At 60.5% G+C, this 57,671-nt stretch carries 55 protein-coding genes and 1 pseudogene (1 of these 56 running past the window's edge); 34 read left to right on the forward strand and 22 right to left on the reverse strand.

The window, feature by feature from the left end:
• Positions 1–165: 165 nt before the first annotated feature.
• From QP970_RS09395 to QP970_RS09425, 7 genes are all read right to left on the reverse strand, one after another.
• Positions 166–1,122 carry a glycine betaine ABC transporter substrate-binding protein gene (locus QP970_RS09395; protein WP_239269389.1) on the reverse strand — a complete coding sequence of 319 codons (957 nt, stop codon included), beginning with the start codon at positions 1,120–1,122 and terminating at the stop codon, positions 166–168.
• Positions 1,119–1,871 carry an ABC transporter permease gene (locus QP970_RS09400; RefSeq protein ID WP_023016900.1) on the reverse strand — a complete coding sequence of 251 codons (753 nt, stop codon included), beginning with the start codon at positions 1,869–1,871 and terminating at the stop codon, positions 1,119–1,121. Before QP970_RS09400 ends, QP970_RS09395 begins: the two co-directional genes overlap by 4 nt.
• Complete coding sequence (locus tag QP970_RS09405; RefSeq protein WP_239269390.1) at positions 1,858–3,072, reverse strand: ABC transporter ATP-binding protein; 1,215 nt, start codon at positions 3,070–3,072, stop codon at positions 1,858–1,860. The genes QP970_RS09400 and QP970_RS09405 overlap by 14 nt, the downstream gene beginning before the upstream one ends.
• Positions 3,073–3,074: 2 nt before the next feature.
• Positions 3,075–3,710, reverse strand: coding sequence for an ABC transporter permease (locus tag QP970_RS09410; RefSeq protein WP_239275615.1), 636 nt, complete (start codon positions 3,708–3,710; stop codon positions 3,075–3,077).
• 189 nt (positions 3,711–3,899) lie between these two features.
• Entirely contained in the window at positions 3,900–4,637 is a 738-nt protein-coding gene (locus QP970_RS09415; RefSeq protein ID WP_239269392.1) for a sulfite exporter TauE/SafE family protein, read from the reverse strand.
• Positions 4,638–4,665: 28 nt separating this feature from the next.
• Positions 4,666–5,328 (reverse strand): TIGR03089 family protein, encoded by a 663-nt coding sequence (locus QP970_RS09420; protein WP_239269393.1) that lies wholly within the window; start codon positions 5,326–5,328, stop codon positions 4,666–4,668.
• A 25-nt stretch (positions 5,329–5,353) separates the two neighbouring features.
• Complete coding sequence (locus QP970_RS09425; protein ID WP_239269394.1) at positions 5,354–6,985, reverse strand: LCP family protein; 1,632 nt, start codon at positions 6,983–6,985, stop codon at positions 5,354–5,356.
• Positions 6,986–7,119: 134 nt separating this feature from the next.
• On the opposite strand from QP970_RS09425, the gene QP970_RS09430 reads away from it, so the two are divergent.
• The 3 genes from QP970_RS09430 to QP970_RS09440 all read left to right on the forward strand — a co-directional run bounded on the left by QP970_RS09430 (position 7,120) and on the right by QP970_RS09440 (position 9,948).
• A complete protein-coding gene (locus tag QP970_RS09430) occupies positions 7,120–8,028 on the forward strand; it encodes a glycosyltransferase family 2 protein (protein WP_239269395.1) in 909 nt (302 codons plus the stop codon).
• Between the two features lie 93 nt (positions 8,029–8,121).
• Positions 8,122–9,216: a mannose-1-phosphate guanylyltransferase gene (gene manB, locus QP970_RS09435; RefSeq protein ID WP_239275621.1), complete on the forward strand. Its 1,095-nt coding sequence runs from the start codon at positions 8,122–8,124 to the stop codon at positions 9,214–9,216.
• 438 nt (positions 9,217–9,654) lie between these two features.
• Positions 9,655–9,948: a WhiB family transcriptional regulator gene (locus tag QP970_RS09440; RefSeq protein WP_005277485.1), complete on the forward strand. Its 294-nt coding sequence runs from the start codon at positions 9,655–9,657 to the stop codon at positions 9,946–9,948.
• An 85-nt stretch (positions 9,949–10,033) separates the two neighbouring features.
• On the opposite strand, the gene QP970_RS09445 is transcribed toward QP970_RS09440, so the two are convergent.
• Positions 10,034–10,510 (reverse strand): metallopeptidase family protein, encoded by a 477-nt coding sequence (locus QP970_RS09445; protein ID WP_239269397.1) that lies wholly within the window; start codon positions 10,508–10,510, stop codon positions 10,034–10,036.
• Between the two features lie 88 nt (positions 10,511–10,598).
• Here QP970_RS09445 and QP970_RS09450 point away from each other — a divergent pair, with 88 nt between their 5' ends.
• Both QP970_RS09450 and QP970_RS09455 read left to right on the forward strand, forming a co-directional pair.
• Positions 10,599–11,108: a DUF3499 domain-containing protein gene (locus QP970_RS09450; RefSeq protein WP_239269398.1), complete on the forward strand. Its 510-nt coding sequence runs from the start codon at positions 10,599–10,601 to the stop codon at positions 11,106–11,108.
• A gap of 104 nt (positions 11,109–11,212) precedes the next feature.
• The gene (locus tag QP970_RS09455; protein WP_239269399.1) at positions 11,213–12,580 is read left to right on the forward strand and encodes a phosphomannomutase/phosphoglucomutase; all 1,368 of its coding nucleotides are present in this window, start codon (positions 11,213–11,215) and stop codon (positions 12,578–12,580) included.
• Between the two features lie 17 nt (positions 12,581–12,597).
• Here the strand turns inward: QP970_RS09455 and QP970_RS09460 are convergent, their stop codons facing one another.
• A complete protein-coding gene (locus QP970_RS09460) occupies positions 12,598–13,950 on the reverse strand; it encodes an FAD-dependent oxidoreductase (RefSeq protein WP_284869876.1) in 1,353 nt (450 codons plus the stop codon).
• A 303-nt stretch (positions 13,951–14,253) separates the two neighbouring features.
• Between QP970_RS09460 and QP970_RS09465 the strand changes: the two genes are divergently transcribed.
• Genes QP970_RS09465 through QP970_RS09480 form a run of 4 tightly spaced genes read left to right on the forward strand, consistent with a single transcriptional unit; the run spans position 14,254 to position 17,926 of the window.
• On the forward strand, positions 14,254–15,930 hold the full coding sequence (locus QP970_RS09465; protein ID WP_239269401.1) for a nitrite/sulfite reductase: 1,677 nt from the start codon (positions 14,254–14,256) through the stop codon (positions 15,928–15,930).
• The gene (locus QP970_RS09470) at positions 15,927–16,178 is read left to right on the forward strand and encodes a hypothetical protein (protein ID WP_005277497.1); all 252 of its coding nucleotides are present in this window, start codon (positions 15,927–15,929) and stop codon (positions 16,176–16,178) included. The genes QP970_RS09465 and QP970_RS09470 overlap by 4 nt, the downstream gene beginning before the upstream one ends.
• Positions 16,179–16,187: 9 nt before the next feature.
• Entirely contained in the window at positions 16,188–16,913 is a 726-nt protein-coding gene (locus QP970_RS09475) for a sirohydrochlorin chelatase (RefSeq protein WP_239269402.1), read from the forward strand.
• The gene (locus QP970_RS09480) at positions 16,907–17,926 is read left to right on the forward strand and encodes a sulfite exporter TauE/SafE family protein (protein ID WP_239269403.1); all 1,020 of its coding nucleotides are present in this window, start codon (positions 16,907–16,909) and stop codon (positions 17,924–17,926) included. The genes QP970_RS09475 and QP970_RS09480 overlap by 7 nt, the downstream gene beginning before the upstream one ends.
• Here the strand turns inward: QP970_RS09480 and cobA are convergent.
• Positions 17,923–18,675: a uroporphyrinogen-III C-methyltransferase gene (cobA, locus tag QP970_RS09485; protein ID WP_239275623.1), complete on the reverse strand. Its 753-nt coding sequence runs from the start codon at positions 18,673–18,675 to the stop codon at positions 17,923–17,925. The two genes, QP970_RS09480 and cobA, sit on opposite strands and share 4 nt — an antisense overlap.
• A 41-nt stretch (positions 18,676–18,716) precedes the next feature.
• Here cobA and QP970_RS09490 point away from each other — a divergent pair.
• Positions 18,717–19,765 (forward strand): annotated as a pseudogene (locus QP970_RS09490) (exopolyphosphatase).
• A gap of 6 nt (positions 19,766–19,771) precedes the next feature.
• Positions 19,772–21,025: a mannose-6-phosphate isomerase, class I gene (gene manA / locus QP970_RS09495; RefSeq protein ID WP_284869877.1), complete on the forward strand. Its 1,254-nt coding sequence runs from the start codon at positions 19,772–19,774 to the stop codon at positions 21,023–21,025.
• Positions 21,026–21,144: 119 nt separating this feature from the next.
• Here manA and QP970_RS09500 read toward each other — a convergent pair whose 3' ends face one another.
• Positions 21,145–22,005, reverse strand: coding sequence for a hypothetical protein (locus QP970_RS09500; RefSeq protein WP_239269407.1), 861 nt, complete (start codon positions 22,003–22,005; stop codon positions 21,145–21,147).
• Positions 22,006–22,217: 212 nt separating this feature from the next.
• Here QP970_RS09500 and QP970_RS09505 point away from each other — a divergent pair, with 212 nt between their 5' ends.
• The 8 genes from QP970_RS09505 to secA all read left to right on the forward strand — a co-directional run bounded on the left by QP970_RS09505 (position 22,218) and on the right by secA (position 31,897).
• Positions 22,218–22,571: a DUF4259 domain-containing protein gene (locus tag QP970_RS09505; RefSeq protein WP_239269408.1), complete on the forward strand. Its 354-nt coding sequence runs from the start codon at positions 22,218–22,220 to the stop codon at positions 22,569–22,571.
• Positions 22,572–22,634: 63 nt separating this feature from the next.
• Positions 22,635–23,249 carry a dTMP kinase gene (locus QP970_RS09510; protein ID WP_239269409.1) on the forward strand — a complete coding sequence of 205 codons (615 nt, stop codon included), beginning with the start codon at positions 22,635–22,637 and terminating at the stop codon, positions 23,247–23,249.
• Between the two features lie 3 nt (positions 23,250–23,252).
• Positions 23,253–23,945, forward strand: a complete 693-nt coding sequence (mtrA, locus tag QP970_RS09515) for an MtrAB system response regulator MtrA (RefSeq protein WP_005281774.1) — start codon at positions 23,253–23,255, stop codon at positions 23,943–23,945.
• Positions 23,946–24,035: 90 nt separating this feature from the next.
• Positions 24,036–25,865 carry an MtrAB system histidine kinase MtrB gene (mtrB, locus tag QP970_RS09520; RefSeq protein WP_502870064.1) on the forward strand — a complete coding sequence of 610 codons (1,830 nt, stop codon included), beginning with the start codon at positions 24,036–24,038 and terminating at the stop codon, positions 25,863–25,865.
• Positions 25,866–27,611 carry an MtrAB system accessory lipoprotein LpqB gene (gene lpqB, locus QP970_RS09525; protein ID WP_284869879.1) on the forward strand — a complete coding sequence of 582 codons (1,746 nt, stop codon included), beginning with the start codon at positions 25,866–25,868 and terminating at the stop codon, positions 27,609–27,611.
• A 158-nt stretch (positions 27,612–27,769) separates the two neighbouring features.
• Positions 27,770–28,294, forward strand: a complete 525-nt coding sequence (locus QP970_RS09530; RefSeq protein ID WP_284869880.1) for a ComF family protein — start codon at positions 27,770–27,772, stop codon at positions 28,292–28,294.
• Positions 28,295–28,430: 136 nt separating this feature from the next.
• Positions 28,431–29,075 carry a ribosome hibernation-promoting factor, HPF/YfiA family gene (gene hpf, locus QP970_RS09535; protein WP_284869881.1) on the forward strand — a complete coding sequence of 215 codons (645 nt, stop codon included), beginning with the start codon at positions 28,431–28,433 and terminating at the stop codon, positions 29,073–29,075.
• A gap of 236 nt (positions 29,076–29,311) precedes the next feature.
• Positions 29,312–31,897 carry a preprotein translocase subunit SecA gene (secA, locus tag QP970_RS09540; RefSeq protein ID WP_239269412.1) on the forward strand — a complete coding sequence of 862 codons (2,586 nt, stop codon included), beginning with the start codon at positions 29,312–29,314 and terminating at the stop codon, positions 31,895–31,897.
• Between the two features lie 79 nt (positions 31,898–31,976).
• Here the strand turns inward: secA and QP970_RS09545 are convergent, their stop codons facing one another.
• Positions 31,977–32,360 (reverse strand): hypothetical protein, encoded by a 384-nt coding sequence (locus QP970_RS09545; protein WP_239269413.1) that lies wholly within the window; start codon positions 32,358–32,360, stop codon positions 31,977–31,979.
• A 176-nt stretch (positions 32,361–32,536) separates the two neighbouring features.
• On the opposite strand from QP970_RS09545, the gene QP970_RS09550 reads away from it, so the two are divergent.
• The gene (locus QP970_RS09550; RefSeq protein ID WP_005281786.1) at positions 32,537–32,947 is read left to right on the forward strand and encodes an HAD-IA family hydrolase; all 411 of its coding nucleotides are present in this window, start codon (positions 32,537–32,539) and stop codon (positions 32,945–32,947) included.
• Positions 32,947–33,462 carry a DUF6912 family protein gene (locus QP970_RS09555; RefSeq protein WP_411697074.1) on the forward strand — a complete coding sequence of 172 codons (516 nt, stop codon included), beginning with the start codon at positions 32,947–32,949 and terminating at the stop codon, positions 33,460–33,462. The genes QP970_RS09550 and QP970_RS09555 overlap by 1 nt, the downstream gene beginning before the upstream one ends.
• Before the next feature lie 6 nt (positions 33,463–33,468).
• Here QP970_RS09555 and rsgA read toward each other — a convergent pair whose 3' ends face one another.
• Both rsgA and aroA read right to left on the reverse strand, forming a co-directional pair.
• Entirely contained in the window at positions 33,469–34,503 is a 1,035-nt protein-coding gene (rsgA, locus tag QP970_RS09560; protein ID WP_239269414.1) for a ribosome small subunit-dependent GTPase A, read from the reverse strand.
• A complete protein-coding gene (gene aroA / locus QP970_RS09565) occupies positions 34,496–35,797 on the reverse strand; it encodes a 3-phosphoshikimate 1-carboxyvinyltransferase (protein WP_284869882.1) in 1,302 nt (433 codons plus the stop codon). Before aroA ends, rsgA begins: the two co-directional genes overlap by 8 nt.
• Here aroA and QP970_RS09570 point away from each other — a divergent pair.
• On the forward strand, positions 35,796–36,446 hold the full coding sequence (locus QP970_RS09570) for an SOS response-associated peptidase (RefSeq protein WP_239269416.1): 651 nt from the start codon (positions 35,796–35,798) through the stop codon (positions 36,444–36,446). The genes aroA and QP970_RS09570 overlap by 2 nt on opposite strands.
• Here the strand turns inward: QP970_RS09570 and ybaK are convergent.
• Positions 36,429–36,935: a Cys-tRNA(Pro) deacylase gene (gene ybaK / locus QP970_RS09575; protein WP_239269417.1), complete on the reverse strand. Its 507-nt coding sequence runs from the start codon at positions 36,933–36,935 to the stop codon at positions 36,429–36,431. The genes QP970_RS09570 and ybaK overlap by 18 nt on opposite strands.
• A 36-nt stretch (positions 36,936–36,971) precedes the next feature.
• On the opposite strand from ybaK, the gene QP970_RS09580 reads away from it, so the two are divergent.
• The gene (locus QP970_RS09580) at positions 36,972–37,574 is read left to right on the forward strand and encodes a sigma-70 family RNA polymerase sigma factor (protein WP_239269418.1); all 603 of its coding nucleotides are present in this window, start codon (positions 36,972–36,974) and stop codon (positions 37,572–37,574) included.
• Positions 37,574–37,846 (forward strand): anti-sigma factor, encoded by a 273-nt coding sequence (locus QP970_RS09585; protein WP_239269419.1) that lies wholly within the window; start codon positions 37,574–37,576, stop codon positions 37,844–37,846. The genes QP970_RS09580 and QP970_RS09585 overlap by 1 nt, the downstream gene beginning before the upstream one ends.
• A 355-nt stretch (positions 37,847–38,201) precedes the next feature.
• Here QP970_RS09585 and QP970_RS09590 read toward each other — a convergent pair whose 3' ends face one another.
• The 3 genes from QP970_RS09590 to QP970_RS09595 all read right to left on the reverse strand — a co-directional run bounded on the left by QP970_RS09590 (position 38,202) and on the right by QP970_RS09595 (position 39,822).
• Positions 38,202–38,651, reverse strand: coding sequence for a hypothetical protein (locus QP970_RS09590; protein WP_239269420.1), 450 nt, complete (start codon positions 38,649–38,651; stop codon positions 38,202–38,204).
• A gap of 731 nt (positions 38,652–39,382) precedes the next feature.
• Complete coding sequence (locus tag QP970_RS11775) at positions 39,383–39,457, reverse strand: 50S ribosomal protein bL37 (RefSeq protein ID WP_369707509.1); 75 nt, start codon at positions 39,455–39,457, stop codon at positions 39,383–39,385.
• Between the two features lie 104 nt (positions 39,458–39,561).
• Positions 39,562–39,822 carry a WhiB family transcriptional regulator gene (locus tag QP970_RS09595; protein WP_005277545.1) on the reverse strand — a complete coding sequence of 87 codons (261 nt, stop codon included), beginning with the start codon at positions 39,820–39,822 and terminating at the stop codon, positions 39,562–39,564.
• A 516-nt stretch (positions 39,823–40,338) separates the two neighbouring features.
• On the opposite strand from QP970_RS09595, the gene QP970_RS09600 reads away from it, so the two are divergent.
• Positions 40,339–40,818, forward strand: a complete 480-nt coding sequence (locus QP970_RS09600) for a hypothetical protein (protein WP_239269421.1) — start codon at positions 40,339–40,341, stop codon at positions 40,816–40,818.
• Between the two features lie 35 nt (positions 40,819–40,853).
• Here QP970_RS09600 and QP970_RS09605 read toward each other — a convergent pair whose 3' ends face one another.
• Both QP970_RS09605 and QP970_RS09610 read right to left on the reverse strand, forming a co-directional pair.
• On the reverse strand, positions 40,854–42,092 hold the full coding sequence (locus QP970_RS09605) for an Rv3212 family protein (RefSeq protein ID WP_239269422.1): 1,239 nt from the start codon (positions 42,090–42,092) through the stop codon (positions 40,854–40,856).
• Positions 42,089–43,429: a DEAD/DEAH box helicase gene (locus QP970_RS09610; RefSeq protein ID WP_239269423.1), complete on the reverse strand. Its 1,341-nt coding sequence runs from the start codon at positions 43,427–43,429 to the stop codon at positions 42,089–42,091. Before QP970_RS09610 ends, QP970_RS09605 begins: the two co-directional genes overlap by 4 nt.
• Before the next feature lie 73 nt (positions 43,430–43,502).
• On the opposite strand from QP970_RS09610, the gene QP970_RS09615 reads away from it, so the two are divergent.
• The 8 genes from QP970_RS09615 (at position 43,503) to QP970_RS09650 (ending at position 55,855) form a co-directional block, all read left to right on the forward strand.
• A complete protein-coding gene (locus tag QP970_RS09615) occupies positions 43,503–43,727 on the forward strand; it encodes a DUF3107 domain-containing protein (protein ID WP_284869883.1) in 225 nt (74 codons plus the stop codon).
• A gap of 66 nt (positions 43,728–43,793) precedes the next feature.
• A complete protein-coding gene (locus QP970_RS09620; RefSeq protein WP_239269425.1) occupies positions 43,794–44,747 on the forward strand; it encodes a DUF3152 domain-containing protein in 954 nt (317 codons plus the stop codon).
• Positions 44,748–44,757: 10 nt separating this feature from the next.
• Complete coding sequence (locus tag QP970_RS09625) at positions 44,758–45,546, forward strand: hypothetical protein (RefSeq protein WP_284869884.1); 789 nt, start codon at positions 44,758–44,760, stop codon at positions 45,544–45,546.
• A gap of 32 nt (positions 45,547–45,578) precedes the next feature.
• A complete protein-coding gene (locus QP970_RS09630) occupies positions 45,579–48,686 on the forward strand; it encodes an ATP-dependent helicase (protein ID WP_284849720.1) in 3,108 nt (1,035 codons plus the stop codon).
• Positions 48,679–51,858 carry an ATP-dependent helicase gene (locus QP970_RS09635; protein WP_284869885.1) on the forward strand — a complete coding sequence of 1,060 codons (3,180 nt, stop codon included), beginning with the start codon at positions 48,679–48,681 and terminating at the stop codon, positions 51,856–51,858. Before QP970_RS09630 ends, QP970_RS09635 begins: the two co-directional genes overlap by 8 nt.
• A 99-nt stretch (positions 51,859–51,957) precedes the next feature.
• Complete coding sequence (locus tag QP970_RS09640; protein WP_239269428.1) at positions 51,958–53,076, forward strand: potassium channel family protein; 1,119 nt, start codon at positions 51,958–51,960, stop codon at positions 53,074–53,076.
• Positions 53,077–53,808, forward strand: a complete 732-nt coding sequence (locus tag QP970_RS09645; RefSeq protein ID WP_239269429.1) for an NAD(+) diphosphatase — start codon at positions 53,077–53,079, stop codon at positions 53,806–53,808. It begins immediately after the preceding gene.
• Complete coding sequence (locus tag QP970_RS09650; RefSeq protein WP_284869886.1) at positions 53,801–55,855, forward strand: ATP-dependent DNA helicase UvrD2; 2,055 nt, start codon at positions 53,801–53,803, stop codon at positions 55,853–55,855. The genes QP970_RS09645 and QP970_RS09650 overlap by 8 nt, the downstream gene beginning before the upstream one ends.
• On the opposite strand, the gene QP970_RS09655 is transcribed toward QP970_RS09650, so the two are convergent.
• Complete coding sequence (locus tag QP970_RS09655) at positions 55,833–56,729, reverse strand: hypothetical protein (RefSeq protein WP_284849710.1); 897 nt, start codon at positions 56,727–56,729, stop codon at positions 55,833–55,835. The genes QP970_RS09650 and QP970_RS09655 overlap by 23 nt on opposite strands.
• Positions 56,730–56,819: 90 nt before the next feature.
• Here QP970_RS09655 and QP970_RS09660 point away from each other — a divergent pair, with 90 nt between their 5' ends.
• Positions 56,820–57,341: a M48 family metallopeptidase gene (locus QP970_RS09660; protein ID WP_239269432.1), complete on the forward strand. Its 522-nt coding sequence runs from the start codon at positions 56,820–56,822 to the stop codon at positions 57,339–57,341.
• A gap of 6 nt (positions 57,342–57,347) precedes the next feature.
• Here the strand turns inward: QP970_RS09660 and QP970_RS09665 are convergent, their stop codons facing one another.
• Positions 57,348–57,671, reverse strand: partial view of a zinc-dependent metalloprotease gene (locus QP970_RS09665; RefSeq protein WP_284869887.1) — the final stretch only. 1,143 nt of this gene lie beyond the right edge of the window; 324 of the gene's 1,467 nt are visible here — the last part of the coding sequence; its start codon lies off the right edge, out of view; the stop codon is at positions 57,348–57,350.

Below are 57,671 nucleotides of genomic sequence, written 5' to 3' on the forward strand. Positions count from 1 at the left end.
GGAAACTGAGGGGTTCTCTCTATCTCTCTCGTATGCGCTCTCTCAAACGCATGATTTAAGTATGGGGCACGCGGCTGGAACAGCAATGGAATCTATCTGATAGGTCGCTGAAAATTACTGAAAGTTTCCTGTACATCCATTTGTGCTGGTAAGCGGCCCCAAAGATTATCCTTCTATCAGCCCTTCATCGATGAGGAAATCTCGGGCCACGGCGGTGTAGTCCTCACCGTCCACGTCCACGCGGGCATTGAGCTCCTGCATCTTTTCATCCGTCAGGAGCTCCGCGAGGGGCGCGAAGAGATCCTTGATCTCTGGATGTTCTTCCAAGACCTCGGTGCGTACAACTGGGGCGAGGTTGTACTTAGGGAAGAAGAGCTCAGGATCCTCGAGCACGGTGAGGTTTAAGGACTTAATGCGGCCATCGGTGGCAAAGATCGAACCGAAGGTGCACTCGCCCTTATTCAAGGCGGCATAGACGGCGCCGGAATCCATAATCCGGATGCGGTCGCGCGGTGGTTGTTCAATGCCATAGCTATCCAGCATGGTAAGCAGGCCGTCGTTGCGGGCCAAGAACTCGCTATCGGTGCAATAGGTCTGTTCATTGGCGGGAATACCCTTGATATCGGCCAGCGACTCAAGGCCGTACTGTGCGCGGGACTGTTCGCTAATGGCCAGCGCGTACGTATTATTCATCGGCGCAGGGGGCAGCCAGGTAAGTCCATGGTCCTTATCGGCTTCTTTTACCGCCTCGTATTGCTCCTGCGAGCCGGGGACCGGATCGGCGTTGCCCAGGTAGGTAATCCAGGCGGTACCGGTGTATTCAAACATGGAGTCCATATCGCCGACCTCCAGCGCTTGGCGCGCCGAGGTGGAGCCGGGGATATTGGTCAAGTCCTTTACGTTGGCACCGGCGGATTCCAAGAGGATGGCGCCAATCTTGCCCAGGATCACCTGCTCGGTGAAGTTCTTGGAACCGATGGAAATATTGGCGCCATCCAAGTCGATATCGGCTAGGTCGCCCTTTAACTGTCCGCTCGGGATGAGGCCACCGGCGGTGCCGAGGCCGCACCCGGCGAGGAAGAAGGTGCCTGCGGCGGCGAGGGTTGCGAGGAGGCGTTTCATTTGATCATTCCCTTCGGGGCGAAGACAACCTCAAGAACGCGGCCCACCCATTCGACCGCTAAGGCTAAGGCGGCGATAAGGACCGCGCCAGAGATGAGAATAGGGTTGCGGTAGAGAGTAATACCGGTGGTAATCAGCCCGCCGAGGCCGCCGGCATCGATAAAGGTGGCAAACGCACCAGCGCCGACCAAAAGCACCAAGGAGGTGCGGATGCCGGTCATGATGACCGGCAGGGCCATGGGCAGCTCAACCTTGGTGAGCACCTGGATTGGTGACATGCTGAGGCCATAGGCGGCCTCGACAAGCTGCTTATCCACGCCCCGCAAGCCCGCAATCACGTTGGCGAGCACGGGCAAGAAGGCATAGAACCAGAGGCCGAGGATTGCCACCGGCTCGCCAAAGCCCAGCCAGATGGCCAATAAGACGATGACGCCGACGACGGGCGCGGCCTGGCCAATATTCGCGATGCTGGTGATGATCGGCGCCATGAACTTGGTGGACTTGCGCGTTAGCACGATGCCCAGCGGCACGGCCGTGGCGATGACCAGCAGCGCGGAGATGACCACGAGGACTAAGTGCTCGCGGGTCATGGTGAGCACGGAGCTAATCTGCAGGGTGCGCTCTTCAATATCATCGAGCTCGGCCGTGGCGTGCCAGATGAGCCAGCCGCCCACCGTAAGTACCACCAGGATGGGGATGCCGATGATAAGGAGGCGGTCTTCACCGGTCAGGCGCTTAAATTTCTCCACCGGAATCCACCTCCTGGTCATCTAAAGCCTCTTGGGCCGCGGCGTTCATCTGTTGGATATAATCCGTGACCGTTTCGTAGTACAAAACGCCCACAAATTCACCGCGGCGGGTGACAAGTGCGCCGCTGTGGGAGGAAGCAAGCATGGCAGACATGGCATCGCTAAGCGTAGAGCGCGCATCCACAACGGAGTTGAGCTCGAACTGCGGCTCCGGGATGGTCTCGTAGCGCTCGAGCTGGCGGGCGAAGATCCAGTCGCGGGGATGGCCCTTGTCATCGATGATGACCACCATTTCTTCGCCGGCTTCGCGCAGGCGTGCTAGGGCCTCACTTGTGGGTTCGCCGATGCGCGCGGTGGCCTGGTCCGCAAGGTCCAGCTCATCCGCGCGGCGCAGGTTGAGCTGCTTTAAGGCAGAGCCGGAACCAATGAAATCGGCGACGAAATCATTCGCGGGCGCGGCCAGGATGTTTTCGGGCGTATCGTACTGGCTGATCTTTCCGCCCGGTTCAAAGATGAGGATGCGGTGGCCCAGCTTGATGGCCTCATCGATATCGTGCGTGACGCAGATGATGGTCTTTTTCAACTCGGATTGGATATTGACCAATTCATCCTGCAGACGGGTGCGGGTGATGGGGTCGACCGCGCCGAAGGGCTCGTCCATCAAGACCACCGGCGGATCCGCAGCCAGGCCGCGGGCGACGCCGACGCGCTGTTGCTGGCCACCGGATAGCTCGCTGGGGAAGCGATCGCGGTAGGTGGCAGGATCGAGCCCGACCATATCCAAAAGCTCGTCGGTGCGCTTCGAAATCTTATCGGCCTTCCACTTCTTTAGCTTGGGCACAAGCGCGATATTATCCGCGACGGACATGTGCGGGATGAGGCCGCCGCCTTGGATGACGTAGCCAATATCGCGGCGCAGCTGCGTGGGGTTTTTCTTGGTGGCATCCTCGCCATCGATATAAATGGTGCCGCTGGTTGGCTCCACCAAGCGGTTAATCATCTTCAGCGAGGTGGTCTTACCGCAACCAGACGGGCCGACGAATGCGACCAGCTCGCCCGCCGGAATTTCGAAGGAAAGGTCCTCCACGGCGGGGGAGTCCTGGCCCGAATAGGCCTTGGTGACGTGATCGAAGACGATGCTGGCACCGCTATTGCTCGTGTCCTCGGCGTGCGTGGATGAAGCGTGCGTTGTATCGGACATTCTTAGATACCTTTCGGGGTGGTCAATTTTTGGATTCCGGCGAGAATCGCATCCACGATGAGCGCGATGATGACGACGCCGATGGTGCCCACCAGCGTGAAATTAAGTGCGTTGGTGCCGCCGATTTGGCTAAGCCCTGAGTAGATATATCCACCCAGCCCTGGGCCGAGCGCGTAGGCGGCGATGGCGGCAACACCCATAGACATTTGGGTGGAGACGCGGATACCGGTCATAATCACCGGCCAGGCCAGCGGCAGCCGGATGCGGAAGAGGATGGCCGTCGAGCTCATGCCCTGCCCGCGGGCGGATTCGATGACATCGTCGCTGACATTGTGCAAGCCGACGATGGCATTGCGCAGGATGGGAAGGACAGCATAAAAGACCACGAGGGCAACGGACGGTATGGTGCCGATGCCAAAAAGCGGGATGGCAAGACCAAGGAGCGCCAGCGAAGGCAAGGTCAACCCGATGGAGGTTAAGGCATTAGCAATAGCCGCACCGCGCGGGCGTTGGGCCACAAAGATGGCAATTACCAACGCGATGACCAGGGCCACAACGACTGATTGGATGACAAGGCTTGCGTGCTGGTAACTGCGGAAAAGGATATCCTGCCAGCGCGCAGCGATAAATTCGTTCATTTCATCACCTAAAAGAAAGAGAATAGGGCGCAGGGAAAATTATTAGGAGCACAGACTCTCTGGTCCTTCCTCTGCGCTGATGATGTGCTTCTAGCGTACAAGCTTTTTTACGCGCGAAACAATAGCGTGACAGGCTGGGCACAAAACCGGGGGCAGTGAGCACGAGGTAATACCGGTCTTATTGGCGGCCTAGAAAAACAGCACTTGGCCGATAAGTGCCAGGGCAGCGGTAATAGCTACCACCGTGACGATGCGGTTCAGGCGCTTAGTATCGATGAAATGGTTGAGATAGTTGGCAATGAATAAACCGACGACCACCAACGGGCTATAGGCAGCGGCGGCGTAGACCTGCGGCTGGGTCACCTGGCCGTTAAAGCCCAGGATGATAAGGGACATGACGGTACCGATCACAAAGGTGCCGGCGAGGCTGCCGCGGGTGCGCTGTGGGTCGAAGCGCTTCATAATCAGCGCCATCGGCGGGCCACCGATGGAGGTAGAGGTTCCCAGGAATCCGGAGGTAAGCCCGGCTAAGACGGTATTGCGCCTGGTGGGCTCGGGGCTCCAGCCGAGGCTGGAGAGGGACATTGCCAAGAGCACGGCGCAGCCGATGAAGATGGACAGGCCGTCGTGTGAGAGGGATGCGATCGCCCACGCACCGGCGAACGAGCCCGGAATGCGGGCGATGACGGATATGCCGACCAAGCGCCATGAGGTTTCGCGGTAGGTTCGCGCCAGCGTATAGATGGAAATGCACAGCGCGAGGAGCAAGATGAGCGTGGGGACTAAATCTGGGCGCAAGAGCGCGACTATGGGGGTGGCGATGGTGCCGAGCCCAAAGCCGATCGAGCCCTGAGTGATAGTGCCGACCAAGATGAGCACACCAATAAAGATGTAGACCCACGCGTCTGAAGAGATTCCCAAGAACATGATGGAAGGCAAGTATAGGGCACTTAACCTACAGCCGGGCGGTTACTTTCTCATTCGCTGCAATTTCATCCAAGCGGGACGCGGCGCAGAGTCCAGCGACGATAACGGCGGAGCCGCCGGCTGCTAAGGGCTCGAGCACGGCGCGGGTGAAGGAAGATTTATCGCTCCATCCGGTAGATAGCAGCCGCTCGGCGCCGCCGGGCGGGGTCACCAATTCCGGCAGGGGCTGGGTTTCACCAAAGTACTGATCGCCATAAAAACGGACGGTGGGGCCGAAGTCGATGGCACCGGTGGGCAGATCCCCGCCGGATTCAACGATGCCGCGGCCAAAGGGGTCGTCGCTGATGAGCACGATATCGGCTTGCGGCTGGCGCTCTTGGGCGGCGAGGTAGCGGGAGGGGGAGGTAAAGACGACATCGGCAAGCGCGGCCGATTCACCAAAATCAAAGGTGGGCCCGGCGGCGAGGGCGCCTAAGGCAATGACGGCAGCCTGCCACGAGGTGGGCACGTCGATGGCGATGGTGGAATCAGGCTCCAAGTCGAGCTCTTCTTCCAACATATTGGCGATCTTGGCCGCCCAGTTATCGAGCGTCTGGGCGGAAAAATCCATGCGCGCGCCGGTGGATTCGTTATAAACAGTCAGCCGTGGGGTGGCGGCATCGGCGTTTAAAAGATGGGCGAGTAGTTCCATACCCGCCCATCGTAGGCCAGCCTGCTTAGTTCACGCAGCGCGGACCGTCGCCACCAGCGTCGATTTCAGGCGCAACCTTGTTGGCGCCGAAGTCGTTGCCCGGGGTTCCCACCAGGTCGGTATCTTCTTCGGCCGCGGATTCCTCGGCGCTGGCTTCCTCATCGGAGGGGCCCTGGTAGTCATCGGTGGCCACGACGAGCAAGGTATTGTCATCGAGCTGCGGGTTTTCTACCACTGGCAGGCCACCGAGCTTTTCCGCCAGCTTCTTGGCATCTTCGCTCTCGGGGTCCGCGGCCACGACCTGAGACTCAGAGTAGATGCCGGGCTGGGCATTGGCGGAGCGCTCGACGGTATAGCCGGTGTTTTCCAGCCAGGTGCCGATGCCGGCGGCCAAGCCATCGATATTGCCGGCATTGAGGACGTGGACCTCGTTATCGGAGTTGATATCGGAATCGTGCTCCGCTGCGTTTTCGGCGTTTTCCTCCTTGTGGGCCGCGTCTTCTTCGGCTTCCTCGTGCGACATGGCCAGATCCTCCATGAAGCGGTGGACCTCATTGGTATCGATGGTGACGATGGATTCGCCGTAATCGCCGCGGCCATCGATGGAGGTCACCGGGATGGTGGTGAAGGTGACATTGCCGCCGGCCAGGCCTGCTAGCTGGGTGACAAAGCCCATGATGTCCCAGCCGTCATCGATGACCACGGAGCGCTCCACGGCCTTCGCAATCTTGGAGAGCTTGGACGGGCTGGTCAGCGTGTCATTATCGAGCACCTTCTTCACCAGCGAGGCCATATACGCCTGCTGGCGCACGATGCGGTCAAGGTCACCGCGCGGCAGGTTATAGCGCTGGCGTACGAAGGTCAGCGCCTGCGCGCCATCGAGGGTCTGGATGCCCTTGTGGAAATTGGCGCCGGACATCTCGTCCTCAACATCCTCGTTGAGGCACACCTCGACGCCACCGACGGCATCAGTAAGCAGCGTAAAGCCGAGCAAGCCCACCTCGGCGTAGTGGTCAATGGACACTCCGGTCAGGGAGTGCACCATCTTGAGCAAGCCTTCGCGGCCGGCTTCCACGCCGCGCTTTTCGATGTCCTTATCCGAATACGGTTTCTTCTCGCCCTGCGCCTCCGCCTTGGCGTTTTCCTGCTGGAGCTCCTGGACCTTGTCGTTTTTGTGCGAGGCGTAGACGGCATTGATCTTCATATTGCCGTAGTCCGGATCGTTGACATAGGTATCGCGCGGAATGGAGACCGCGGTAGCGCGCGAGCCGTCTTCCGGAATGCGCACGAGCATGATGGTGTCGGTATTTTCCTCACCCTCGGCAACGCCGGCGTGGAGATCCGCCAGCTCCTTTTCGGAGAGGGGGTTGCCCTGGGCATCGGTGCGCGAGTCCTTGCCCACGAGCAAGATATCGGCGGCGCCGTCCAAGGAAGGATCGGATAAACCATCCTCGCCCAAAGATAAGTCCGAGGCGGAGGACATGCCCGTATCCAGGCGCCCCACCGTGGCGTAGCCCACGCCGGAGACAGCCAGGATGAGGGCAGAAATAACAGCCACGATGGTTTTGGTGGCCGTGGAACCCTTTTGCTTAACCGCGCTAGCGGCAGAGGGCGCGGGTTGGATATTGCGCGCCCGGCGAGTGTTCTCAGAAGTCACAAGTGAAGGCTTTCTACTTTCCGGGGATCTGGAGACAGTTTAGGGGAGATCTCGCCAAAATTAGGGATCCGTGACCAGTTTCGCGTGTTTGAAACAGTGTCTGTCTCCGGACACAGCCTCTGGCGTGACTAAACTTGGGGCCCATTGTGACTACTGAAACTACAGCTCCGCTCGCCATTATCACCGTGACCTATAACCCCGGTGAGTACTTGGCGCGATTTATAGGCTCCCTGCCGGACGCCAGCGCTCAAGGCGCCCAGGTGGTGCTGGCGGATAATGGCTCGACCGACGGCATCCCCGAAGCCGCTGCAGCGGAAAGGGAAGGCGTGGACTTCCTCGATACCGGCGGCAATATTGGCTACGGCGCTGGCATGAACGCCGGTGCTCGGTGGGTGCGCGAGAACCGGCGCGTAGACGAAGAGTTCTTCCTTATCTCTAACCCGGATGTCACCTTTAGTGAAGATGCCATTGACCAGATGATTGCGTGCGCGCGCCGCTGGCCGGATGCCGCGGCGGTTGGCCCGCGCATCGTGGAACCGGACGGCAGCAACTACCCATCCGCCCGGTCTGTGCCGAATATATCCACCGGCATCGGCCACGCGCTGTTTTCTAACCTGTGGCCTTCTAATCCTTGGACGCGCACCTACCGCAACGATGCCGATATGTCCGTCCAGCGCCCCGCCGGGTGGTTATCCGGATCCTGCCTCTTGGTGCGTTGGGACGCCTTTGATGCCATCGGCGGTTTTGATGAGCGCTACTTCATGTACTTGGAAGACGTGGACTTGGGCGATCGCTTCGCGCGCGCCGGGTATCAAAACATTTTCTGCCCAGAAGCCGTCATCAGCCATGCCAAGGGGCATTCCACCCAGGCGCACGCCGGGGCGATGCTGCGCGCGCACCACAGCTCTGCGTACCGCTTTCAGGCGGACCGCCACCCGGCGTGGTGGCAGGCCCCGCTGCGCGCAGCGTTGTGGCTGGGATTGCGGGTGCGGGGAGCGGTAACGGCCGCTCGCGCTAGTACCGCCAAAGATTCGGACGCCTGAAGCGCGTGCCGTTGACCTGGTTTCTGGCCGCGGCCGCATACACTGACCTTCGAAAAACCTCAGAATAAGATTGTCTGCATACAAAGGATGACTATGACTGAAGCAGCCACCACCCACGGTGCCACCACCGATGCAGTGATTTTGGTGGGCGGGCGCGGAACTCGCCTGCGCCCACTGACCATTGGTACGCCCAAGCCCATGCTGCCGACGGCGAACTACCCGTTCCTGCAGCACCTGCTCGCCCGCATCAAGGCCGCGGGCATTGAGCACGTGGTGATGTCCACCTCGTACAAGGCAGAGGTTTTCGAGGAATACTTTGGCGATGGCTCCGAGCTCGGCCTGGACATCGAATACGTGGTGGAAGAAACCGCGCTGGGCACCGGCGGCGGCATTCGCAACGTCTATGACAAGCTGCGCAATGACACCGTCATGGTCTTCAACGGCGATGTTCTTTCCGGCATGGATCTTGAGGGCATTTTGACCACGCACCACAACAAGGGTGCGGATGTCACCATGCACCTGCTCAACGTGGCGGATCCGCGCGCCTTTGGCTGCGTGCCCACGGATTCTGAGGGCCGGGTCACGGCCTTTTTGGAAAAGACCGAGGATCCACCAACCAATCAGATCAACGCCGGTTGCTACGTCTTTGACCGCTCCGTCATCGAATCTATCCCGGCAGACCGCGTGGTCTCGGTCGAGCGTGAGACCTTCCCGGGCTTGCTTGCCGATGCCCGCCTGGTCGTCGGCCACGTCGATAACTCCTACTGGCGCGATATGGGCCGCCCCGATGACTTCACTCGCGGCTCCTCCGACTTGGTGCGCGGCATCGCGCCATCGCCGCTGCTGGAAGGCCGCACCGGTGAATCCCTCGTGGAATCCTCGGCCGGCATTGCCGGCGGCGTGCTGCTGCTGTCTGGCACCGCGGTGGGCCGCGGATCCGAGGTGGGCGCCGGCTCCCGCCTTGAAGGAACCGTGGTCTTTGATGGCGTGCGCATCGAACCAGGCGCCATCATCCACAACTCCATCATTGCCTCGGGCGCACACATCGGTGCCAACGCGGTCATCGAAAACTGCGTCATCGGCGAAGGTGCCCACGTTGGCGCCCGCTGCGAGCTCGTGGACGGCATGCGGGTCTTTCCTGGTGTGACCATCCCCGATGCCGGCATCCGCTTTAGCTCCGACGCCTAAAGCGCCCACCACCTACCCCTCCGCACCGCTTGCAGCTCGGCCGCGAGCGCGGTGCGGAGGGCTTTGTGCTCCCCGCCCGGCCGAGATTTTGGGAGACACGCCGATACTTCCTGAAAATTGTTGACAGAAAAACCGGGCACCACTATATCTAGTACCCCCTACCTATACCCCCGGATGGCACCGGATGTTACTAATGTGACGGATGGGGATCGTGTGCAGCGTTTTTGCGATAAAGCGCAGAAAAGGCACTAATTCAGGTTGACGATATTTAGTGATCCGGTGTGAAATTACATCAGTGCAAGAAACGGCGACCGACACACCCGTTTTACGGATTGGATCGCGGATTGACGGCGATTCAGTCGTACTTCAGCCTCGTGTACAGTCGGTTGCACTGATTAGGATTACCCAACCTCGGAGAAAGGAAAAGGCGTGGACAAAATGGCTAATAACAACGCCATTCTCCGTGGCGGTGCTGCTGCAGAGGTATCGCTCGATGAACTCTTCGGTGCCGTCGAGCAGGAGTGGCAGGATCAAGCGTTGTGCGCGCAGACGGATCCAGAGGCATTCTTTCCCGAAAAGGGAGGTTCCACCCGTGAGGCAAAGCGTATCTGCCAAGCCTGCGCGGTGCGCGATGAGTGCCTGGAATACGCGCTGGAGCACGATGAACGCTTCGGAATTTGGGGCGGGCTTTCGGACCGCGAACGCCGCCGCCTCAAGCGCGAGATTGGTTAATTAAGTTGTGTGTGCTCTAGCCCTTGGCTGCGCCCCATGTGGTGCTGTCAAGGGCTAGAGTTTTCTTTAGCGCGACTATGCTTTCCTACCAGCTATAGCGTGGGTCTACCTCCTCTGGGGCGAGGTTTAAGTAATTGGCCACCAGGGCGGTAATGACCGTGCCGAGGAGCTCCGCGCGCTCGGCGGCGGTGACGGCACGCTGCTCAATGGGCATGCGGAAGATGACGAGGCGGGCGCGGGTAGGGCTGCCGGAAGAGTCGACTCCGGCGGGCACGATGCGGCCGAGCGGCACGGGACCATCGGCAATGATTTCATCCGGCAGCACCGTCATATCCGCCGAAAGGCGCATGCGCGGGATGGTATCTACTGCAAGGTCGAGCCCGCGCAATTGCGGGGCGAAGGCGTGCTGAATGGGGGCGTAGGCCTCGAGGACAGCGGCATCGAAAAGCTCGCGGGCGCTGCGGTAGCGCGGGGTTTGCTGCGGCAGCAGGGGCCCGTGCAGGCCGCGCCCGTGGCGGTCACGGGCGGGTCGGATATGCGGGCGGGGGCGAGCGGCGGTCATGGCGTTGATTCTAAAGCTCGGTGGCGGCGCAATAAGTGCAGCCACGCCGGGGAAGTACTATCTAAATCTCAACCAAGGGTTTAGACTAATGCGCGTGACTGAATCTCGCCATTGCTCCCGCCCAGGCTGCGGCCGACCCGCCGTGGCGACGTTGACCTACGCATATGCGGATCAGACCGCTGTGGTTGGCCCGCTGGCAGAAGAGGATAACCCGCACAGCTGGGATCTCTGCAGCACTCACCGCGACCGCATCTCCGCGCCGGTGGGGTGGGAGCTGGTGCGAGTAGACCGCATCGAGCTCGACGAGGATGACGACCTTATGGCCCTGGCCCAGGCGGTCAAGGAAGAAGGCAGGGTTACTACGGGGCTTGTCGATGACCGCAGCGCCGGCTCCGGGGCAGATCCCATCGATTACGCCGCCACCTTCGATGGCGCTGATCCCGCCAATTCCAACCACCCGGTATTTCGCACCCGCCGCGTGGCCTATGCCAAAAAGGCCCGCCGCGCTCACCTGTCCGTCGTCCCCGATGCGAACAGCGAGGACAGTTCCAGCTCCGCCGCGGAGCAAGACACGGCGACCGAGTCCGAGTCCGACTAAGCGCGGGTTGAGCACAGCGCCTGAAAAGCCCCGCGCTAGTTAGCTGCAGACACGGAAGGAGCACTGCGCTAGTTGCCCGCAGGCAGGGAGTATTATTGCGAGGTATGCGAACTCGTGAGCATCTTGATGCAGTGATTAAGGCCTATGACGTCCGTGGCGTGGTGGGCGAAGATATCGATGAAGACTTTGTGCGCGATACTGGCGCCGCCTTCGCCGCGATCCTGCGCGAAGAAGGCGAAAACACCGTGGCCGTCGGCCACGACATGCGCCCGTCTTCACCCGCGTTGGCGCAAGCCTTTGCTGAAGGCGTGGTGAGCCAAGGCCTCCACGTGACGCTTCTGGGGCTTACCTCCACCGATGAGCTCTACTATGCCGCGGGTTCTATGGAGTGCGCGGGTGCGATGTTTACCGCCTCCCACAACCCGGCGAAGTACAACGGCATCAAGCTCTGCCGCGCCGGTGCCGTCCCCGTGGGGCAGCAGACTGGGTTGGAAGAAATCAAGCAGATGCTTATCGATGGCACCCCAAACTACGACGGCCCCCATGGTGCCATCGCAGAGCAAGAAATCCTGACCGGCTACGCCGATTTCCTGCGCCACCTCGTGCCGCTGGAAGAGTCCAAGCCGCTGGTCGTCGCCGTCGACGCCGCCAATGGTATGGGTGGGCACACCGTCCCGGCCGTCTTCGATGGCCTGCCCTTTGATGTCCGCGATCTCTACTTTGAGCTTGATGGCACCTTCCCCAACCACGAGGCGAACCCGCTGGATCCCAAGAACTTGGAGGATCTGCAGACATTTACCGTAGAGCAAAACGCCGATATCGGCCTTGCCTTCGATGGCGACGCCGACCGTTGCTTCGTGGTGGATGAAAAGGGCCAGCCGGTATCGCCTTCTGCCATCTGCGCGCTGGTGGCCAGCCGCTACTTGGATAAGTTCCCAGGCGCGACCATTATCCACAACCTGATTACCTCCAAGACGGTGCCGGAGCTCATCGCGGAAAAGGGCGGTACCGCCGTGCGCACGCGCGTGGGCCACTCCTTCATTAAGGCCCAAATGGCCGAGCACAAGGCGGCCTTTGGCGGCGAGCACTCAGCGCACTACTACTTCCAAGAATTCTGGAACGCCGATTCCGGCATGTTGGCCGCCATGCACGTGCTGGCCGCGCTGGGGCAGACGGATAAGCCGCTCAGCGAGCTCATGGCGGAATACTCCCGCTACGAGGCATCCGGCGAGATCAACTCCACGGTAGCGGATCAAAAGGCCGCCACCCAGGCCGTGCTCGATGGGCTGGCGGATAAGATCGAATCTGTCGATGAGCTCGATGGCGTCACGGTCGAGCTCAAGGGCACGGACGCGTGGTTTAATGTGCGCGCTTCCAATACCGAGCCGCTGCTACGGCTCAATGTTGAGGCGAAGACCTCCGAAGAGGTCCAGCAGATTGTGGACGAGGTCCTCGCCATCATCAGGCGCTAATTGCTGGAATCACTGAACTACTGCGCGCGGGAGTGGGCCACCATGTCTTCCCACTCCACGTACTTCTTTCGCTCGCGGCCTTCGCGCTCGCCCAGTGCGCGCTCAGCGGCATCGAGGCGTTGCCAATCCTGCCAGGTGAGGTAGTCGACGCCCTTATCCGCGAAGGCCTCGGTGATATCGCCGGCGGTGGGGGAAGGTAGGCTGCCCGCGGCGGCATCATCAAGCAGCATGCCAATGGTTTCGCTGGCATCGGACTTGGTAATGCCAATCAGGCCGACGGGCCCGCGTTTTACCCAGCCGGTGGTATAGAGGCCGGGAACAATGGCACCCTCTTCGTCGATGACGTGGCCGCCGTCATTGTTAATGACGTTCTTCTCTCTATTAAACGGCACGCCGTCCACGGCGTCCGAGCGGTAGCCCGTGGCAAAATAGACCGCTTGCACCGGCCACGTGGTGAATTTACCGGTGCCGCGCACGTTGCCATCGCCGGTCAGCTCGGTGCGCTCCGTTTTAATCCCGCTGACCCGGCCGTTCTCACCGAGGATCTCCACCGGCTGTTCAAAGAGGTGAATCTGCAGCGTATGCGGGGCCTTTTTGGGATCGCGAATGGCATATTGCTCAAGAACCTGGCAGACCAAATCCGTGGACTTGCTGGAAGCGCGCGCCTCTAGCGAGGCCTCATCGTAATCAATATCTTCGGGGGAGACGACCACATTGATGTTGTCCGAGTGGTCGAGCTCTTTGAGCTCTTGCGGGGTGAACTTGGCTTGGGCGGGACCGCGCCGCCCGAAGACGCGCACGGTTTCTGCCTTATTGCGCGCCAGTGAATCGTAGACATTATCGGCGATTTCGGTCACCTTAAGTTCATCGCCCGTCTTGGCCAAGATGCGCGAGACGTCCAGGCCCACGTTGCCCACGCCGATGACGGCGACCTCGCTGGCGGAGAGATCCCACTCGCGCTCAAAACGCGGATTGCCGTCATAGAAGCCTACGAACTCACCGGCGCCGTGCACTCCCTGCAGTTGTGCACCAGGGATATCGCGGTGGCGATCGCCTACCGCACCGGTGGCAAAGATGACAGCATCGTAGTGCTGCTGCAGCTCGTCTACGGTGATATCGCGGCCGATGTGCACGTTGGTAAGCAGGCGAATCTGCTCCGTGTCCAATACGCGGTGCAGGGATTTACTAATGCCTTTAATGCGTGGGTGGTCAGGGGCCACGCCGTAGCGAATGAGGCCGAAGGGGGCGGGCATCTGCTCAATGAGATCGATGTGTACATTGCCACCGGTCTTTTTCACCAAGATATCGGAGGCGTAAATGCCGGCGGGACCGGAACCGATGACGGCTACGTTTAAGGGCTTTTCTGACACGGTAATTTTGCCTTTCTTGTCTGCGTATTCTCCCGCGGTGGGGTGAAGGGAACGACCCTCGATAAATATGCGTAAATAGACCACATAGTCTATTTATCGCGGTTGAGTGCGGGATTTCTCTTAAGAGAGTGAACCGTATGGTCTATTTGCAGACAAGTGGAAGAATTAGATTCTTTATTAAACCTTCTCAAAGTGCAGGTCACAGCTTTGGGAAAAGTGAAAATAAAACAGACCGCTTTGTCTGTAATCTATAGACGAGTAGGTTTCACCTCAACGCTTTGAAAGGGAGGTCTACACCACATTATGGCTACCGCAACAACGACCAAACGCAAGCCACGCGCCAATAAGCCCGAGGGCCAGTGGAAAATTGACGGTAAGGAACCGTTGAATAACGATGAGGCCATCAAGCAGGACGATGGTGGGCTTTCTGCCAAGCAGCGCGTGATAGACATCTACTCCAAGCAGGGATTTTCCTCCATCCCGCCGGAGGATTTAGCACCGCGCTTTAAATGGCTCGGACTATATACGCAGCGCAACCAGAACCTGGGCGGGGAGATGACCGCCAAGCTATCCAACGCGGAGCTGCAAGATGAATACTTCATGATGCGCGTGCGTTTCGATGGCGGCCGCGCCGATCCAGCCAAGCTGCGCGCGGTGGGAGAAATCTCGCGCGATTATGCTCGCTCCACCGCGGACTTTACAGACCGCCAAAATATTCAGCTGCACTGGATCCAGATCGAAGACGTGCCCACCATCTGGGACAAACTCGAATCCGTGGGCCTGGGCACCTTGATGGGCTGCGGCGATGTGCCGCGCGTCATCCTGGGCTCGCCGGTCGCCGGGGTAGCCGAGGATGAAATTATCGATGCCACCCCAGCCATCGAAGAGATTAAGAATAATTACTTACCGCGCGAGGAGTTCCACAACCTTCCCCGCAAGTTCAAAACCGCCATTTCCGGCAATGCGCGCCAGGACGTTACGCACGAAATCCAAGACGTTGCCTTTGTAGGCGTCAACCACCCCGAATATGGCCCCGGTTTCGATTGCTTCGTGGGCGGGGGACTATCCACCAACCCGATGCTCTCGCAGTCTCTAGGCGCGTGGGTGCCACTCGAGCGCGTGCCGGAAGTATGGGCCGGTGTGGTCAGCATCTTCCGCGACTATGGCTTCCGCCGCAACCGCAACCGCGCGCGCTTGAAGTTCTTGGTGGCTAAATGGGGCATCGAAAAGTTCCGCCAGGTCCTCGAGGAGGAATACTTGGACAAGCCGCTTGTCGATGGCATCCCGCTCGAGGTCAATCCCGGGAGCCGCGATCACCTGGGCGTGCACCGGCAAAAGGACGGCAAGTTCTACGTCGGCGTGAAACCCACCGTGGGCCACGCGACGGGCGAGCAGCTCATTGCCATTGCCGATGTCGCAGAAAAATTTGGCATTTCGCGCATCCGTACCACCCCGATGAAGGAATTGCTCTTCCTCGATGTGGAAGAAGACGATATTCCGGCTCTCTCCCGCGCACTGGATGAAACGGGCTTGTATTCCCAGCCCACGGAGTTCCGCCGTGGTGTCATCTCCTGCACCGGACTGGAATTTTGCAAGTTGGCGCACGTGACCACGAAGGCCCGCGCCATCGAATTGGTGGACATTCTTGAAGACACCCTGGGGGATTTGGATGTACCCATTTCCATCGCCTTGAATGGCTGCCCCAATGCGTGCGCGCGTTCCCAGGTATCCGATATCGGGCTTAAAGGCCAGATCGTCACCGATGCCGATGGTAACCGCGTCGAGGGATTCCAGGTCCACTTGGGCGGTGCCCTCGGCCTGTCCCCCGACTGGGGCCGCAAGCTCCGCGGGCACAAGGTCGTGGCCGATGAAGTACCGGACTACGTCATCCGGCTGGTCAATAAGTATAAGGAACAACGCGAAGAAGGCGAGCAGTTTCGCCACTGGGTACTGCGCGCCGAGGAGGAAGATCTGCAGTGAATTTTCGCCGTAAGCCTAATCCCAATCGCAACCACCCCACCTTTTGCCCGTACTGCGCCGGCACCGATCTTTTCCCCGATGAAGAAGACGACTTTGCCTGGAACTGCCAGGAGTGCCTGCGCGTATTTTCGGTCCGCTTCCACGGACAAGACGATGCCCCCGTGGCACCGGCCCCGGCCGTTTCGTCCACCGAAGCTCTGCAGCGCTCCCTAGCCCGCCGCGGACACTCCACGGCTCCAGTGGATTAAGGATGCACCATGACCGCACTCATCACCTTGTCCCACGGCTCGCGCCACCCGGGCGCCGCCGTCGGCATTGAACGGCTCACCCAAGCCGCGGCCGCCGCGATACCAGCTCACCCGGCCTATAGGGCGGCGCACTTGGAGTTCAATACCCCTGATCTCACTTCTGCTGCGCTCGACCTCGCGCGCTGCGGGAAAGATTCGGCCGTAGTGATTCCGCTGCTTTTTACGCAGGGCTACCACCAGCGCGTTGACGTTCCCCGCGTTATCGCTGCGGCTGAAGAAGCCTCAGGCCTGCGCTTGGTGCAAGGCGAGTGCTTAGGCGGAGGGCGCGCCGCACGAGATGCGGACAGGCGGGAAGCAGGGGAAGAGGAACTGGCGGCGGTACTCGCCGCGCGCGCCAGGCCTGGAGATACCCACCACGTCATCTACTCCGTTGGTTCCTCCGATGCTGCGGCCAATGACTCCATCCGCCGGCTCGCCGCTCGGGTATCCCAGCTTACCGGTGTACCCGCCACGGCCGCGTTCGCCACCCGGGGTGGCAGCAACGGCATTCATGCATTGGCAAGGAGCACTGCGCGAATGCGGGTTATCCCGCTCTTTGTAACCGCAGGACTGCTCCTTAAACCACTGTCATCTACTCCCAGCAATGTCACCGTCGATCCCGTTCTTGGTACCGATCTCGCTGGCATCGTTGCTGCCCACTATCACATCGCCCAGGAGGTCGGTGTCCCATGCTAACCCTTATTTTAATCGCCGTGGCCGGTGCGGCCGCCCAGCTTGTCGATGGCGGCATCGGCATGGGCTTCGGCGTCACCTCAACCACCATCCTTCTCCTCGCGGGCCTTGGGCCTGCCCAAGCCTCCGCCGTCGTCCACACAGCCGAGCTAGGAACCACCGCAATGTCTGGCCTGAGCCACGCCCGCTTTGGCAATGTGGATTGGAAAACCGTCTTCCGGCTGGGCGTGCCGGGGGCCATCGCGGCGTTTATCGGCGCCACCGTGCTCTCCAATATCTCCACCGATGCGGCAGCCCCGATTACCGCGCTCATCTTGGTGGCCATCGGCAGCAACCTCATCTGGCGCTTTTCCCGCCCGCGCCGGGCGAAGTTTGTGCAAAGGCGCAGCCATTCCACCCCATTTTTGATCGGGCTCGGTTCCGTTGGCGGCTTCGTTGACTCCACCGGTGGCGGCGGCTGGGGTCCGGTATCGACCTCGACGCTCATGGCGATTGGCCGCGAGCAGCCCCGCCGCATCGTCGGCACGGTAAATACCGCCGAATTCTTGGTCACACTGGGTGCCACCCTCGGCTTCGTCGTTGGATTGTGGCAGGATATCGTCGCCAACCTCTCCGCCGTGCTGGCCCTGCTCATCGGCGGGTCCATCGCCGCCCCGATTGCGGCATGGGTGATTTCCCGGATCGAGCCGGTCGTCCTCGGAGGCCTCGTGGGTACGGCCATCGTGGCTCTCAATATCGGCAAGGTCTTAGGCGGGCTAGAAACCTACTTCGGGCTGACGGTACCGGGCTTCGTCTCCCCGCTGCTCATGGTCCTAGTCCTCGTCGTGGGCATTTCCGCCACCATCCACGGTGCGCGCGCTACCCGGGCAGCCCGCGCGAGGGAGCTGGAGGCCGAAAACGCCGAAACCAAGGCGCACGCGGAATTTCATGCCGCAGGTTTTGCACACAGCGCGGCCGGTGCCTCCAAGGACGTGAGCGCCGTGGAGGAATCCGCACCGCGGGCGGATAAAGCCTAATCCTCGGCCGGGTCGAGGCCGGCAACCTCGCCGATGACATACACAGCGGGGGAGGAGACGTTATTGTCCTCCATCGTCTGCGCAAGGTGTTCTAGATCGCAGCGAAATTCCCGCTGCGTATCCAGGGTGCCCTCCTGAATAATCGCGCACGGCGTCGACCCAGCAAGCCCGCCTTTTTGCAATGCCCTGGCAATCGCCGGGGCATTTTTCACGCCCATGATTATGGACAAGGTCGCACCTGACTGGGCCAGGGCATGCCAATCCACCAGGGACTTCTCGTGGCCTGGAGGCAGATGCCCTGATACGACGGTAAAGCCGTGAACCATTCCGCGCTGGGTGACGGGGATGCCAATGCCCGCGGGCACGGAAACCGCGGAGGTCACCCCTGGGATGACGGTGGTGGGGATAGATGCCTGGGTTAAGGCCTGTACTTCTTCAAAGCCGCGGCCGAACACGAAAGGATCTCCGCCCTTCAGCCGCGCTACCTTCCGGCCGGCTTGAGCGTGCTCGATGAGCAGCTCGTTGATCTTGTCCTGGGTAATGGACTTCTTGTAGGGCAGCTTGGAGACATCGATAAGCTCCTTGGCGGAGATATTGCAGAGCTTATCCAACTGCGCGGCAGGGCCTAGGTGATCGGTCAGGATGACCTCGGCCTCCTGCAAGGCGCGCATGCCGCGAACCGTAATCAGGTCCCACGCGCCAGGGCCGCCACCGATAAGGGATACGGGGTGAATTTGTGCGGACGTCATGCCGCACCATCATAGTGGGAGCCAGACTATGCTTGAGCGATATGGATAACGGTTTCACTGATGGTTCCGCCTATGACACCGAAGCGGTGCGATTTTTGATGTCGCCCACGAGGGCGCGCAGATTCGTCTGCTCGCCGGGCAAATGGGGCGCTGGGGTGAGATCCTCAACGGGCTCAACCCGCGCTCCCTGGTCATCCTGCCCACCGATGCCATCGCCCGCGAGGCAGCGCACCTCGGCGTCGGCTTGGCCGAACCGCTGCGCATCCCGCTGGTGGTGACGGAATCGCTGCCGCAATACGTGGGCGCGCTCGATATCGTCGTAGCGGTAGGCGAGCCCGCAGAATGCGATTGGGCCTCCCGCGCGCTCATCGCGGCGAGCCAGCGTGGCGCCACCACCATCTTGGTGGGCCCGGCAAGCGGCCCCTTGGTAGAGGATTGCCCGGAAGACACCCTGATTGCCCCCTCGCTTCCCACCGCAGAGGGCTGCTCGCCGGCGCGGTTTATCACGGCCCTGTACGCGCTGTGCAGCATCGTGCATACTTCCCCGCGCGCGGTGCGCGAGGAGCTAGAGGATCTAGCCGCCGCCGTGGACCGCGAGATTGAGCAGCTTTCGCCAGAGCGCGATGATGCCATCAATCCCGGCCGGCAGCTGCGCGAATACGCCGAGGGCGCGCGGATTATCCACTCCTGCGTCATCGATCCCTACGCGTATGCCGAGCGCCGCGAGCGCGTGCACATCGATACCCTGGTCGCCCGCATGGCAGCAACCATCTGGGCCGTGCACGGGTTGCCCGGCACCTTTGTCGAGCCCGCTGACCTGCGCGGCGCACTCGATCGGGGTGCCGAATCCAGTACGGCGCCCGCGCCTGCCGATGACCTTTTCTACGACCCCTTCATCGACGGTGCTGGCGCGGATGCACCTTTGATACCCTTGAAGGTGATTTTCTGGGGGCAGGAAGAGGCGAACCTGCCCAACTCGCTTGCAGTCCGCAGCACCGACCCGGAACCGGGCCTTGGGCATCTTGCCCGCTCACTGCAGCTTATTACGCGGAGTTTTGCCGCGACCGCCTACGAGATTTCTAAAGGATAGAAATAAATGCAATTACTGGAAGGCGCTACCCGCAACTACTCGTGGGGCTCGCGCACCCTCATCCCTGAGCTGCGGGGCGAAGAAGCCGCAGAAAAGCCGGTGGCTGAACTCTGGTTTGGCGCCCACCCGGGCGATCCCTCCACGGTGGATGGCCAGCTTTTCAATGAGGTTATTGCGGCGGATCCAGAAGGCCAGTTGGGCGCTCGAGTCTATAAAGAATACGGCGAGAACCTGCCGTTCCTGCTGAAGATCCTCGCCGCCGAAGATCCGCTGTCTTTGCAGGCCCACCCGTCCAAGGAGCAGGCCGAGGAGGGTTTCGCCCGCGAAAACGAGGCGGGCATTGCCCTGCAGGCTGCAAACCGCAATTACAAGGACGATAACCACAAGCCGGAACTTATCGTGGCTCTTTCAGATTTCTACGCCATGGCCGGTTTCCGTCCCTTGGCACAAACCCGCGAGCTCTTTGCCGCCTTGGAGTGCCCAGAGCTTGAGCGCTACCTAGCTATGCTTGACGATGACCCCGCGGAATCCTCCGAGTCCGCCAACCTCCGCGTGCTTTTCACCACGTGGATTACCATCCCCTCGGCCAAGCGCAAGGAGCTCATTAAGGCCATCGTCGCTGCCGGTGAGCGCCTAATTGCCGCCGATCCGACGGATTGGAAAGCGCGGGTCATGGCCACGGTGATAGACCTTAATGACCGCTATCCTGGCGATATCGGCGTGCTCGGTGCGCTCTTGCTCAACCACATCGAGCTTGCCCCAGGCGAAGCCGTCTACCTCGATGCCGGGCAGCTCCACGCGTATGTCTCCGGCCTGGGCGTAGAAATCATGGCCAATTCCGATAACGTTTTGCGCGGCGGGTTAACCCCGAAATTCGTGGATGTGCCGGAGCTGGTCAAGGTCTTGACCTACGCGGCCGCCACTGAGCCACGGGTGCAGCAAAAGGATAAGCAGTACCAGGACAATGTCCACGGCGCCGAGGCATGGTCCTATCCGGTGCCTATCGATGAGTTTCTGCTCGATCGCGCCGAGCTCGGGCCGGATTCTTCCGTCGATCTCGATTATGACGGCCCCACCATCGCCTTGTGCACCGCTGGTTCCCTCAACCTGCGCAATGCCGCGGGCGAGGAACTAATCCTTTCTCCGGGCCAAGCCGCATGGTTGCCAGCCTCCGAAGGAGTGGTTACCGCCCATGCTCACACTGTAAATGAGGCAAATCCTGAGGGCCCCACGGCGCAATTATTCGTGGCCCGAGTCTAAGGGGCCTTATAACTGTGCCCCCTTGCTGGAAAACCCAGCAAGGGGGCACTTTTAGGTGCTGGCCGCATTTTGGCCGAGGCTAACTCCCTAGTACCAGTTGCGCTAGCCGCATAGAGGACTTAGCGCGCAGCGGAAGATCCTGCGGCAGAGCTTCCCGTTGCCGGGATATCCGTGGGCTCTTGGTTTCCCGCCTGTTCCGTAGCGGCAGGCTTCCCGGTTGCTTCCGGCTCGGCGTGTGATTTATTTTTCGCCTGCGGTGCGCTAGAAGGCGCTCCCGCACCTGCACCGTGTCCCTCTGCGGTGGCGTCAGGAGCCGCTGGGGTGCGCTGCGCGCTCCCCTTGGTATATGACTTTTGTGGGGTCTGCGTCGATGGCGGCTCCGGGGTTTCTGATCCGGCGGGCTCTACCGGTTTTCCGGACTCTCTACCCTGATCACTTTGACCAGGCTTCTCCTCGCCCGGGGCAGGGGATGGAACAGGAGAGCTCGGTGCCGGGGACGACGGTGCTAGGTTATCCGGCTTGCTGGGGTTATCCGGGACCGCCTGCATGGTGCCGGTGCCATTTTGCGGCACCTGCCCGCCCTGGTTGGACGGGGCATTATTAACGGAAGTGCCTGGAGAGTACACATTGTCGGGGCGGTACACCTTGGTAGGGCGGGTGGCCGCGTGGGGATGCGTGACTGCATTGGGCGCCAAGTATGGGTCCGTTGATTCAGGGTGCTGGTGGTCTGATTCACCGGCGCCAGAATTGGCCTCTGCGGGGGCAGAGTTTTCCGTCGAGGGCTTCTTATGCGTCGACGATGAGGTCGATTCTTCAGCGGACGTATTTTTTGGTGCCACGGTAGAGGTAGGGGACTCATTCGCGGCATTGGAGTAACGGGCGCTCGGCGTGCTCATGCGCCACACGCCCACTCCCACGACGACGGCGGCGATAAGGCCGAGCACGATGAAGACGTACACGCGACGTGAATCTGGTTTCATCGTGCCCTCCTTTCTTGGTTGCATAGGGTGGGTAACAAGTTGATAACGAGAGTATCATGTATTGGAATTTCCGCGACAGGCTGCGGATTCCGTGATATGTAAACAACGCAGAGATGAGAAAAGGCAGTGCCTATGCAATCCTTTTCATGCCCGATTTTTCTCCGCCGGAAAAGCGTGTATAAATGGCGCTAAACCCGTCGAAGGAGTGAGAAATGAGCAGCTGGGACGAAGAGATTTTTAGCACCGATCTCAACGTGGATTTTCTAGATGAATTGGCAAACCTCGATGAAGAAGGGGTAATCCGCGCAGTACAGGATGCCTGCGAGGTGGCTCGCAGCAAGAACGATTTAACCGAGGAAGAACAGCTCAACGCCCACGCTGCGGCCACGATCGCCGCCATTTGGGCAGGCGCGCCGTTCAGCGCCAGCGAAACCGTTGAAGACTACCCCTATATTAGGGACTTGGTGGGAACCGTTGACGATACCCTGACCGAAAATGCCCTTGAGATCCTGGATACCGTCGAAGGAGACTACGACGTGGAACCGTTTATCGAGGCACTTTCTTAAAAACCACCTCCCTCGGTGCCGCTGGCGCCGCCTAGGAGCAGAAAGGATTCTGCATATCTCACCATGCTTATAAGCATTGAAGGCATTGACGGCGCCGGAAAAAATACACTTGCGACCGCAGTGCGGGACGCCCTCCAAGTCCCAGTAAAAACCGTTTCCTTTCCGCGTTATGAGACCTCCATCCACGCGCAGCTTGCGCGCGAGGCGCTCTACGGAAAGATGGGCGACCTTACGGATTCGGCCTACGGTATGGCCACGCTTTTCGCCCTCGACCGTTTTGGGATAAAAGAGGAATTGCTGGCGGCGAAGCAAACGCGCGAGGTAGTGATCTTAGACCGCTATGTAGCCTCCAACGCTGCCTATTCCGCAGCCCGGTTGCGCGACGATAGCCTCTTCCAATGGGTCTATGACCTAGAATTTGGCACCTTGGGCCTGCCACAAGCAGACCTGCAGGTGTATGTGGATACGGCGGTGGAGGTGGCATCGGCAAGAGCGCAGTCCCGAGCCGCCAGTGATTCCACCCGCGAGCGCGACCACTATGAACGCGATGGGGGATTGCAGGAGCGCACCGCCGCCGCTTACCGGCGCCTAGTCGAGTCCGGGTGGGGCGGGCGCTGGATCGCCACCGCCGATGCGGATACTATTACGGCAGCAATAAATGACCTTGTAGGAGATTAAAACGTGGCGCCAACGATTTTGGTCGTGGATGATGATCCAGCGATCTCGGAAATGCTGACCATTGTCCTTGAATCTGAGGGACTAAACCCCGTCCCCGTCATGGATGGCAATGATGCCGTTCCTGCCTTCCGCGAGCATGAACCGGATCTCATCCTTTTGGACCTCATGCTGCCGGGCATGAATGGTGTGGATATCTGCCGCACCATCCGGCGCGAGTCCGCGGTGCCCATCGTCATGCTTACCGCCAAGACCGATACCGTGGACGTGGTCTTGGGGCTTGAATCCGGCGCGGATGATTACATCACCAAGCCCTTTAAACCGAAGGAACTCATCGCCCGCATTCGGGCGCGCCTGCGCCGCACCGACTCCGCGGAACCGGAAACCCTTGAGGTCGCTGATCTCATCATCGACGTGCCGGAGCACACGGTGCGCCGTACTGATGGCACCGAATTAAACCTGACCCCGCTGGAGTTCGATCTCCTGCTGGAAATGGCGCGCCACCCAGGGCAGGTGCATACCCGCGAGTCGCTGCTGGAATCCGTCTGGGGCTACCGCAATGCCTCCGATACTCGTTTGGTTAACGTGCACGTGCAGCGCCTGCGCGCCAAGATCGAGCACGATCCGGAAGATCCGCAGATCGTGCTGACCGTGCGCGGCGTGGGGTATAAGACCGGCAAGGCCGGTGCCGGGGAGTAAGGAAAAATCAGAATTCTGGACCGCGTGCGGCGCATTCGTGACGCCATAGTAGATACGCTGCGCACCTCATTGCAGGCGCGCGTTATCGGTATGATTGTGGTCGCCTCCTCGGTGGTCATGATTATCTTGTCCTACGCCTTGGTCTCCGTGCTGACCCAGCGGTTGGTATCCCAAAAAGAAGACGTGGCGCTGCAGGAGCTCGAGCGCGCCCGCACGGCGGTGGAGCAGCAAATCGATGCCACCAGTTCCGCCAACTCGGTGCAGGTGCGCATCAATTCCGCCCGCGCTTCTTTGGATCAGCTCTCTGCGCAACAAGGCGATGCGCAGGCCGTGTATGAACCCGTCATCGTGGTGGAAAACCAAGATGGATCCATCACCACCTCGCCGGAGGATTTCCCGGTGCCGGAACAAATGCGGCAGATGGTGGGCCAAGACCAGATTGCGCAGCAGTATTACCCCGTCCCGCGCGGCAATGGCGATTACTATAACGCGCTCATGGTGGGCACACCCACCGATGCCGAGATTCCGAATTTGCAGGTCTACCTGGCCCTTTCTATGGAATCGGAAGAATCAACAATGGCGCTTATGCGCGGCCTGCTCTCTGCCGCCGGCGTGGTGGTCGTGGTCTTGCTGGTGGGCATTGCCTGGTTGGCAACCCAGCAGGTCATTACCCCGATTAAGTCCGCGTCCCGCATCGCCCAGCGCCTGGCTGCCGGCCACCTCAAGGAGCGCATGGCCGTGGATCGGGACGATGAGATGGGCCGGCTTGCCGCCTCCTTTAATAATATGGCGGATAAATTGTCCTCCCAGATTGCGCAGCTGGAGGAATACGGCGATTTGCAGCGGCAGTTTACTTCCGATGTCTCCCATGAGCTGCGCACCCCCATTACCACCGTGCGCATGGCCGCAGACCTCATCGAATCTGAGGCCGATAGCCTGCCCGCGGGCGCGCAGCGCGCCTCGAAGCTCATGTCCAGGGAGCTGGACCGCTTCGAGGAGCTGCTCGCGGATCTGCTAGAGATTTCCCGCCACGATGCCGGCGTGGCGGACCTATCCACCACGGCCATTGACCTGCGCTCCTGCGTGGATGCCGCCTACCGCCAGGTTGAGCATTTGGCGCAGAAGCTCGACGTGGAGGTCGTTCGCAATATGCCGGATGAGCGGATTTCCATCCAGGCCGAGTCGCGCCGCATCGAGCGCATTTTGCGCAACCTCTTGGCCAATGCCATCGACCATTCTGAGGGCAATCCTGTGGTGATCGATATTGCCACCACGGATAAGGCCGTGGGTGTAGCCGTTACGGACCACGGCGTGGGCCTGAAACCCGGACAAGAAGAACTAGTATTCAACCGTTTCTGGCGCGCGGATTCTTCCCGCAAGCGCCACTCTGGCGGCACCGGGCTGGGCCTTGCCATCGCCCGCGAGGACGCGGCCCTGCACGGCGGCACGCTCGATGCATTTGGCGTATTTGGCTACGGCTCCCGCTTCCGCCTCATCATCCCGCGAGAGCCGAATACCGAGATTGGTGAAGAGCCCATCTCCCGAGAGATTCCAGGCGCCCCGGGCACTGGTTCAGACGCCGCGCACGACGCGCTTGCCGATGCCCCAGCTACCGCCGACCCCAGCGGCGCAACCGGCGCCGCTGTTGGCGCCGCTGCCGACGCAGCTAGCGATGCCGACACCGGGCAAGCTGGTGCAGCGGAAGCTGGTGCAGCAGAAGACGAGGACGAGGGCGGCGCCGGTGGGGCATCGCCAAGCAGCAGCTCGGTGGTAGGCCGCGGAATTGGCATCGACGATGACTCGGCGGAGGCGACCGAGGCGGATGGTGACGGAATCCTGTGGCCTTCTGAACGCAACCGTGGGGCCGCCTCGCCCGAGGGGCGCTCCTATAAGGCGCCGGATTTTAAGGGGGATAAATAAATGAATTCGGTCATTATGAAGGGAATATGGCGGCGGCACACCGCCGTGGGCGCGGTGGTGGCGCTGTGCTTTGTTACCGGCTGCTCAACCTTGCCGCACGATACGAGCCCCCAGGTCGTGGGTACCTACCACAAACAGGCCGATGGCCCGGAAGAGGTCATTGCCCCTGAGGCGGGGGCGGACCCGGACCTTACCCTGCGCGATTTTTATCGCGCCGCGGCCGTTCCAACCAATGACCACGATGCCGCTCGCGGGTTCCTCACGAATAACGCCCGCGGGGCCTGGGATGCCTCAGGCGATGTCATGGTGGTCGATAGCCTGGATATCGTGACCGCGCCCGATAAGAAACAGAATACGGCGGCGGATGCGCGCTCCTTCAATGTGCGCGGCACCATCATTGGACGCCTCAAATCCGGCGGGGCCTATGTGCCAGAAAATGAGAGCTACGAAGCTACCATCGACATGAAAATGGTAGATGACCAGTGGCTCGTTGATAGTCTGCCGGCCGGGCTGGTTATCGAGCGTAATGAGCTGCGCAATCATTACACCCCGCAATCGCTCTACTTTTATAAACAAACCGATGACGTCCTCGCCCCGGACCGCCGGTGGCTGTATAAGGGCAGCGAGGAATCCGAGTCCACGCTGATCACCCTCTTGATGGAAGGCCCATCTAGCAGCATCGCCCCGGCCACCCGCCGGGCGGCGGATGAAAAGGTCACCTTCGCTGGCTACGACAACGAAAACGGCTACCAGTTCGAGGGCTTGTCAGACTTGGACGAAAATGACCGCACCCGCTTTGCGGCGCAATTGGTCTGGACGCTTTCTGATGCCGGGCATATCGGCCCCTTCAAGGTTAAGGCCGATGGCAGCAATCTGGTAGAAGGCATGGACACCGTCAGCGTGGATGATTTTGCTGACTATAACCCCAAGGTAAACAGTAATTCCCTGTCCACGCTGTACGCCTTGAATGAGGGCAACGTGCTGGAGGTCGATAGCGGGGTGGCCGAGCCGGTTAAGGGCTCTTTGGGCTCGAGCGGCAATGTGCAATCGGTCGATGTCACCGAATCCGGCATGATTGCGGCGGTCAGCCGGAAGCCTAGCGGTGACTTCAAGCTGCAGATGGGCGAAATCGGCGCCGCGTTGCAGGATTCGGTCGAAGGTAAGACGCTGGCGCGGCCCACCTTTGAATATAACGGGCAAGCCGTGTGGACGGTGGTCGATGGAGACCGCATCGTGCGCGTCGTGCGCTCCAAGACCACCGGACGGATTTCAGAATCCGAGGTCGATGCCCGCAGCATCGACGATATCGAGGGCGAAATCTCCGTTATCCGCTTATCCCATAGCGGCGCACGTGCGGCGATGATCATTGATGGCCACGTCTACATCGCCGCGGTGGCCCAATCCAGCAGCGGTGAAAAGCGCATTGTCAACGCCCGCGAGGTGGGCCCTGAGGTATCCGGCTCGGCACTGTCGCTGGATTGGAATAACGATGGCTCGCTCATCGTGGGCACGTCTTCTGGGCAGTCGCCGGTATGGCGCATCGAGCAAGATGGTTCCTCGGCTTCTACCATGCCGACGGGTAATATCACCGCCCCGGTAGTTGCGGTGGCTACCTCGCCCTCGAAGCTTTATATTACGGATTCCCATGCCATGCTGGAACTTCCTGCCACGGTGGTAGATGAGGTGAACTGGCGCGAGGTGCCCGGCCTGCAGGGCCGGCGTTCTTCGCCTATCGTGTCCGATTAGAAGGCGGCCGCGCTGCCGCAGAGGACCTTTCGGGCATGGGGTGGTGTCGCGCCGTGAGCGTGCGAGAGCTGATTTTTCCGCGTGCGTGCGCCGGGTGCCGGGCGCCCGGACATGTCTTGTGTCCGCAGTGCCGTGAGCACCTGCGCCAGCCTCCTTACTTGGTAAGCCGCCCGCGGCTTTTGGGGGCACCGGTATTTACCCTAGGGTCCTATTCCGATATTCGCCGCAATATCATCATCAGCATGAAGGAACAGGGCAATAGGGAGGTGCGCGATTATATCGGTGCTGTGGTGGCCGCGGGCGTGGCGCACTTGGCCGCCCGTGGCGAGATTCCCCGCGAGCTGTGCCTGGTGCCGGCACCTACTCGTCGCCGCTCGGCGCGCATGCGCGGCGGCGATCCCGTAACGGCCATGTGCCAGGGTGCGGCGAGACGACAGCAGGGCCTGCGTGTGCGCGAGGCGCTTACCATGGGCGCGGATACGGCGGATCAATCCGAGCTCAATGCGCAGGATAGGTGGGCGAACCTGCAGGGGCGCGTGGGGGTTAGCACCCCGGTGGGCGGTGAGCAGGCGCTGCTTGTCGATGACGTTATAACCACCGGTGCCACCCTCGCGGCCAGCATGGCGGCCCTGCGCGCCGCCGGCGCCACGGTCTATGGGGCGTTGGCTTTTGCCGATGCTTAAGGCACATCACAGGGTGGGGTGCACGGTGTTACCCCCTAATGCCATCAGGTCATAACCACTGGTATTATTAGAGGTGTCACAGAGGAACAGTTACTGTGATTGTTTCTAGTCCCCACTACCAAAGGGAGGCATCTCAATGTCCCAGCCAAACAAAGCTCAGGTAACAATTACGGGCCGTAACGTTGATGTACCGGACCACTTCCAGGAGCGCGTCAACGAGAAGCTGGCAAAGATTGAACGCCTTGATCCCACATTGACCTTCTTCCACGTGGAATTGCAGCACGAGCCAAACCCACGCCGCGAAGCAGAGTCCGACCGCATCCAGATCACCGCAACCGGCAAGGGTCACATCGCCCGCGCAGAGGCTAAGGAAGACTCCTTCTACGCAGCGCTGGAAACCGCGATGGGGAAGATGGAACGCTCCCTGCGGAAGGTGAAGGTGCGCCGTGAATACGTCAAGGGCGGCCACCGCGCACAGAAGGGAACTGGCGAAATTGCCGCCGAGATGGTTGCGGAGGCAGAAGCACAGCGCGCCAAGGAAGAGCGCTTGGTTGATCCTTATGCCGAGACCGTCGAGGATGTTCGCCCCGGCCAGATCGTGCGCACCAAGGAGCACCCGGCCACCCCGATGAGTGTGGACGATGCCTTGAGCGAAATGGAGCTGGTTGGTCACGATTTCTTCCTCTTTGTCAACGAGGAAAACAACAAGCCATCCGTGGTTTACCGCCGCCACGCTTTCGACTACGGCATCATCTCCTTGTCCGAGGATGCAGAGGGCTAGAATCCCTCGTGCCCGGCTAGGGCGTTAAGTTTCTTCACCCCCTTCCTGCCCATCGCGCTATTGCTCGATGAGGCGGGGAGGGGGTGATTTGTCATGCTGTGAGTTATCCATTTTCTTAGTGTGTTTAGTGTGAAATCACTATCGTTTAAGGGCGGGTGGAAGGCGACAAGGGCAGTGGCGTGAGTACAATTGCGGGAAGTTAACTAATGTGTCGCGACAAGAAGGACTAACGAATAGTGTTTGGACTTTCCAAGCTGCTGCGCGCGGGCGAGGGCCGTACGGTCAAGCGCCTGGGCAAAATTGCAGACGATGTAATTGCACTCGAGGATCAGTACGCGGAGCTTTCGGACGATGAGCTAAAGGCCAAGACTGACGAGTTCAAAACTCGCCTGAAGGATGGCGAAGAAAAGAACGACATCTTGCTCGATGCTTTTGCTACCGTCCGCGAAGCCGCTTGGCGCGTCCTAGGACAAAAGCACTACCCCGTGCAGATCATGGGTGGCGCCGCCCTGCACTTTGGCAATGTTGCAGAGATGCGCACCGGTGAGGGCAAAACCCTGACCTCCTTGCTGCCCGCTTACCTCAACGCCCTGGAGGGCCAGGGCGTACACATCGTCACGGTCAATGACTACCTGGCCAAGCGCGACGCCGAGATGATGGGGCGTGTGCACCGCTGGTTGGGCCTGTCCGTGGGCGTTATCTTGGCAGAAATGCGCCCGCAAGAGCGCAAGAAAGCCTACGACTGCGATATCACCTACGGCACCAATAACGAGCTGGGCTTTGATTACCTGCGCGATAACATGGTGCGCACCCTCAATGATGTAGTTCAGCGCGGACACAACTTCTGCATCGTGGATGAGGTGGACTCGATCCTTATCGATGAAGCCCGTACCCCACTCATCATCTCCGGCCCGGTTGATGGGTCCTCCCAGTTCTATGGCGTCTTTGCGCAGCTGGCGCCGCGCATGCGCGAGGGAATCCACTACGAAGTGGACCACAAAAAGCGCACCATCGGTGTCTTGGAAGAGGGGGTGGAGTACGTTGAAGATCAGCTCGGTATTGATAACCTCTACGCGCCGGAGCATTCCCAGTTGGTTTCCTACCTCAATAACGCGTTGAAGGCCAAGGAGCTCTTTACCCGCGATAAGGACTACATCGTCCGCAATGGCGAAGTGATGATCGTGGATGGCTTTACCGGCCGAGTGTTGGCGGGACGCCGCTACAACGAGGGCATGCACCAGGCCATTGAGGCCAAGGAGCAGGTGGAGATCAAAAACGAGAACCAGACGCTGGCGACGGTTACCCTGCAGAACTTCTTCCGCCTCTATGAAAAGATTTCCGGCATGACCGGTACCGCGGAAACGGAAGCCGCGGAGCTGCATTCCATCTATGGGCTGGATGTGGTTCCTATTCCTACCAATAAGCCGAACCAGCGCACCGACCACTCGGACCGCATTTACAAGACCCAAGAGGCAAAGTTCGCTGCGGTGGTTGATGATATTGCGGAGCATGTCGAAAACGGCCAGCCGGTCCTAGTCGGTACCACCTCCGTGGAGCGTTCCGAATACCTGTCGCAGCTGCTGACCAAGCGCGGTGTGCAACACAACGTGCTTAACGCCAAGCACCACGAAGAAGAGGGCCAGATCATTGCCCGTGCGGGCCGCCCCGGCACCGTGACCGTGGCAACCAACATGGCCGGCCGTGGTACCGATATCGTGCTCGGCGGTAACCCGGAAGTTATCCTCGATGAGAAGCTGCGCGAACGCGGCCTTGACCCCTTTGAGGATGAGGAAAAATACCAGGAGGCCTGGGAGGCCGAGATCGACGGCGAGAAAGAGCGCTCGAAGCGCTTGGGCGATGAGGTGCGCGAATCGGGCGGGCTCTATGTCTTGGGCACCGAGCGCCACGAGTCGCGCCGCATCGATAACCAGCTGCGCGGCCGTACCGGCCGTCAGGGTGACCCGGGCGAGACCCGCTTCTACCTGTCCATGCGCGATGAATTGATGGTGCGCTTTGTGGGCCAGTCCATGGAGCACATGATGAACCGCCTCAACGTGCCTGATGATGTCCCCATTGAGGCCAAGATGGTCTCGAACTCCATCAAGGGTGCCCAGGCGCAGGTGGAGAACCAGAACTTCGAGATGCGCAAGAACGTGCTGAAGTACGATGAGGTGCTCAATGAGCAGCGCAAGGTGGTCTACTCCACGCGCTATTCTATCCTCGATGCAGATGACATCAAGGACGATATCCGCACCATGATCGATGACACGGTCTCTGCCTACGTCGAGGGCGCTACCGCCACCGGTTATGTCGAAGACTGGAACCTCGAGGAACTCTGGAATGCCCTCGAGGCGCTGTACGGCCCCACGATGTCCCCGGAGGAACTCGTGGAAGGCTCCGAGTACGGTTCCCCAGGCGAGCTCACTGCGGAGCAGCTGCGCGATGCCCTCGTTACCGACGCGAACCGGGAGTACGACAAGTTGGAGGAAGCCGTTTCTGCCATCGGCGGCGACAAGCAGATGCGCAATACCGAGCGCATGGTGATCCTGCCGATTATTGACCAGAAATGGCGCGAGCACCTTTACGAGATGGACTACCTCAAGGAGGGCATCGGCCTGCGCGCGATGGCGCAGCGCGACCCGCTGGTGGAATACCAGAAGGAGGGTGGCGATATGTTCAATGCCATGAATGAAGGCGTGAAGGAAGAAACCGTGCGCCAGCTATTCATGCTGCGCAAGCAGTTCAAGCAGCAGGAAGAAAACCAAGAATCCGGCGGTGACTCGGGCTCTGGTCCTGCAGGCCAAGAAACCGTAGAGGCATAACGCTTCAACGTCCTATCACGCCCCTTCCTCTTCCTCCCCGTCCTTGCGCGGTGGGGAAGCGGGAGGGGCGCTGTTAGTTTTAGAGCAGCCGAAACGAGCGTAGCCCTTGGTCAGTGGCGGAGCCGGTAAAGGCGTGGCGGTGAGTGCCGATGACCGCGGAACCGAAGTATTCGCCGTTGGGTCGCGCGTGCAGGCTGGTAAGGCGCAAGGCATCGGTGTCATAGGGGCTTTCCCGGCGGTGCACCCAGGAGCCAATGTGCAGGCGGATGGAATCCGAAAAGCGCGGGGAATTGAGGTGGGCAATGGGGCGGTAGCCGGCGGCGACCTCAAGGATGAAGACGACCCAGGCTTGGATATGGTGCTGGGCGGCAACCTCGGCCGTTGTGGGGAGGCGGCCGTAATGGATGCGGTGCGGGGCGATATACAGCTTGAGGTGAGAGTAGCCGGGAATGGGCTCATACATGGTGAAATGAGTGCTCCTGCGAAAAAGGCAGGAGGCGAACGCGTGATAATTATCTCATGGGGGCGCTGCGCGCGCTATTTCTGGCAGTTTCCTGTATGAGGCGGGCGAGAATATAAGCGCAGTTCGCTATACTTTCGGGAGTTACAAAGTATTCGTGTACTGAAGGATTAAAAATTATGCGTGGTCTCATCGTTGACTATGTCGGCGTCCTCGATGGCGCTGAAGAGGACAATCGCCGCTGGAAGGCTCTGCTATCTGCGGCGAAGGCAAATGGTGCCGCAACCGCTATCTTGTCTAATGACCCGGGCGGCTCTGGCGCTGAGCACATTCGCGAGTGGGAATACCGCGGCAACGTCGATGCCGTGGTGTTGTCTGGCGAAATCGGGGCGGAAAAGCCGGAGGTTGCGGCTTTCCAGGCGGCTGCCGATGCCCTCGAGCTGCCCTTGAGCGATTGTGTCATGGTCGACGATTCGATCCTCAACGTGCGCGCCGCTGTCGATGCCGGGATGATCGGTTTCTTATACACCAGCTTCGATCGCGTGTCTGTAGAAATTCAAGCCGTATTCGATATTGAAGGGGAATTTTAGTGGCTCAAGCCCGCGTCTATATTCCGGCTACCTATGCCATGCTGGCGGAGCTCGCTGAGACCGGAACGCTCGCGGCGCGCTCCGGGTGGGGATTCATGGTGACCCCAGCCCTGCGCGATTTTTATACCGCAGGCGATGAAGAAGAGATTGCCTACTCCGCCTTCCTCGAGGCCTCCATGGCTTCGCTGCGCCTGTTGACCATTGGAGACGAGGAGAAGTTCCCGCACCGGCGCGTGGTCATTTCCATCGACGTTGATGACACGGCGGTCACCCCGCGCCCGGATATGGGCGAGCCGGTGGTGGAACTTCAGCCAGCGCAGTTTGGCACGGATAGCCTCGCCGCCATTCACGTGGATATCGAAGAATCCGAAGAGGCAACCGCCAAGGCCATCGAGGCCATCGATTCCGCGGACCTCGGCGATGAGGACGCGGAGCTCGCGGTAGGTGATGCCCTGGATAACTTCATGGCCTTCTACCACCCCACGGAGCTGCCCTTCCTCGTGGAATTGCTCTAGGCCGCGCTAGTTTTCCCACTCCACGTTGGTGCGCAGGGCTTGCAGCAGCCCGCGTACCGCATCGCGCCGGCGGGCGGTAGCGGTGCCCTCGGGAATGATTTCTGGATCATCGAGCCCGCACTCGGGATCCGCCGGTGGCCCCGCGTGCGTACAGCCGCGCGGGCATTCCTCAATGGCCGCGGCGAGGTCCTCGAAAACGCCAAGGACGGTATCCGCGTCCACATGCGCCAGCCCGAAGGAGCGAATGCCCGGCGTATCGATGATCCAGCCGCCCTGAGATTCGGCGCCTGGAGCGTCGGTGGGCAAGGGGAGGGCCACCGATTGCGTCGAGGTATGCCGGCCCTTGCCGATGCCCGATACTTCCCCCGTTTCCCTTTCTGCATCTGGAACCAGGCGGTTGACCAGCGTGGACTTGCCTACCCCGGAATGCCCGATGAGCGCGGTAATATGGCCATCTACTTGCGCGCGCACGGCATCTAGGCCATCCTCGACTCCGGCTTCGACCACCGTGACATCTAGGTCGGCGAATTCTTCTGCAAACGGCGTTGGGTCTGCAAGATCCGTCTTGGTCAGGCACAGGATGGGGTGGAGGTTGCCCACGAATGCGGCAATCAAGGCGCGCTCGACAAAGCCTGATCGCGGGGGAGGGTCTGCCACGGCAGAAACGATCAGCAATTGATCGGCATTGGCCACCACGATGCGCTCATACGGATCCGTGTCATCGGCGGTGCGGCGCAGCACGGAGGTGCGATCCGCCAGCTTGACGATGCGCGCCAGCGTGTCCTTCGCACCAGAGGTATCACCAACCACGCCGACGCGGTCACCGACCTCGATGGCGGTGCGGCCCAGCTCGCGGGCGCGCATGGCGGTGACGTGGGGGCCATCGTCAAGCGCGACGCCCCACCGCCCGCGGTCCTTGGTGATTACCATGCCGTATTTGGCATTTTTGTGCTTGGGCCGATCCTTGGTGCGCGGGCGCGAGCCCTTGCCGGGGCGCACGCGCACATCAGATTCATCAAAGGAACCGAAACGTCTAGCCATGTAAATCCTGTTGGTCGGGGTGCAGCATCGTCTCCCACATGCGGGCGAAGCCGGGCAAGGTCTTGGAAGTGGTGGAAATATCCTCAATCTGGATACCAGGGACTTTCAAACCCAGAATGGCACCGGCGGTGGCCATGCGGTGATCGGCGTAGCAGGGCCAATCGCCGCCGTGGAGTTCGACGGGTTCGATCACCAGGCCATCGTCAAGCTCGGTGACCCTGCCGCCCAGCGCATTGATATTCGCCGCGAGCGCCTGCAAACGGTCGGTCTCGTGGCCGCGCAGGTGGGCAATGCCCGTGAGCCGGGACGGCGTTTCTGCGAGCGCGCACAGGGCCGCAACGGTGGGGGTAAGCTCCCCGATATCGCCCATGTTGCGCTCGATGCCCTGCAACCTTCCCGCCGGGTTGCCCTCTGCTGTGACGCTGTTGTGCTCCTGGGTTACCATCACGCCCATATCCAGCAGGATCTGGCGGATGGCATCGCCCGGCTGGGTGGTATTCGCCGGCCAATTCTTGATGGTCAGGCGCCCGCCGGTGACCGCCGCTGCGGCGAGGAACGGCGTGGCATTGGAGAGATCCGGCTCGATGAACCATTCGCGGCCGGCGATGGGGCCGGGGTGCACCGTCCACGTGGTGCCATCCGAATCCACGCGCACGCCCGCCTGGCGCAGCATGCCCACCGTCATTTCCACGTGCGGCATAGATGGCAGCTGGCCGCCCTCGTGGGTGAGCTGGATGCCCTGGGAAAAGCGCGCCCCGCTCAGCAGCAGGCCGGAGACGAACTGGGAAGAACCAGAAGCATCGATGGTGACTTTGCCGCCTTCTGGCACGCCGTTGGAGGACACCGTAAAGGGAAGGCTACCTCCTTCCACATCGACGCCGAGGCTGCGCAGCGCATCCAGCGTCGTGGACATGGGGCGGTTATAGGCCTGCTTATCGCCATCGACGCGCACCGGGCCATCCGCCAGCGCTGCGACCGGCGGCACAAAGCGCATCACGGTGCCGGCCAGCCCGCAATCCACCCTGGCACCGTGCAGCTTCCCAGGCTGGACGTGGATATTGGCGCCGTCATGGGTGAAGCGAACCCCCATGGCACTGAGTGCGTCCTCCATCAGTTGCGTATCGCGCGATACCAGCGGGGCGTGCAGGATGGACGGGGAATCAGCCAGCGCGGCCAGGATGAAGGCGCGATTGGTAATCGATTTCGATCCTGGCACCTGGTGTTCCCCCGTAACGGGGCTGGTAGCCAGCGGGGCGGTCCAAGGTTGAGACATAGTGTCCATAATAGAGGCCATGTGCGGAAGATTCGTTCTTTTTACCGAGTCCCTCCTCGATGAGGTGGGAAACCTCCCAGGTGTCCAGGAAGTCCACGCCCCACAGGGCACGCCCGGGCCGCGATATAACATTGCCCCTACTCAGCCCATTCCCATCGTGCGCGTGCGCGAAGAACTGGCGGAAGTCGAACCCGCGCGGTGGGCGCTGTTGCCGCAGTGGAAGAAAGACATGGATGGCCCGCCGCTTTTTAATGCCCGGGCAGAAACGGTGGCGAGCAAGCCGTCTTTTCGCACGGCCTTTAAATCCCAGCGCTGCCTTATCCCCATGAACGGCTATTACGAGTGGCACAAGGATGGCTCCACCAAGACGCCGTACTACGTCCATCCCGACCAGGGCCTGCTGTGGGCCGCGGGGCTCTGGGATACCGGGCTGGATCGGCTCTCTGCCACCATCGTGACCACCGCGGCTACCGAAGAGATGGAGTGGCTGCACCACCGCTTGCCGCGATTTTTGGCGCCGGAGGAGATGCGCACCTGGCTCGAGGGCAGCGCCGACGAAGCTAAGGAGCTGCTAGTGCCCACTGGCCTGCGGGGATTCGACTACCACGCGGTGGATAAGGCCGTGGGGACTGTCTCCAATGACTACCCGGAGCTACTCATCCGCCAGTAGATCGGCAAAGTCGGCCCCGCACAAGTGCGCGAGTTCTTCTGCGTTGAGCTCGATATCTAGGCCGCGGCGGCCGCCGGATATAAAGACAGTATCGAAAAGCACCGCGGATTCCTCGATCACCGTGGGCAGCGGGTTCTTTTGTCCGAGCGGGGAAATGCCGCCATGCACGTAGCCTGAGGATTTCTCGGCATCGTGCACCTGCGCCATGGCTGCCTTAGATACGCCAAGGGCAGCGGCTGCCTTCTTGAGGCTTAAATGGTGCGTCGTGGGAATCACGCATACCGCCAGCTCGCGGCGCGGACCTTTGCCCGCAGTGAGATCGATAATGAGCGTTTTCAGCACGCGCTCGGGTTCTACGTCTAAGGCCGCCGCGGCACGATCACCAAAGTGATCCTTGCCCGCTTCAAAGGTGGATACGGAGTGCTTGACTCCGGCATCTTCGATGACTTTCAGGGCCGGGGTAGCGGCATGCGGGGACTTTTTGGCCATATAGGAATTTTAGCGTGAGACGTTAGGATAGATTGTGTGGTTAAAGAAACAGTGAGCGAAAAGGAGCTGCAGCGCCGCTTTGAAAAGGAAGCGCTCCCGCTGCTTGATCAGCTCTATGGCGGCGCGCTGCGCATGACGCGAAACCCGCAAGACGCGGAAGACTTGGTGCAAGAGACCTATCTCAAGGCTTATAAGTCCTTTCATTCCTTTAAGCAGGGAACGAATTTGAAGGCATGGCTGTATCGCATCATGACCAATAACTACATCAACTCTTATCGCAAGGCGAAGCGGCGCCCTACCGAGTCTTCTGCCGATGATCTGAGTGATTTTCAGCTCTATACCACCGCGGGACACGATTCCACCGGCTTGGAATCCGCCGAGGTGGCAGCGCTTAAAGAGATGCCAGATAGGTCCATCTCGCAGGCCATTAATGACCTACCTGAGGACTACCGGATGGTGGTCTACTACTCCGATGTGGAGGGCTTAGCGTACAAAGAAATCGCCGAAATCATGGATACTCCATTGGGAACGGTGATGTCCCGGCTACATCGTGGAAGAAAAATGCTCCGCAAGGCGTTGAAGGACGTAGCACGTGAACAAGGAATTGGATTAGAACACCCGGACATGGAGGAGAAGTAATGGAAGGCGCAACCGGAAAGAACTGTGGTGCGTGTAGCTCCACTGAGGTACACAACCTATTTTGCGAGCTTCTCGATGAATCCACGACCTACGCCCGCGCTTTAGCCATCCGCGAGCACATCGCCCAATGTGATTTTTGCCAGCAACGACTAGAGCGCGAAGAGCTCGTCCGCTCCCTCGTGCGCAATTGCTGTGCCGGCCAAGCTAAGGCACCGCAATCGCTGCGCCGCCGCATCTCGATAGAAATTACGGAGATCGAATCCCGCTGGTAAGAAGCGCCCTTCAGAGCTGCGAACGTCTCGCAACAAGAGTCGGGACAGTTCGTACTGCCGTGTTTCCTCATCCAGTTCAGAAGCAAGCATACTTACCGTCAGGCGCCCTCTGCCGAAGCGGTGCTGTAGAAAAAATTTTCCATAGGATCGCACTCGCAGCGGTCAACCCGCGAGTCAAACCCTACCCACACGCCCTGGGGCGTAATGCGAGTGGATAGGCAAATAGTAGGGGCCTAGCCCTGACGTGTCCATTTTCTGGGGTCATGTCCGGCCCCGACTGGTAAATACGCATCCTGCGAATAGTTGAAGAACGGGTTCTGTTTTTGGGGCTGGTACCTCTCTGGTGGTACCAGCGCTAGTTTTTCTGAATTCGCTGGCGGTAGTAATCACGATTGTCTTCTTGCATGTGAGCAAATTCCATGAGTACGCCCGGCCAGATGGGATACGTATCGATAAGGTTTTCTGCGATGTTTAGCAACGGTGAAAAAGCGATCTCGCCCCATCTGATGCCTATACCTACTCTTTCGGAGTAGGCCGTGCTACTTAAAGGGCCAAGTGCCCACTGACTCCCTGACATCGCATTCATCCATGTGCCGTTGATGGCGAGGATGCGGGATGCTTTCTCTTCATAGCTGTGTTTAGAGTTTAAGATTTCGAGTACGATCTCGAAGGGAAACTCTTTTGTGCCATCGGTGACCTGCTTGCGCTGAAGAGGCGTAAGGTCTGCAAGTGTCGTGGGGACTGTTGTTGAAAGGAAGTCTTCCAGCCTATTTCCGAATTGCTGATGGTATCCGTCAAGCCACATGAGATTCCTTTCGGGCTATGCAGGGCGTATAACCCAAGCCCCTGAATATTGATTTAAAGTCTTGTCGAAAACAGGTTGCGGATATAGCCCAGTACCCAGTTTTGCTGTCTTCTTAGACGATCGAGTGTATTCCAGCATTCACTTTTCTACAACGAAGATTTGGCTGTTGTGTCCTGAGGATTCAAGATTCGGCTCTGTGGGGTGCAGCAGAGATGTTGTCGAAGTGAAGAAGGCGAGAATCGCTGCCCCGAGGATAATTATGCGCCTAAATCGGTTTCTGGTGTCAGCAAGATTTAGTATGTCTCTACTCCATCAATTTGGGCGTAGTGAGGAGCGATGTTTGTGCGGGTTCCGGCTACTACCAGTTTGCACGGTGAGTCTCGGGCTAGTCCTGCATACTCGTCGTCGTCAAGTGTCTTTCGCCTTGAGGAGGTAGTTGAGGCGAACAGCTTACGGACGATGGGCACCCATATGTAACAGGGGCCACCATCGCCGATCGCTATACCTGCTAACGGAAGCCGGCAAAAGGAAACCACGAAATGAGTTCAATTAGTGCACTTCGGGGAAGCTATGACCGATGTCCCGATATGGACCAGTAGTACCAACCCAAATGAGCGCCCTGGTCGCTACTGCTCCGAGAGTCGGATTTCTAATAGAAAGATTAAAAACCCGGCCGTACGAGTTCTTAAGGTGAACTGGTACGAAACCGGGCTTTTAATATGTGCTGTACGTTATGCGCCAGGACGCTTGCCGTGATTAGCGGCCTTCTTGCGGCGATCCTTGCGCTTGCGACCACGCTTGCTCATTGCGCACTCCTTCGTTGAGGGTTTCTGAACTTTATTCAACTGTAGCGGCTAAGGGCGCCGAAACGAAAATTGGGGTAGGGGTTAGGCTCCCCGGGTCCGCGCTTTTAGGCGGACACGCGGGAACGGCCGCGGCCGCGGTTGCGGCGACGCTTGAGGGCGCGGCGCTCCTCTTCAGACAGGCCGCCCCAGACGCCGGCATCGAGGCCGGACTCGAGTGCCCAGTTGAGGCAGGAAGAGGCAACGGGGCAGCGGTTGCAGACCAGCTTGGCCTTAGCGATCTGGGTAAGAGCAGGGCCGGAGTTACCTACTGGGAAGAACAGCTCTGGGTCTTCGTCGCGGCAAACGGCTTCGTGGCGCCAATCCATGATTGATATCTCCTAACAAATTTTTGACAGCAGTAAATACGAGCGCAATCCATGAGGGGCAGGAAAGCACCTTGATTTTTAGGTGGTGTGTGAACTGGTCTGCTAGCAGTGGGGCCCGGTCTCGAGGTCGGGCCAGCGTCGCCGCCGCCTATGGTTCACGGTGTTGTTACCTGAAGTTTCCTCCAGGTTAAGAAGAGGTTTACGCCCTCTTTCTTTTTGCTACTAGAGAATCATGACATGTTTACCCGATCGCCGCTAGGGTTAAAGGCTAAATTGTGGTTAACATCACGCAAATAGGTGCAGTGTGGGGGCCATAAATGTCAAAATCGAATTTTAAAGAAACCTGTGAGAATCGCCGTGAGCTGCAGCTATAGGTGTTATATGGTGAGTGTGGTGAGGAAGAGACCGTCAAATTTCCCAGTTCAGCCCCCTGCCCCCGCGCTACTGCTGGCAACATCGAGGCCCACCGTGGGTGGCGCAGAAAAAATTCGCGCCGGATTAGTAGACTGTGGCTTTGTGTCTAAGCAGAACAAACGCCAGGTAAATAAACAGCAGCGAGATAAGTCGGCAGCGCCCGCGCCGGCACCGGAGAGTGCCCCGCAGTCGGTGCTGATAGGCGCTGGTATTGCCACGGTGCAATCCATCGCGGTTATTTGTTTTGGCATTTTCCTCATTGTGCGCGAAGCGGTGGGTGCGGAAAATGACTCGATGGTCTCTGATTCCGGATCAGGAAGCTTTGTAGGGCTTGGCACCGCCATCTTTATCTTCATTGTCTTTGGCTTTGTCATCGCGGGCGCCTGGGCCATGGTGAAGGGAAAGCGATGGGGAAGAGGTGCCGTGGTCCTCGTAGAGCTCATCCTGGGTGCGAGTGCGTTTCAAATGTATAGCGGTGGATCCCCGGTGCTGGGAACTATCACACTGCTAAGCGCGGTCGCGGTGCTTTATCTCTTGATGTTTAGGCGCGAGTCCTCAGAGTGGGCCGCCTCGAATTTCTAAGGGCCACTCGCGCGGGAACCGCGAGTGGCACTCGCTTAGTCGCTGCTGAGGCCAACGACGGTATCGCCGCGGGTTTCTACAATGGTCTCGCCCGCCAACGTGAGGTGGACAGGACCGCGGTAGCCTCCGCGGTCGACGGCTATCTCGCGCAGTACCTCGCCGGTAGACCAGTCCACCACGGCTATACCCTTTTCGGTGGGCATTAGCATGCGCCCAGCCACTGAAATCGGGGTGCCGATGGCACCGTCAATGACGTGATCGACGTGCAAATCACTGGGGGTTAGAAGGTAGAGGCGCTGCCCATCAAACCACGTCATGTGGTGCGGGAGATCCGCTACGGCTGGGGCAAAAGGACTTGTGCCGGAATCGATGGCGGCAGAAGGCTTTACGGGGGTAGAAGAAAGCTTGTCGCCCTGGTTGTTATAGGACTCAATGCGGGGTTCTGGGCCGGGGATATAGACCGCGGCGGCGTCTTGGCCCACCGCGATAAGCCGCGCCCCATCGCGTTCGAGGGAGACATCGGCGTCCATTTCTGGTTCCCGGGAGTCCTCCGGGGTGGTGTTTTGAAACCTTAACCACGTGGTGTGAGGTTCCTCCGGGCATGATTCCGTCAGCGCGAGGTTCTCGGTACGCGTGAGCGCCGAAGAAATGGCGCATTCCTCGTGCGGTTGCTTCTGCGCCTCCTGCTTGGCCTCCACGTCGCCGTATTCCACGGTGCGCACGAGATCTGAGCGCCATAGGTCGATTCGCCCGGCAGATACGGTACCTACCCGGTCATTGGATCGCACGGGGATAACGTCCGGGGAATTGATGGCACTGCGGGTGGAGTCATATTCACCCGTCGCGGCGTTGATGGCCACCGTATCCCCGCAGCCCACGCCCGTGCGATAGGTGGCAACCACCTTGCCCCAAGCAGTCGATAGCGAGCAGAGTTCGGCATCGCTGCGGGTATAGGTCCAGGCCGTGGAGCCGTCGGCATTGGTGGCAGTGAGCACATCGCCATCGTGGCTAATGCTCAACCCGTGGGCGGAAATGGCGCGGTATTGGCCGGGTACGGGCTGGTTGGGCAGGCTGTAGGCGGCGGTGAGGGAGGAGGGGACATCGGCAAGCACGGCGGCATCGCTTTCCCCAGGAACGGCCTCTTGGTGCAGGTCAGCCTGGTGGATATTGGCCGTGGCGACCGCGCCGCCCACCGCGATGGCGCAGATAGCGCCGATGACGCCGGTGGCCTTCCAATCCGCCGCGGTAGCCCGCAAGATGGGGGCCTTAGTCATCGGCGCCCTCCTCGGGGCGTGCCCTTGCTGCGCCGAGACCCGTCCCGGGACCGCGATTGGGCTTGTCCCGCAGACCGCTTATGCGCCGGAAGTTGGCCAATCACGCTGGTGGCCGGCCCCACCTTTTCCTGCACGCCAGCGGGGATGGACAGCGCCTGGGCAAGCTCCGGGGAGGTGGAAAACCACTGCGACGGCGTGGCCGTATCTAGGCCTAGTTCATCGTTGATGACCTGCCATTTGGCCAGCTCATCGTAGCCCACCAGGGTGACGGCGGTGCCGGTGTGCCCTGCGCGGCCGGTGCGCCCGATGCGGTGGATAAAGGTCATGGGATCATCGGGAACCTGGTAGTTGATGACGTGGGTGACATCGTCGACGTCGATGCCGCGCGCCGCGATATCGGTGGCGACGAGGATGTCCACCTCGCCCGAGCGGAAGGCCTGCAGGGACTTCTCCCGGGACTTTTGGCCCAAGTCACCGTGCACGGCGCCGACGCGGAAGCCGCGCTCAGCAAGGTCATCGGCCAATTGCGCGGCCGAGCGTTTGGTGCGGGTAAAGATGATGGTGCGACCCCGGCCCTGGGCCTGCAGGATATGCGCGATGACCGGCACCTTATCCATGCGGTGGGCCTGGAAGGTGACCTTGCGGGTGGTTTCGTGCGTGACCTCATCCGCATCCGATTCGGCCCGGATGTGTACGGGCTTATTCATGAACTGGCGCGATAGGTTCAAGATGGCGCCGGGCATGGTGGCAGAAAACAGCATTGTTTGGTGCGCGTTGCCATCGAGCGCTTCCAAAATGGCCTCTATGGAGGGTAAAAAGCCTAGGTCCAGCATCTCATCGGCCTCATCGAGCACCACGATGGCGACGTGGCGCAGGACCAGATCGCCGCGCTCGTGCAGATCGAGCAGGCGGCCTGGCGTGCCGATGACCACATCGACGCCGCGCTGGAGAAGCTTAATTTGCTCCTCATAGGGGCGCCCGCCGTAGATGGAGGCGAGGCGGACCGGCAGGTGCGCAGCCGCGTCCTGCAAATCCGCGGTGACCTGCTGCGCTAGCTCGCGGGTGGGAACGACGATGAGCGCCCGAGGTGTCCCATCCAGCGGGGCAATATCCGCGTCATCAAAAACGCGATCGAGCAGCGGCACGCCAAAGCCAAAGGTCTTGCCCATGCCGGTGCGCGCCTGGCCAATAAGGTCTTGGCCTTTAAGCGCAATGGGCAGGGTTAATTCCTGGATTGCAAAGGTTCGCGCGATGCCACGGTCAGCGAGCCCATCGCAGATTTCGGCGGCGACGCCGAGTTCCGCGAAGGTCGGTGGCTGGGTTTTTATGACAGACACACCTTGATAGTAGCCGGGATGGTTATAGTGGGGCCATTGGCATGTAAAACTCTCGTTAAAGGAGGATAATTTTATGGATATCAAGTTTGGTTTTGCAGATACCCCGCGCGAGCTGATCATTAGCACCAGTGGCGAGCAGGCGGAGCTGACGCAAAAGATTAATAGCGCCCTGGCGGAAAACTCCACGTTGGAGCTAGAAAATGACAAGGGCCGCAAGTACCTCGTGCGCACTGACCGCGTGGTGTACGTCGAAGTTGGTGCCGCGAAGAAGCAGTCCGTCGGTTTCGCCGGCGCCTAAGCTTGGGGCTTTTTAAAGGTTTGCTAATTCAGTTTTTGAATAGGCAACCGGGTACGCTCAATGCCTATGGAAAGTAGGCAGAATCGCAAGGCTCACCATAGCCATGGGCGAATCCCGGATCATCCGAACCCGGTGGTCCGGTTCGCCCGCCGCTACGGCTGGTGGCGTGTGGTGGCTATCCCCGTGATGGTGCTGCTTACCATCTGGGTGATTGTGGATATCGCGTCCGGCTCTTCGGCCGATGACAATGGCGATGCATCCAGCGCCGAGACCACCGCAGCCGCCACCCCTACCCACGAGGATCTCACGGGGCCTGACCCCGCAAACGCGGAGGCGGTAGAGCGCGAGATTAGTGAGATGCCCCCTGGAAGTGACTTCACCAAAAAGGGCAAGGGCACGTTCCACGGAATCGGCCGCCCCGGCGCTGTAGCGGGCGAGGGCGGCGAGAAGAAGGTGCGCTATTCCATCGAGGTAGAAGATGGGCTCAATACCGCTCCCTACGGCGGAGATGATGCCTTTGCCGCAATGGTGGAGGCAACCCTTGCGGATCCACGCGGGTGGACCGCTCGAGGTGACTTCGAATTCGAGCACGTTGCCTCCGCAGACGATCCCGATACCCGCATCCAGCTGACCTCTCTGACCACGGCCGCGGAGCGGTGTGGCGAGAAGATTGAGACGGAAACCTCCTGTCACACCATGTTTACCGGCGAATCCACCACCATCATTAATGAGGCGCGGTGGGTGCGCGGGGCCACGCCCTTTGAGGGCGATTTGGGCAATTACCGCCAGTACGTCATCAATCATGAATTGGGCCACGCCATCGGATATGCCTCCCACCAACAATGCGGCGGCGAGGGCAAATTGGCCCCGGTAATGATGCAGCAGACGCTGAGTTTGAACAACAAGGAATTGCATGACCGCAATCCCAAGGAGGTCTATCCTGATGAGGATGTGACCTGCGAGCCCAATCCGTGGCCATATCCTAATCCGGAGCAAAAGGATCCCCACCAACCCCAATAAGGAGTACTGGATGCCGCTTCCCCCAGAGCATGTTTTAAGCGCCTTCCACGCAGAAACCGGAGCGACAGGCTCGCGCCGGGCCCAAGGCGATCAGCTGGGCCCAGTATGGGATAACGGCATCAAGGTGGGCGACGTGGTCTACTCCCAGGCCGGCCCCTTCGCTGCGTGGTCTGCCAAGGTGCGCGAAAAACTCAGCGTGCCGGGCGCGCGGGTATCGCGGCCGGTACTAGCGAGCGACGGCCGCCACACCGCCGCCGGGTGGAAGGCGACGCAGTTCCTTCCCGGCGAGGTCACCGGGCGCATCGATGAAGCAGCGCAGACGGCTTTGCGCTTGGACGATGCCATGGCCAATGCACCTGCGCCGCCGGGTGCGCACCGCGATGATGCCTTTGCCCGCGCGGAGCGCACCGCCTGGGCGGAGACGGGGGAGGCCTACGATAAGGCCGCGCTTGCCGATGTCCCCTTGGTCACCGCCCATACCGCCCTGCTGACCACCACGGTCTTTTATGGCGCGCACCCACCAGGAATCGTGGATCTCGTGCCGAGCCAATCCGCGCGCCCAGCCGGGTGGAGCGCAGCGCTTGTGATCGTGGATGGTCTGATCGCACAAGTGGTAGATGATGATATCTGCCAGCGGTTTGGCCATGTGCCAGGCATGCAGGAGCTTTTGCTGCGAGCGGTGTCCTATCGTCGGCACATTAATGATCTTAACCCGCGCTCGCGCTCGAATGTGCGTTCCAATATTGAGCGGGTGGAACAGTTTCTCGTGTCTAGGGCATCTGCAATACTGGGGCGGTGACTTACGATCCCCATTCCACCGCCCGCGCGGGAGTGGTCCTACCGCCGTCGCCCGAGGTACGACTCATCGCCCGCACCACGTCCGCACACGCCCGATCCTGGCCCGTTGAGCTGCCGGAAACCGGTACCTGGAAGGTAACCGGCACCGCCGGAACCGGCGTATCCAGTTTTCTTATCGATACCGTCATTCATGCTCTCGACCGCGCCCAGGAGACGGGGGCAGACCCTTCCGGCATCCTCGTGGTTGCCGCCTCTAAGGAGTCCGGTGCTCGATTGCGCCGCGAGCTTTCTGAGCGCCTCGAAGATTATGCGGCGCAGTCCTCCATGGTTCGCTCCATCCACTCCCTGGCTTTTGCCCTCCTGCGCAGCGCTAGCGATGAGGAATTGCGCCTTATCACCGGCGCGGAACAGGACGCCGTTATCCGTGAATTGCTCGAAGGCCACGCGGAGTCCGGCCACGGCGACTGGCCGGAGGAAGTCCGACCCGCCCTAGAGTACGTAGGCTTTGCCCGCCAATTGCGCGATTTTCTTTTGCGCTCCATCGAACGAGGACTAAGCCCCGCGGATTTGGAGAACCTCGGAGCCAAGTACGGCCGCAGTATGTGGGTTGCCGCCGGTACGTTCCTGCGCGAATACGAACGCGTCCAAGCCCTATCCGGGGCGCACTCCTATTCCGCGGCCGAGCTAGTCAACCAGGTCCTGCTGCGCCCAGAACTTACGAGTTCGCACCCGTGGCACACCATCGTGGTCGATGATGCCCAGCTATTGGATCCCACTGCGGGCGAGCTCATTTCTCGCTTGGCCCCCGATGCACAATTGCTGGTCATCGGCGGCGATGCGGACCAATCCGTCTTTGCCTTCCGCGGTGCGAATTCGCAGTTCCTTGAGGAATTTCCCGCGGAACACTCCGTGGAGCTTTCGCAGCCGCATCGCAGCGGATCCCCAGCCTGCGTTTCCATCGTGGATTCTGAGGGCCGCCTGCGCGATGTGGTGGCCGATACCGTGCGCCGCCGCCATTTGGACGATGGCGTGCAGTGGCGCGATATCGCCGTCATCGTGCGCTCAACGGCGGATATTGGCCAGATGCGCCGCACCTTGCTGGCGGCCGGGGTGCCGGTGCATATCAGCCCAACCGACGTCATTTTGGCTGAGCAGCGCCTAGTATCTGCCATGCTCCTTGCCTTGCGCGCCTTGGAAGAAGACCTCAGCAATGCGGAGCTTGAGGAATTGCTGACCGGGCCTGTGGGCGGGGCGGATCCCGTCACCCTGCGCCGCCTGATTCGCGGTCTGCGCCGGTGGGCGCCCGATACGCGCGGCATGGATAGCCTGCGCGAGCTCTTGCAGGGCGAGCTGCCGGACTTCAATGGCCAGCTCACAGAGCGCGAGTTTTCCATCCTGGAGCGCGTGCGCGCGGTACTCGCCGCGGGCCGGCAGGCCATACAAGCCCAAGCCTCTGTGGAAGAGATTCTGTGGGAGGTATGGAGTGCTACCGAGCTGGATATGCGCCTGCAGGCATCCGCCTTGCGCGGCGGCGCCACCGGCTCGCAGGCGGACCGCGATCTTGATGCCATGATGGCGCTCTTTGACGCCGCCGGTGATTACTCCGAGCGCCGCCCTGGATCCTCACTGCAGTCCTTTTTAACCCATATCACCGAACAAGAACTGCCCACCGGCGTGCGCGACCGCCGCACCGCCATCCCACAGGCCGTGGAGATCATCACCGCCCACGGCGCCGTCGGCCGCGAATGGGATACCGTCATCGTCGCCGGAGCCCAAGAAGGCGCGTGGCCCTCGCTGGGGGAGACCGGTTCCATTTTTGGCCAAGAAGATCTCATCGATCTCCTGGACCGCGATATTGAGCCTGATACCCCTGTTAGCCACATTGCCTCCCGTCTGGCCGAGGAGCGTCGGCTCTTCCACGTCGCCACCACGCGCCACCGGAACCGGTTGCTCATCGCCGCGGTGGAAAACCCCAACGAGGATGCCTTTGCAGAGCCCTCCCGTTTCATCGCGGAATTTACCGGGCGCGGGGTCGATGTGCCCGGCACAATGGCGCGCCGGGAGGCCAGCCGCGCCTTGCGCGCCACCCAATTTCCCCGCGAGCTGGGCTTAGATGTTCCTGAGCCGGCACCGGTGTCCCTGCGCGATGGGCTCGAGGTCGATCCCCTCGATATATCGGTGCTTTCCGTCCCTTCCTTTGTGGCGCAATTGCGCCGCGTGGTCACGAACCCAGATTCCGGCGAGGCGGATCGACGTCAGGCGGCCCGGCAGCTGGCGCGCTTAGCGCAGGCGGGAATCCCAGGCGCCCATCCAGACCAGTGGTTCTCCGCGCGCTCTGTGGCCTCGCATACGCAGCTGCGCGGTAGCAAGAGCCTATCGCCATCCCGGGTCGAAGCCCTGCTTAACTGCCCGCTCAAGGCGATCGTGGGAAACTTGGCCGAAGATCCCAGCGGCGCCGAACACCTTTTGCGCGGCACCATGGCACACGCCTTCTTGGAGGCCATCGGCCGCGGCATGGATGCAGAAAAGGCGCGCCTGCTCGTCATGGAGGCCTATGAGCTCATCCTGGACGTTCCACAGTGGCAGCTACAGAGCAAGCTGGAAGAGTTTTCTCGCCTGCTGGAACGCACGCAGCAATGGGCACAGCAATCCGAGGTGAAAAACGAGCTCGCCGGGGTAGAAGTACCCGTCTACGTCGAGGTCACCCCGGATATCCGGGTGGGCGGCTTCATGGACCGCTTGATGCAGGATGGAGACGGAAACTACTTGGTCGTGGATCTCAAGACCGGTAAATCTGCAGCGACGCAGGCAGAGGCGGAAGAAAACCGCCAGCTAATGACCTACCAATTGGCCTTGTCCCGGGGAAGCTTTGACGGGCAGCGCGTGCGCGATGGCGAAGGGATGCCGCGCGCAGGCGGGGTGCTTGTCTATCCCGGAAAAGATTCCAGCAAAATCACCACGCGCACACAAAGCCAGCTCACCGCGGAGGCGCTGGAAGAATTTTCCGCACTTTTGCCACCACTGGCAGCGGAACTGCGTGGTCCGCAACTTACCGCGCGCACCAATAAAGATTGCGATAAGTGCCCCATTCGTATCATCTGCCCAGTGCAGGAGGAAGGAAAGATGACCATCCATGCCTAAGCAGAATTTTTCCCCGGAACAAATAGCGAAAGCACTGGGCAAGGACTACCCACCCACCGAGGAACAAGCCCACGTCATCGAGAGTCCTTTTGGCCCCAAGCTCGTGGTGGCCGGCGCGGGTGCCGGTAAGACGGAAACCATGGCCTCCCGCGTGGTCTATTTGGTGGCCAATGGCTACGTGCGCCCTGAAGAGGTATTGGGGCTAACCTTTACGCGCAAGGCGGCCCAGCAACTAGAACAGCGCATTCGCCGCCAGCTCATTCAGCTGCGCGATTCCGGCCTCATCGTCCCCGGTAGCCCCGCCGCCGAGGCGCTTAACAATATCGCGCCCACCGTGGCCACCTATGACTCTTATGCCGGCGAGCTCGTGCGCGAATACGGCCTCCTGGTCCCAGTAGAGCCCTCGGCGCGCATCATCACGGAGGCAGAGCGCTTCGCCATTGCCTATGACGTGGTGAAAAACTACGGTGGCAAATTATCGGATGAAAAGACCTTGGGCTCCATTACGGAAACCCTGCTCAAGATCACTTCCGATATGGACAATTCCTTGAAAGATCCGGATGATATCGCCGAGTTCGCACGGGATTTCCGCGCTGATATTGACAACCTGGAAAAGGCGCCGAGGACGAAGGGCGAGTATTCCAAGGACCTGCAGAAGTACATCAATGTCCAGGATCTGCGCGTGCAGTACGTGCCATTGATCGAGGAACTCAAGCGCGCCCAGGCAGAGCAGCAGGTCATCACCTTTGGTGAGCAGATGTCTGTGGCAGCGCGCCTCGCGCAAGAGCACCCGGCGGTGGGCAAGCAACAGGCGCAGCGTTACCGCGTGATCATGCTGGATGAATATCAAGATACGTCTTATGCTCAGCGTGTACTCCTGCGCAGCCTCTTTGGTGGGGAGCACAAGGACATTTCCGTGACCGCGGTCGGCGATCCCATGCAGGCTATCTATGGCTGGCGCGGGGCTACCTCAGAAAACCTCACCGCATTCGTGGAGGATTTCCCGCAGGCAGATGGCACCCCTGCTCCCAAGGATCAGCTGACTACCTCGTGGCGCAACCCGTCGGGTGCCTTAGAGCTGGCCAACTCGGTAGCAGCCGGGGTCTTTGGGGGCGGCCCGCGGCCCGTCGATGAGCTGCATGCGGCCCCGCACAAGGGCGAGGGCGAGATTGAGCTCGGCTATTTCGCCAGCGAAGATGAGGAACATGATTATATTGCGCAGAAATTAAGGCAGCAGTGGGATGCGCGCGAGGGCGATGGCTTTCGCGCAGCGGTGCTGGTGCGTACCAACCGGCAAACCGCGGCCATTGCAGCAGCCTTGGACGCCGTCGATGTCCCCAATGAAATCAATGGTCTGGGTGGACTGCTATGGCAACCGGAAATCCAGGACCTTGTAGCGCTGGCGACCATGCTGGTGCGGCCGGAAGACGCGCAAGCCGCCCTCCGCATTTTCGCCGGGCCCATTTGCGGGCTGGGCATGGGCGATATCCAAGCCCTTGCCGCGCGGCAAAAGAACTTGGCGGGAGCAAAACAAGAGCGCCTGCAGTGGGAAGAGGGCATGGATCCTGAGGAGTATCTGCGCGCCCAATTAGCGCAGCTTACGGCTGAGGGCCCTGATCAGACGGTGGGGCTTGCCGATGCCCTGGCGGACCTCGGCGAGCGCGATCGCTATACCCCGCAGGGCTTGGCGCGCATGGAAGAGGTATCTGCCAAGCTGCGCTACCTGCGCACTTATTCGCTGTCTAAGCCTTTAAGCGATCTCTTTGCGGATATTGAGGCCATCTTCAATATCCGCACCGAGGTCCTTGCCCGCGGCAGCGCCGGGGGAGCCATCCACCTGGATAAATTCGCCGATATCGTCGCGGGATTCCACGGAGACTCCTTGTATGCGCTCTTAGATTATTTGGAGCTCGCTCGCGAGCATGAAGATGGCCTCGGGCTTGGGGAGGTGCCCGCCTCCACGGATCGCGTACAGATTATGACCGTGCATAAGGCCAAGGGCTTGGAGTGGGAGCACGTCTATGTCGTGCACGCTGACTCTTCAAGCTATAAGGCCCAAGCAGAGACCTTTTTGTCCAAGATCGAGAAGGTACCCGGTGACAATGACTACATCGAGGTCTCACCCGATGCGGTCACCCGTTCCGAATTTGAAAAGGCCTGCAAGGCATTCTTGGATGATGACCGCGCGCATAATGCGGAGGAAGCAGCACGCCTGTTTTATGTGGCCTTGACCAGAACCGAGTCCACGTTGACCGTTACCGGCTCCGGCACGAATAACCGGACGGGCAAGGCCAAGAAGGGCCCGTATGAGTACCTCGAAAGGCTAAAAGAATCCTTCCCCCAGTACGTGGGGGAGTGGACGGTGCCCGAAGAGCCGGTGGATACCGCGGCTCATGGGGCAGAAAGCGGGCTCTTCCCAGCCCTCGAAGCGGATCCGGATTCCCTGGCCGGCGCGGATGCGGTCCTGGCCGCCATGGAGGACCTTCCTGAGCTGAGCCACGGCGAGACCTTCGAGTTGTGGGAACAGGATGCGGGCGCGCTCATTGAGGAATACAAGTCCCTGCAACAACCGGTTGTGGATGTGGAACTTCCCAGTGAACTTACCGCTTCTGACATGGTGGCCTTGGGCAGCGATCCGCTACAGTTTGCGCGCCGGCAACGCCGCCCGGTGCCGTTTAAGCCCAATTCCTATGCCAAGCGAGGCACCGCCTTCCACGCGTGGTTGGAAGAGCGCTTTGGCAGCCCCGCGCTGCTAGGGGAAGAGGAATTGCCGGGCATCGATGAGCCAGAGGATTTCGATCTGGAAGAGCTCAAGGAATCCTTCCTGAATTCCGAATGGGCGCAGCGCCAGCCGGACTTTGTGGAGGCGCCGTTTGAAATCACCATCGGCAGTGCGGTGGTGCGCGGGCGAATGGATGCCGTCTTCCGCTTGGCAGATGGCACCTGGATGGTGGTGGATTGGAAGACCGGGCGGCCGCCGAAGGGCGCGGCCATGGACGCGGCGAAGATTCAGTTGGCGGTTTATGCCGAAGCCTGGCGGCGCATCCACGGCGGCGATAAAATCCGCGCCGCTTTCCATTACGTTCACGATGGTTATACTTTTGAGCCAGATACTTTAGCCCAAGGTGAGGAGCTGCGTAGCCTGCTTGAATCGTCAGTAGCAGGCCACTAGGGCTAAGGTATGGGGACGGAATGCGGACGATGAATGGATAATTGCGTCCCCGCATAACCGGCGGAATCAAAAATCGATCCAGAAAAGAAGGCTGGGCCAGTGGCCAAAAAACATGCGAAGGTGTTCAAAGGGCGTATTAAACAGCGCTTTTTGCCGCAGGTCGAGTTGTCCTCGCAACCTGATCACGCGCTCCTTGATGTCATCACTGTGCCCAAGGATCAAAATGCCAGCCCGTGGCGCCAGTTGGCTAAACGCGCGCTGTGGGCATTCGGCATCCTCATCTTTGTCACCGTCGTGGTGTACTTAGACGGCGGGGGCTATAGCGAGGACATGTCGCTTTTGGATTCCTCCTACTATGCCGCCGTCACGCTGACCACCGTGGGGTATGGCGATATCGTTCCGGTCACGGAGCAATCGCGGTTTATCAACCTCGTACTTATTACCCCCGCCCGCCTCATCTTCCTTGTGCTGTTGGTTGGTGCGACGCTCTCCGTGCTCACGGACAAGGCCCGCCGCACCTTTGAAATCCAGAACTGGAGAAAGCAATTGCGTAACCACACCGTCGTTATCGGCTATGGAACGAAGGGTGCCGGGGCGGTCGCCGCGCTCTTGGCAGACGACGTGCCCACCTCCCAAATCGTGGTCATCGATAATAACCGCGCCTCGCTGGCGCATGCGGAACACCACGGGCTGGTCACCATCTTTGGCTCGGGCACCAAACAGGACGTGCTCAAGATCGCCGGGGTGGAGCACGCAACCTCCGTGGTGGTCACCCCATCCTCGGACGATACCGCGGTGCTGTGCTGCCTGTCCGTGCGCGAGCTCGCCCCTAAGGCCAAGATCGTGGCCTCGGTGCGCGAGTCCGAAAACCGCCACCTGCTGCGCCAATCCGGTGCCGATTCCGTGGTTACCTCTGCAGAGACCGCCGGCCGCCTGCTGGGGCTTGCCACCGTGACCCCCACCGTGGTGGAAATGATGGAAGACCTGCTTTCTCCCAACGAGGGCTTTTCGGTATCAGAGCGCGCCGTGCGCGAATTCGAGGTCGGGTCCAACCCACGCCACCTGGCGGATATCGTGCTCGCGGTGTTGCGCAATAACGAGCTCCACCGCGTCGATACTGCTGATGCCTCCGCACTGAAACCGGGCGACCGCCTGTTGTATATCAAGCATGACTTGGAACAACCCGTGGAAGTGCAAGATGAGGACGAGGAGGATTAATTGTATTTGCCCGTAACGCACACGGGTCTAGTGCCTGCCACCGCGAGCGGGGACGCCGCGTTGGTGGAGCAATTGCCGGAGGGCGTGGGGACACCGGAGATGGTGGACATCGGCACGCTGCACGTTTTTGCCTGCCCGGAAGCAATTGCGCGGGGCATGGGGCAGCTACAACCTGCGACCTTTTTCGCCGATGATTCCCTCGTCATGCAGGCCATTGCCTTGATTCGCAACCGGCTGGAGCAGCGCTTCGATCCGCGCACGGGCCACCCGTTGGATTATCCCACGCCGGGTATTATTGGCCGCGATCCGCAGGATTCGCGCCGCATGGTATTTCCGCGCCTAGACCCGGCGGTTATCGGGCTCATTGAGCTCAAGGGCGAGGAGAAGATTTTGCTGGCGCGCAATCGCGGGCGCAATGGCTTCTTTTCCTTTATCGCCGGATACGTGGAACCGGGCGAGACCATTGAGGCCGCCTTTGCCCGCGAAACCATGGAGGAAACCGGGCGCCGCATTGACAATCTTCGCTACTGGGGCTCCCAGCCGTGGCCGCCGAGTGGCTCGCTTATGCTGGGCTTTCACGCAGAGACATCGGATGTCCAGGCCACCTGCCATACTGATGGGGAACTGGAAGAAATTCGTTGGGTGACCCGCGCCGAGCTGCCTGAGCTCCCGTTGGCCACCGCGGGTTCTATCGCACACACGATGATTATGGAGTGGTATCACGGTGAATAAGCCGGATTTATCCCTGCTGGATGAGGATCAACGCCGCGCGGCCACCGCCCCACGCGGGCCGGTGTGCATTTTGGCGGGCGCGGGCACCGGTAAGACGCGCACCATTACCTATCGCATCGCCAACATGGTGGATCAAGGGTTCGTAAACCCCCAGCGCGTTTTGGCCGTGACCTTTACCGCGCGTGCGGCAGGAGAAATGCGGGATCGCCTGCGCATGATGGGCGTGGCTGGCGTGCAGGCCCAGACCTTTCACGCGGCCGCGCGGCGCCAGCTGAAGTATTTCTGGCCGCAGGTCGCAGGCGATCTGCCGTGGACTCTATTGGATAATAAATTCCCGCTCGTAGCCCGCGCGGTGCGCTCGGTGGGGCTGGATAATTCCAAAGACATGATCCGCGACGTGCTGGCAGAAATCGAATGGGCAAAATCCGCGCTGGTCAGCGCGGAGGATTATGAGAGCGTCATCGCGGAAACGGATCGCACCGCTCCAGCCGATGCCGCTAAGGTAGCCGAGGCCTTCCGGCGCTACGAGAAGGCCAAGGCTACGCCGGATATGATGCATTTGGACTTCGATGATCTGCTCATGCACATCGCTGGAGCCATCGAAAATGTCCCGGCCATTGCAGAGACCTTTCGCGAGCAGTACCGCACCTTCGTCGTTGACGAGTACCAGGACGTCACGCCCCTGCAGCAGCGCGTGCTGAACGCCTGGCTGGGTGATCGCGATGATCTCACCGTGGTGGGCGATGCCAACCAGACCATCTATTCCTTCAACGGCGCCTCGCCGGAGTACCTGTTGAATTTTTCGCGCAGCTATCCGGACGGGACCATCGTCAAGCTGCAGCGCGACTATCGCTCTACGCCGCAGGTCACGGACCTGGCTAATCGGGTCATCGGCAAGGCTACGGGGCGCGCGGCGGGCACCCGCCTAGAGCTGCAGGGCATGCGCGAGCCTGGGCCGGAGCCGACGTTTAAGGCCTACGAGTCCGAGGAAAATGAGGCGCAGGAGGTGGCCGGGCAGGTGCTGACCCTGCTCAACCAGGGCGTGCTGGCCTCAGAAATTGCCATCTTGTACCGCATCAACGCCCAGTCGGAGCAATTTGAGCAGGCGCTTGCCGATGCCGGAGTGGTCTACCAAGTCCGCGGCGGTGAAGGTTTCTTCCGCCGCCCGGAGATTCTGGAGGCCATTCGCGTGCTCATTGCCGCCACGCGCCGCGATGATTTACCGGAGGACCCCGTGGCGATTGCGCGTGCCGCCTTTGTCGAGCTTGGGCTCAGCGCGACCGAACCGCAGGGCGCGCAGGCCCGCGAGCGCTGGCAATCACTGAACGCGCTGGTGGGGTTGATCGAAAAGATCGTGGAATCCACCCCGGGCATCGATCTCAATGGCGTGCTGGGCGAGCTGCGCCGCCGCTCCACTGATAAGCAAGCCCCCGCTATGGAGGGCGTTACCCTCGCTACGGTGCACGCGGCGAAGGGCTTGGAGTGGGACGCCGTCTTCCTCGTCGGGCTGAGCGAAAAGCTCATGCCCATCAACCACGCCATCAAAGCGGGCAACGAGCAGATCGAGGAAGAGCGCCGCCTGTTTTATGTAGGCATTACCCGCGCCCGCGAGCATCTAGCCCTGTCGTGGGCATTGGCGAAGACCGCCGGTTCCAGGGCCTCCCGGGAGCGCACCCGGTTTCTCGATGGCATCGCGCCAGGCGTGGAATCGGCTGCGGGAAGTGGCCGCTCCCGTCGCCCGAAACGCTGCCGCGTGTGCAGTGGGGTACTAGAGACACCGGCGGAAAAGGTCATTGGCCGGCATGAAGACTGCGAGGGCAATGGCGATGATGAGGTCTTTTCCGCCCTGCGCTCGTGGCGCGCGCAGGTCGCTCGGGAAGAAAAGGTTCCGGCATACGTTATCTTTACCGATGCCACGCTGCAGGCCATCTCGGAAGAGCTGCCGGTAGATGAAGCGGAGCTGCTGTCTATATCTGGAATTGGGCCCAATAAGTTGGAGCGCTACGGCGAGCAAATCCTAGAGGTCATTCGCTCGGTGCGGATGTAGCCAGGTTAACCTTGCCGCCGTAACACACCGGGCAGCGCGGATGGGCGATGGCCGTGCGCTGCTGGTGGCGGCCGTAGACGTCTACCTCCCATTGTTGGCCTGGGCGCGGAAATGAGGTTGGCGCGCCTGGCGGTAAGGGGCGCTTGCTTAAGCGGCGGACCACCACCTGTGCTTGGGCCGCTACAGCATCGATGACTAGTTTTTCTGGCTGCCTGCGCACGCTAGTGAGCTGGGAGGCGATGGTGGTCCACTGCGGATCCGCATCCACGCGGTATAAGTGAATGCACAGTGGGCAGGGGCCTTGCCCCTCCACGCGCAGGGGCCCGATGATGCCGCGGTTATCTAGGAGGGAGATGGGTAGCCACGTCGTTGGGGTTCCGGCAAGCGCATTGGCGCAATCGATGGGGCAATGGAGCTGGTCGATGGCAAGCACCGTAAAAAGCCCATCGAGGTCGTGGATATAGGAAAAGATATTGTCCTCATCAAGGGGGATGCGCACCGTATATCCATCTGCTGCCAAGCGGGCGCGCAACTCCAGAGCAAGCGGGGATTCGCCCAGCATGATGATGGTTTCAGGCTGCTCTGGATGTGGTGGCTGGGACCAGAGAATGCCATAGTCCAAGGCATCATCGATGAGGCTGCTGGCGGCGGCGCTATCCAAGCCGGCCGCTTCCAACCGCGCCGCCAATTCCCCGGAATCGACCGGCTGATGGGCCGTGGCAAAGGCACGGGCCACGCCCTGTGCATTGCCCGTATCCGCCACCGCCACCCGGGTGGCGTCCATTCCGAATTGCACCACGGAATTCTCGCGGCAAAATACGCCGCACCCTGGCGCCAATGTCACACGTTGAGCCGTGCCGTGTGAGCCAGTCACTGGTTCTCCCCCTCAAATCCCCTCTATCGCCCCGAATACGGCATATGTGCCGCATGTGCGTCCATTGCACCACAGGTACAATGGCCTGTCATGTCGAGCACGCAACCACCAGGACGTACCCACCCTGAGGTCAAGGTTATCCGCTCTGCGCGGCGGCGGAAGTCGGTGCAGGCGCGCATGGTGGCCGGGGTATTGGAAGTGCGCATTCCGGCTTGGATGTCCGCCCGGGAGGAAAACGAGGCGGTACAGGACATGCTCGCGCGCTTAGAGAAGAAAACCGGTGGTGGTACGAAGACCGATGCGGCGCTTCTCCAGCGCGCAGAACAGCTCAACGCGCAGTACCTGGAAGGCCGCGCGTGGATTGGGTCCATCCGGTGGGTGAGCAATCAAAATACGCGGTGGGGTAGTTGTACTACCTCCACCGCGGATATCCGGCTGAGCAACCGCCTACAGCAGGTGCCGGATTATGTATTGGATTCGGTCATCATCCATGAGCTGACCCATACCTTCATCCCGCGCCATGGGCGCGAATTCTGGCGGTGGGCCGATAGGGCGCCCCACGCCGAGCGGGCCAAGGGCTACCTTGAGGCCTACCAGCGCTGGGGCGGTTAGCGCGAGCTATTTATCCTCGCCGCCGTTGTCCTTTTCGGAGTTGTCGTCGCCGTCGTCCACGTCGTCCCCGTCGTCGCTGCTTTGCGAGTCCTTGTCTTGTGCAGAATCCTTGTCCTCTTCGGACTTGCTTTCGGAGTCCTCGCCGGAACCCTCGCCGTTTTTGAGCATCTCTTCGAGCTTGGCAAATTCTTCCTCGAAGCCCTCATCAGGCTCATCATCCAAGAGGGAATCGATGAAGGCAGCCGGGTTATCGAGGTGCTCTGCGGTGGGCAGGAAGTCTGGGTGGTCCCAGGCCTTATCGCGCTTTTCGGCACCCACGGCCACGGTGGC

The sequence above is a fragment of the Corynebacterium sp. MSK073 genome, from assembly GCF_030232085.1.
In the GTDB taxonomy this organism is placed as follows: Bacteria; Actinomycetota; Actinomycetes; order Mycobacteriales; family Mycobacteriaceae; genus Corynebacterium.

Coding starts and splice junctions, on each gene's coding strand:
- QP970_RS09395 (WP_239269389.1), bottom strand. CDS start 1,122: ATGAAACGCCTCCTCGCAACCCTCGCCGCCGCAGGCACCTTCTTCCTC.
- QP970_RS09405 (WP_239269390.1), bottom strand. CDS start 3,072: ATGTCCGATACAACGCACGCTTCATCCACGCACGCCGAGGACACGAGC.
- QP970_RS09410 (WP_239275615.1), bottom strand. CDS start 3,710: ATGAACGAATTTATCGCTGCGCGCTGGCAGGATATCCTTTTCCGCAGT.
- QP970_RS09415 (WP_239269392.1), bottom strand. CDS start 4,637: ATGTTCTTGGGAATCTCTTCAGACGCGTGGGTCTACATCTTTATTGGT.
- QP970_RS09420 (WP_239269393.1), bottom strand. CDS start 5,328: ATGGAACTACTCGCCCATCTTTTAAACGCCGATGCCGCCACCCCACGG.
- manB (WP_239275621.1), top strand. CDS start 8,122: ATGACTGAAGCAGCCACCACCCACGGTGCCACCACCGATGCAGTGATT.
- QP970_RS09440 (WP_005277485.1), top strand. CDS start 9,655: ATGGCTAATAACAACGCCATTCTCCGTGGCGGTGCTGCTGCAGAGGTA.
- QP970_RS09445 (WP_239269397.1), bottom strand. CDS start 10,510: ATGACCGCCGCTCGCCCCCGCCCGCATATCCGACCCGCCCGTGACCGC.
- QP970_RS09450 (WP_239269398.1), top strand. CDS start 10,599: ATGCGCGTGACTGAATCTCGCCATTGCTCCCGCCCAGGCTGCGGCCGA.
- QP970_RS09455 (WP_239269399.1), top strand. CDS start 11,213: ATGCGAACTCGTGAGCATCTTGATGCAGTGATTAAGGCCTATGACGTC.
- QP970_RS09465 (WP_239269401.1), top strand. CDS start 14,254: ATGGCTACCGCAACAACGACCAAACGCAAGCCACGCGCCAATAAGCCC.
- QP970_RS09475 (WP_239269402.1), top strand. CDS start 16,188: ATGACCGCACTCATCACCTTGTCCCACGGCTCGCGCCACCCGGGCGCC.
- QP970_RS09480 (WP_239269403.1), top strand. CDS start 16,907: ATGCTAACCCTTATTTTAATCGCCGTGGCCGGTGCGGCCGCCCAGCTT.
- cobA (WP_239275623.1), bottom strand. CDS start 18,675: ATGACGTCCGCACAAATTCACCCCGTATCCCTTATCGGTGGCGGCCCT.
- manA (WP_284869877.1), top strand. CDS start 19,772: ATGCAATTACTGGAAGGCGCTACCCGCAACTACTCGTGGGGCTCGCGC.
- QP970_RS09500 (WP_239269407.1), bottom strand. CDS start 22,005: ATGAAACCAGATTCACGTCGCGTGTACGTCTTCATCGTGCTCGGCCTT.
- QP970_RS09505 (WP_239269408.1), top strand. CDS start 22,218: ATGAGCAGCTGGGACGAAGAGATTTTTAGCACCGATCTCAACGTGGAT.
- QP970_RS09510 (WP_239269409.1), top strand. CDS start 22,635: ATGCTTATAAGCATTGAAGGCATTGACGGCGCCGGAAAAAATACACTT.
- mtrB (WP_502870064.1), top strand. CDS start 24,036: ATGATTGTGGTCGCCTCCTCGGTGGTCATGATTATCTTGTCCTACGCC.
- lpqB (WP_284869879.1), top strand. CDS start 25,866: ATGAATTCGGTCATTATGAAGGGAATATGGCGGCGGCACACCGCCGTG.
- hpf (WP_284869881.1), top strand. CDS start 28,431: ATGTCCCAGCCAAACAAAGCTCAGGTAACAATTACGGGCCGTAACGTT.
- QP970_RS09545 (WP_239269413.1), bottom strand. CDS start 32,360: ATGTATGAGCCCATTCCCGGCTACTCTCACCTCAAGCTGTATATCGCC.
- QP970_RS09550 (WP_005281786.1), top strand. CDS start 32,537: ATGCGTGGTCTCATCGTTGACTATGTCGGCGTCCTCGATGGCGCTGAA.
- rsgA (WP_239269414.1), bottom strand. CDS start 34,503: ATGGCTAGACGTTTCGGTTCCTTTGATGAATCTGATGTGCGCGTGCGC.
- QP970_RS09570 (WP_239269416.1), top strand. CDS start 35,796: ATGTGCGGAAGATTCGTTCTTTTTACCGAGTCCCTCCTCGATGAGGTG.
- aroA (WP_284869882.1), bottom strand. CDS start 35,797: ATGGCCTCTATTATGGACACTATGTCTCAACCTTGGACCGCCCCGCTG.
- ybaK (WP_239269417.1), bottom strand. CDS start 36,935: ATGGCCAAAAAGTCCCCGCATGCCGCTACCCCGGCCCTGAAAGTCATC.
- QP970_RS09585 (WP_239269419.1), top strand. CDS start 37,574: ATGGAAGGCGCAACCGGAAAGAACTGTGGTGCGTGTAGCTCCACTGAG.
- QP970_RS09590 (WP_239269420.1), bottom strand. CDS start 38,651: ATGTGGCTTGACGGATACCATCAGCAATTCGGAAATAGGCTGGAAGAC.
- QP970_RS09595 (WP_005277545.1), bottom strand. CDS start 39,822: ATGGATTGGCGCCACGAAGCCGTTTGCCGCGACGAAGACCCAGAGCTG.
- QP970_RS09605 (WP_239269422.1), bottom strand. CDS start 42,092: ATGACTAAGGCCCCCATCTTGCGGGCTACCGCGGCGGATTGGAAGGCC.
- QP970_RS09615 (WP_284869883.1), top strand. CDS start 43,503: ATGGATATCAAGTTTGGTTTTGCAGATACCCCGCGCGAGCTGATCATT.
- QP970_RS09620 (WP_239269425.1), top strand. CDS start 43,794: ATGGAAAGTAGGCAGAATCGCAAGGCTCACCATAGCCATGGGCGAATC.
- QP970_RS09625 (WP_284869884.1), top strand. CDS start 44,758: ATGCCGCTTCCCCCAGAGCATGTTTTAAGCGCCTTCCACGCAGAAACC.
- QP970_RS09635 (WP_284869885.1), top strand. CDS start 48,679: ATGCCTAAGCAGAATTTTTCCCCGGAACAAATAGCGAAAGCACTGGGC.
- QP970_RS09660 (WP_239269432.1), top strand. CDS start 56,820: ATGTCGAGCACGCAACCACCAGGACGTACCCACCCTGAGGTCAAGGTT.